The organism is Staphylococcus lugdunensis (genome assembly GCF_001558775.1).
In the GTDB taxonomy this organism is placed as follows: Bacteria; Bacillota; Bacilli; order Staphylococcales; family Staphylococcaceae; genus Staphylococcus; species Staphylococcus lugdunensis.
The window spans coordinates 1,819,215-1,876,885 of record NZ_CP014022.1 but is presented as its reverse complement, the minus strand read 5'-3'; the positions used below and the strand labels follow the sequence as shown (position 1 = coordinate 1,876,885).

The 57,671-nt window shown below is 33.7% G+C and carries 47 protein-coding genes and 1 riboswitch (1 of these 48 only partly in view); of the genes, 17 read left to right on the top strand and 30 right to left on the bottom strand.

Annotated features, from left to right (window positions below; genetic code table 11):
• From AL499_RS08735 to AL499_RS08725, 3 genes are all read right to left on the bottom strand, one after another.
• Positions 1–1,745: the 5' portion of an acyltransferase family protein gene (locus tag AL499_RS08735; RefSeq protein ID WP_037540890.1), read on the bottom strand. It extends 64 nt beyond the left edge of the window; only the first 1,745 of its 1,809 coding nucleotides appear in the window; its start codon is at positions 1,743–1,745; its stop codon lies off the left edge, out of view.
• 300 nt (positions 1,746–2,045) lie between these two features.
• Complete coding sequence (locus AL499_RS08730) at positions 2,046–2,747, bottom strand: transglycosylase SLT domain-containing protein (protein ID WP_002460510.1); 702 nt, start codon at positions 2,745–2,747, stop codon at positions 2,046–2,048.
• Positions 2,748–3,290: 543 nt separating this feature from the next.
• On the bottom strand, positions 3,291–4,712 hold the full coding sequence (locus tag AL499_RS08725; RefSeq protein WP_002478581.1) for a polyphosphate--AMP phosphotransferase: 1,422 nt from the start codon (positions 4,710–4,712) through the stop codon (positions 3,291–3,293).
• A gap of 143 nt (positions 4,713–4,855) precedes the next feature.
• On the opposite strand from AL499_RS08725, the gene AL499_RS08720 reads away from it, so the two are divergent.
• Positions 4,856–5,212, top strand: a complete 357-nt coding sequence (locus AL499_RS08720; protein WP_002492480.1) for a DUF488 domain-containing protein — start codon at positions 4,856–4,858, stop codon at positions 5,210–5,212.
• Between the two features lie 35 nt (positions 5,213–5,247).
• On the opposite strand, the gene AL499_RS08715 is transcribed toward AL499_RS08720, so the two are convergent.
• The 3 genes from AL499_RS08715 to AL499_RS08700 form a co-directional block, all read right to left on the bottom strand.
• Positions 5,248–6,303: a PTS sugar transporter subunit IIC gene (locus AL499_RS08715; RefSeq protein ID WP_002460513.1), complete on the bottom strand. Its 1,056-nt coding sequence runs from the start codon at positions 6,301–6,303 to the stop codon at positions 5,248–5,250.
• 614 nt (positions 6,304–6,917) lie between these two features.
• Positions 6,918–8,288, bottom strand: a complete 1,371-nt coding sequence (locus AL499_RS08705) for an amino acid permease (protein WP_002492546.1) — start codon at positions 8,286–8,288, stop codon at positions 6,918–6,920.
• Positions 8,289–8,366: 78 nt separating this feature from the next.
• Positions 8,367–8,990, bottom strand: a complete 624-nt coding sequence (locus AL499_RS08700; RefSeq protein ID WP_002460516.1) for a TetR/AcrR family transcriptional regulator — start codon at positions 8,988–8,990, stop codon at positions 8,367–8,369.
• Between the two features lie 138 nt (positions 8,991–9,128).
• On the opposite strand from AL499_RS08700, the gene AL499_RS08695 reads away from it, so the two are divergent.
• From AL499_RS08695 to AL499_RS08680, 4 genes are all read left to right on the top strand, one after another.
• Complete coding sequence (locus tag AL499_RS08695; protein ID WP_002492420.1) at positions 9,129–10,646, top strand: MDR family MFS transporter; 1,518 nt, start codon at positions 9,129–9,131, stop codon at positions 10,644–10,646.
• The gene (locus AL499_RS08690) at positions 10,647–11,387 is read left to right on the top strand and encodes a DUF4811 domain-containing protein (protein WP_002492481.1); all 741 of its coding nucleotides are present in this window, start codon (positions 10,647–10,649) and stop codon (positions 11,385–11,387) included. It begins immediately after the preceding gene.
• Positions 11,388–11,472: 85 nt separating this feature from the next.
• Positions 11,473–12,039, top strand: coding sequence for a TetR/AcrR family transcriptional regulator (locus tag AL499_RS08685; protein WP_002460519.1), 567 nt, complete (start codon positions 11,473–11,475; stop codon positions 12,037–12,039).
• Between the two features lie 455 nt (positions 12,040–12,494).
• A complete protein-coding gene (locus tag AL499_RS08680) occupies positions 12,495–12,737 on the top strand; it encodes a DUF896 domain-containing protein (RefSeq protein WP_002460520.1) in 243 nt (80 codons plus the stop codon).
• Positions 12,738–13,196: 459 nt separating this feature from the next.
• Here the strand turns inward: AL499_RS08680 and AL499_RS08675 are convergent, their stop codons facing one another.
• Genes AL499_RS08675 through AL499_RS08665 form a run of 3 tightly spaced genes read right to left on the bottom strand, consistent with a single transcriptional unit; the run spans position 13,197 to position 14,728 of the window.
• On the bottom strand, positions 13,197–13,574 hold the full coding sequence (locus tag AL499_RS08675) for a VOC family protein (protein WP_002478576.1): 378 nt from the start codon (positions 13,572–13,574) through the stop codon (positions 13,197–13,199).
• A gap of 24 nt (positions 13,575–13,598) precedes the next feature.
• Entirely contained in the window at positions 13,599–14,417 is an 819-nt protein-coding gene (locus AL499_RS08670) for an NmrA/HSCARG family protein (protein ID WP_002478575.1), read from the bottom strand.
• Between the two features lie 11 nt (positions 14,418–14,428).
• A complete protein-coding gene (locus tag AL499_RS08665; RefSeq protein WP_002460525.1) occupies positions 14,429–14,728 on the bottom strand; it encodes a DUF2316 family protein in 300 nt (99 codons plus the stop codon).
• A 129-nt stretch (positions 14,729–14,857) separates the two neighbouring features.
• Here AL499_RS08665 and AL499_RS08660 point away from each other — a divergent pair, with 129 nt between their 5' ends.
• The 4 genes from AL499_RS08660 to AL499_RS08645 are packed head-to-tail and all read left to right on the top strand — an operon-like array spanning position 14,858 to position 18,034.
• Complete coding sequence (locus AL499_RS08660) at positions 14,858–15,415, top strand: TetR/AcrR family transcriptional regulator (RefSeq protein WP_002460526.1); 558 nt, start codon at positions 14,858–14,860, stop codon at positions 15,413–15,415.
• Positions 15,415–16,119 carry an SDR family NAD(P)-dependent oxidoreductase gene (locus AL499_RS08655; RefSeq protein WP_002492537.1) on the top strand — a complete coding sequence of 235 codons (705 nt, stop codon included), beginning with the start codon at positions 15,415–15,417 and terminating at the stop codon, positions 16,117–16,119. Before AL499_RS08660 ends, AL499_RS08655 begins: the two co-directional genes overlap by 1 nt.
• Before the next feature lie 31 nt (positions 16,120–16,150).
• On the top strand, positions 16,151–17,152 hold the full coding sequence (locus AL499_RS08650; protein ID WP_002492378.1) for an amidohydrolase family protein: 1,002 nt from the start codon (positions 16,151–16,153) through the stop codon (positions 17,150–17,152).
• A 45-nt stretch (positions 17,153–17,197) separates the two neighbouring features.
• Positions 17,198–18,034 (top strand): alpha/beta fold hydrolase, encoded by an 837-nt coding sequence (locus AL499_RS08645; RefSeq protein ID WP_002492440.1) that lies wholly within the window; start codon positions 17,198–17,200, stop codon positions 18,032–18,034.
• Positions 18,035–18,395: 361 nt separating this feature from the next.
• On the opposite strand, the gene AL499_RS08640 is transcribed toward AL499_RS08645, so the two are convergent.
• Positions 18,396–19,250 (bottom strand): fructosamine kinase family protein, encoded by an 855-nt coding sequence (locus tag AL499_RS08640; protein ID WP_002492501.1) that lies wholly within the window; start codon positions 19,248–19,250, stop codon positions 18,396–18,398.
• 309 nt (positions 19,251–19,559) lie between these two features.
• On the opposite strand from AL499_RS08640, the gene AL499_RS08635 reads away from it, so the two are divergent.
• Positions 19,560–20,624 (top strand): quinone-dependent dihydroorotate dehydrogenase, encoded by a 1,065-nt coding sequence (locus tag AL499_RS08635; RefSeq protein WP_002492399.1) that lies wholly within the window; start codon positions 19,560–19,562, stop codon positions 20,622–20,624.
• 92 nt (positions 20,625–20,716) lie between these two features.
• On the opposite strand, the gene AL499_RS08630 is transcribed toward AL499_RS08635, so the two are convergent.
• From AL499_RS08630 to cidR, 7 genes are all read right to left on the bottom strand, one after another.
• Positions 20,717–21,439, bottom strand: a complete 723-nt coding sequence (locus AL499_RS08630; protein ID WP_002460535.1) for an epoxyqueuosine reductase QueH — start codon at positions 21,437–21,439, stop codon at positions 20,717–20,719.
• A 71-nt stretch (positions 21,440–21,510) separates the two neighbouring features.
• A complete protein-coding gene (locus tag AL499_RS08625) occupies positions 21,511–22,008 on the bottom strand; it encodes a hypothetical protein (RefSeq protein WP_002492507.1) in 498 nt (165 codons plus the stop codon).
• Positions 22,009–22,025: 17 nt separating this feature from the next.
• A complete protein-coding gene (locus AL499_RS08620; protein WP_002478568.1) occupies positions 22,026–22,526 on the bottom strand; it encodes a hypothetical protein in 501 nt (166 codons plus the stop codon).
• A gap of 188 nt (positions 22,527–22,714) precedes the next feature.
• On the bottom strand, positions 22,715–24,316 hold the full coding sequence (locus tag AL499_RS08615; RefSeq protein ID WP_002478567.1) for an L-lactate permease: 1,602 nt from the start codon (positions 24,314–24,316) through the stop codon (positions 22,715–22,717).
• 17 nt (positions 24,317–24,333) lie between these two features.
• Positions 24,334–25,038 carry an acetolactate decarboxylase gene (budA, locus tag AL499_RS08610; protein ID WP_002460539.1) on the bottom strand — a complete coding sequence of 235 codons (705 nt, stop codon included), beginning with the start codon at positions 25,036–25,038 and terminating at the stop codon, positions 24,334–24,336.
• A gap of 32 nt (positions 25,039–25,070) precedes the next feature.
• Entirely contained in the window at positions 25,071–26,735 is a 1,665-nt protein-coding gene (gene alsS / locus AL499_RS08605) for an acetolactate synthase AlsS (protein ID WP_002492484.1), read from the bottom strand.
• 451 nt (positions 26,736–27,186) lie between these two features.
• On the bottom strand, positions 27,187–28,068 hold the full coding sequence (gene cidR / locus AL499_RS08600; protein WP_002460541.1) for a cidABC operon transcriptional activator CidR: 882 nt from the start codon (positions 28,066–28,068) through the stop codon (positions 27,187–27,189).
• Positions 28,069–28,478: 410 nt separating this feature from the next.
• On the opposite strand from cidR, the gene AL499_RS08595 reads away from it, so the two are divergent.
• On the top strand, positions 28,479–29,933 hold the full coding sequence (locus AL499_RS08595; RefSeq protein ID WP_002478565.1) for an APC family permease: 1,455 nt from the start codon (positions 28,479–28,481) through the stop codon (positions 29,931–29,933).
• Positions 29,934–30,306: 373 nt separating this feature from the next.
• Here AL499_RS08595 and AL499_RS08590 read toward each other — a convergent pair whose 3' ends face one another.
• The 6 genes from AL499_RS08590 to AL499_RS08565 form a co-directional block, all read right to left on the bottom strand.
• Positions 30,307–32,148, bottom strand: a complete 1,842-nt coding sequence (locus tag AL499_RS08590; RefSeq protein ID WP_002492517.1) for a DUF6270 domain-containing protein — start codon at positions 32,146–32,148, stop codon at positions 30,307–30,309.
• A 10-nt stretch (positions 32,149–32,158) separates the two neighbouring features.
• Complete coding sequence (locus tag AL499_RS08585; protein WP_037540896.1) at positions 32,159–34,186, bottom strand: CDP-glycerol--glycerophosphate glycerophosphotransferase; 2,028 nt, start codon at positions 34,184–34,186, stop codon at positions 32,159–32,161.
• Entirely contained in the window at positions 34,183–35,307 is a 1,125-nt protein-coding gene (locus AL499_RS08580) for a glycosyltransferase family 2 protein (protein WP_002460550.1), read from the bottom strand. Before AL499_RS08580 ends, AL499_RS08585 begins: the two co-directional genes overlap by 4 nt.
• Positions 35,307–36,668: a glycosyltransferase family 2 protein gene (locus tag AL499_RS08575; protein WP_002492515.1), complete on the bottom strand. Its 1,362-nt coding sequence runs from the start codon at positions 36,666–36,668 to the stop codon at positions 35,307–35,309. Before AL499_RS08575 ends, AL499_RS08580 begins: the two co-directional genes overlap by 1 nt.
• Before the next feature lie 311 nt (positions 36,669–36,979).
• A complete protein-coding gene (locus AL499_RS08570) occupies positions 36,980–38,317 on the bottom strand; it encodes an aspartate aminotransferase family protein (RefSeq protein ID WP_002492435.1) in 1,338 nt (445 codons plus the stop codon).
• A gap of 208 nt (positions 38,318–38,525) precedes the next feature.
• Complete coding sequence (locus AL499_RS08565) at positions 38,526–39,341, bottom strand: MetQ/NlpA family ABC transporter substrate-binding protein (RefSeq protein ID WP_002478559.1); 816 nt, start codon at positions 39,339–39,341, stop codon at positions 38,526–38,528.
• A gap of 103 nt (positions 39,342–39,444) precedes the next feature.
• A riboswitch (SAM riboswitch) is annotated at positions 39,445–39,551 on the bottom strand.
• 140 nt (positions 39,552–39,691) lie between these two features.
• Between AL499_RS08565 and AL499_RS08560 the strand changes: the two genes are divergently transcribed.
• The 3 genes from AL499_RS08560 to AL499_RS08550 all read left to right on the top strand — a co-directional run bounded on the left by AL499_RS08560 (position 39,692) and on the right by AL499_RS08550 (position 42,488).
• The gene (locus AL499_RS08560) at positions 39,692–40,111 is read left to right on the top strand and encodes a hypothetical protein (protein ID WP_002460555.1); all 420 of its coding nucleotides are present in this window, start codon (positions 39,692–39,694) and stop codon (positions 40,109–40,111) included.
• A gap of 197 nt (positions 40,112–40,308) precedes the next feature.
• On the top strand, positions 40,309–40,881 hold the full coding sequence (locus tag AL499_RS08555; protein ID WP_002492422.1) for an LPXTG cell wall anchor domain-containing protein: 573 nt from the start codon (positions 40,309–40,311) through the stop codon (positions 40,879–40,881).
• Positions 40,882–41,597: 716 nt separating this feature from the next.
• Positions 41,598–42,488 (top strand): fructose bisphosphate aldolase, encoded by an 891-nt coding sequence (locus tag AL499_RS08550; protein WP_002478556.1) that lies wholly within the window; start codon positions 41,598–41,600, stop codon positions 42,486–42,488.
• A 104-nt stretch (positions 42,489–42,592) separates the two neighbouring features.
• Here AL499_RS08550 and AL499_RS08545 read toward each other — a convergent pair whose 3' ends face one another.
• Together AL499_RS08545 and AL499_RS08540 are read right to left on the bottom strand one after the other, a co-directional pair.
• Entirely contained in the window at positions 42,593–43,762 is a 1,170-nt protein-coding gene (locus AL499_RS08545) for an FAD-dependent oxidoreductase (RefSeq protein ID WP_002492477.1), read from the bottom strand.
• Between the two features lie 20 nt (positions 43,763–43,782).
• Complete coding sequence (locus AL499_RS08540) at positions 43,783–44,361, bottom strand: PadR family transcriptional regulator (RefSeq protein WP_002492545.1); 579 nt, start codon at positions 44,359–44,361, stop codon at positions 43,783–43,785.
• 308 nt (positions 44,362–44,669) lie between these two features.
• Between AL499_RS08540 and AL499_RS08535 the strand changes: the two genes are divergently transcribed.
• Together AL499_RS08535 and AL499_RS08530 are read left to right on the top strand one after the other, a co-directional pair.
• Complete coding sequence (locus tag AL499_RS08535) at positions 44,670–45,602, top strand: LysR family transcriptional regulator (RefSeq protein ID WP_230578672.1); 933 nt, start codon at positions 44,670–44,672, stop codon at positions 45,600–45,602.
• A gap of 139 nt (positions 45,603–45,741) precedes the next feature.
• A complete protein-coding gene (locus tag AL499_RS08530) occupies positions 45,742–47,583 on the top strand; it encodes a subtype A tannase (protein WP_002460564.1) in 1,842 nt (613 codons plus the stop codon).
• A gap of 172 nt (positions 47,584–47,755) precedes the next feature.
• Here the strand turns inward: AL499_RS08530 and AL499_RS08525 are convergent, their stop codons facing one another.
• Positions 47,756–49,195 carry a 6-phospho-beta-glucosidase gene (locus tag AL499_RS08525; RefSeq protein ID WP_002492424.1) on the bottom strand — a complete coding sequence of 480 codons (1,440 nt, stop codon included), beginning with the start codon at positions 49,193–49,195 and terminating at the stop codon, positions 47,756–47,758.
• A gap of 20 nt (positions 49,196–49,215) precedes the next feature.
• Complete coding sequence (locus tag AL499_RS08520; protein WP_002492580.1) at positions 49,216–51,123, bottom strand: beta-glucoside-specific PTS transporter subunit IIABC; 1,908 nt, start codon at positions 51,121–51,123, stop codon at positions 49,216–49,218.
• A gap of 180 nt (positions 51,124–51,303) precedes the next feature.
• Here AL499_RS08520 and AL499_RS08515 point away from each other — a divergent pair, with 180 nt between their 5' ends.
• Positions 51,304–52,008, top strand: coding sequence for a GntR family transcriptional regulator (locus tag AL499_RS08515; protein WP_002460569.1), 705 nt, complete (start codon positions 51,304–51,306; stop codon positions 52,006–52,008).
• A 279-nt stretch (positions 52,009–52,287) separates the two neighbouring features.
• On the opposite strand, the gene lqo is transcribed toward AL499_RS08515, so the two are convergent.
• From lqo to ppdK, 3 genes are all read right to left on the bottom strand, one after another.
• Entirely contained in the window at positions 52,288–53,787 is a 1,500-nt protein-coding gene (gene lqo, locus AL499_RS08510; protein WP_002460570.1) for an L-lactate dehydrogenase (quinone), read from the bottom strand.
• A 305-nt stretch (positions 53,788–54,092) separates the two neighbouring features.
• Positions 54,093–54,920 (bottom strand): pyruvate, water dikinase regulatory protein, encoded by an 828-nt coding sequence (locus AL499_RS08505; protein ID WP_002460572.1) that lies wholly within the window; start codon positions 54,918–54,920, stop codon positions 54,093–54,095.
• Positions 54,913–57,537, bottom strand: a complete 2,625-nt coding sequence (ppdK, locus tag AL499_RS08500; protein WP_002492525.1) for a pyruvate, phosphate dikinase — start codon at positions 57,535–57,537, stop codon at positions 54,913–54,915. Before ppdK ends, AL499_RS08505 begins: the two co-directional genes overlap by 8 nt.
• Positions 57,538–57,671: the final 134 nt, after the last annotated feature.

Sequence of the window (57,671 nt, the reverse complement as noted above, 5' to 3'; positions counted from 1 at the left end):
CATCCACTATACTCTAAATGAATGCCGTCATAAGCAAAGTACTCTTGATGTCCTGCTGAAGCGCTATACCAGTCAACTAAATGTACATTCTTTTTATTTTTAGTTATATCTTTCATTAACTTATTATTATTTTGTTGATAATCTCTTGGCACACGTGTATTAACTAAATAAATATCAGCCTGACCAAATGCATCAACCAATTCTTTAAGTTGATCTTTAGTAAACTCACCATTCGTACCTAATTCCAATACCACAATTTGTCCTTTTTTATTATATTGTTGGTATTTTCCTTTAGCTAAAGGCGCAGCTTCAATTAACTGACGTCCAACTTTACCATCTATATTAGCGTTTGGTACTTTATCGGCGAATACTTCTCCGATGTCAACCATCACTGAATCTCCTAATAACAATGGTGAAGATTTTTTAATATTAAACTTAGTCTGTCCTTTATTTTGATCCGGCTGTGGTTTCGGCTGCTTTTTATGATTAGTATTAAAAGAAGTCTTTTTCGAATGTTGTTTTGCTTCGTGTTCTTTACCTAAACTATCAAATACACCAGTAAACGCTATTAACGTTGGAATTAAAAATACTAAAATGAGTACTGTTCTGACGATACGTTTGACATGTTTTGGGTTGAATGTAAATGCTTTGAACCCCTTTTTTCTGATTGGATTTTCTATAAATTGATATGAAAATTCAGCCATGACAAACATTAATATAACTTCAATGATGTAGACATATGCAGGAATTTGACCTTGTACATAATAACTATTCATTAAAACAATAATTGGAAAATGCCATAAGTATAAACTATATGATCGCTTTCCAATATAAGTAAATAATTTAAAGCTGAGCAGTTTCGCTAATATAGATGATGGGTGCACTGCACTGGCAATAATAAATAATGTCATGGCAGAAATTAAATAGAACCCGCCTTGATAAATCCATTTATCTTGGTCACTAATAATGAAGAAAAAGCTGACTAATAAAATAAAGGCAATAATTCCGGATAAATTTATACCTAAGTAGGACATTTTATATTTTGTCTTTTTAAGTCCAAATGGGTTCCACACAAACGCAAGAATACAGCCTAGCAATAGCGTTTGTAACCGTGTATCTGTACCAAAGTACACGCGAGAACTATCCCCTGTCACACCAAAAATAATTGCCATCGTTACCAAAGATAATAGAGAGACAATCCATAATATAAGTGTGATTTTTTGCGGTTTAAAACGTTTAAACAAGAAGAAAACCACAATTGGATAAAAGACATAAAATTGTTCTTCTATAGCTAATGACCACAAATGTTTCAATGGAGCTATCGCAAATTGATTAAAGTAATCAACATTTTGTGATATATACCACCAATTGGAAACATACAAAAATGCTGCTATAGCATCTTTTTTGATTTCAATGATTAAATCCGGTTTAAAGAGCAATATAAAGACAAGTACGGCAGACACCATAAAATACACTGCTGGAATAAGCCTTTTTATTCGTCTAATCCAAAATGCCCTTAAATCAATTGTACCTGTTCGATAATATTCAATGATTAATAAGCTTGTAATTAAATAGCCTGAAATAACAAAGAATGTGTCAACACCTAAGAATCCACCACTAAGCCATTGGGGATTAAGATGATAGATAATGATACCTAACACTGCAATGGCTCTAAGGCCGTCTAGTCCAGGCATATATCTTAACTTGTAGTTCCGATCAATACGTCTTAAATCTTTTTTCAACAATAGCCACTCCCACAACTTAAATGTTCACAATTTTCACAATACACCATGTTAATTTTTTTGGATATTGTTTGTAGATATTATATTCCCAGTAGAAAAATACTATTAACATTCATATTTATATTTGATTATGTAGTGCATCTACTAATATGAACGAACACTGTACCATTATAGCAAAGTTTTATTAAATTGATGACATTTTTATTGTGACAATGTTGTAAGAATATTTAAGTACGTAAAAAAACACCCCAAAGCATAAGCTTTGAAGTGTTTTTTTAAGTTTATATTGTAGTAATGTTTATCTTACATTCCCCAAGCAGATAAACCTTGAGCTTTGTATGCTCTAACTGCAGCATTGATTTGATCGTTTACTGTAGCAGTTGAACCCCAACCTGGCATAGTTTGGAATAAACCTGAAGCACCAGAAGCATTACGTGCATTTGCTTGACCATTAGATTCACGTGCAATGATTGCAGACCATGTTGATGCTGGAACGCCAGTACGTTGAGCCATAATTGCTGCTGCTGAAGAACCAGTAGCACCTGCAGTGTTTCCGTTAGATAATCTTACTGAACTGCTGTAGCTTGAAGTAGCTGGAGCTGAGTAAGAAGTTGTTGATGTTTGGTAGCTTGATCTTGGTGCAGAAACTGCTTGTACATTTGTGTTGCTAGCTTGTGCATTTGAACTAACTGCTTGTGTAGAACCTTCAGTGTAACCTTGAGTTGAAGGTTGGCTGTCTGCTTCACCTGTGTAGATATATTTCCAAGTAAAGTTTTGACCATTTGAAGTGAATGTATATCTAAAACCATCTTTCACGAAAGAAAAATCATATGCGCCAGCTTTTACTGGGTGTGCATTTAATTCTGATGGATTATGTTGTGCTAAGTTAGCTAATTGATCATAGTTAGTAGTTTCAGCTGCGTGAGCTTCATGACCTGAAGTTAATGCATAACCTGTTACTCCTAAAGTTACTGCTAATGATGATGCTAATACTGTCTTTTTCATAATAATAAATTCCTCCAAAAAATTGTTGTATATTTTCGTTTACTGTTCTCTAATGTTCTAAAAAACGTATTGAGTTGTTACCTCAAATTCATGTTTAACTTTTGACACTAGAAACTATAACATAAAATTTGGCGATTTATATTACACCTATCTTACAAAAAATTACAATAATAGACATCATTTGTAATGTTGAAACATAATTGTCTTTCAATGTAACACACAATTTCGTATCTATAAGTAAAAAATTTCATCTTAAACCTTTGATTTACAATAGAATATTAAAAAATTTACACATGGATGACACCACCTGAATTATTACAAATTGCAGCTCTGTTACAAATATGTAATACATTACACATATTTATCTATTTATAAAAATAGGGAGCGGGACAGAATTCATTATGAATTCTTAGTCCCGCCCCGGCAAGGTTGACTAGGATTGAAAAAGCTTGGTATAAGCGTATTTTTAGTCCAGTCAACTGCTGCCAATATAGAGTTCACAACTTAAAACATAATGATGCCCCAGTCTCCTATAACTTTATATCAATGTTTAACTCCCCAAAGTGCGTGTTCACATTGTTGAATAATATATTGCATTACTTTCAATCTAGATGTTTTCTTATGATCTGCTGGAATAACATACCATGGTGCATGGTCTGTATCCGTGCGTTTAATCATGTCCACACTCGCTTCTAAGTACAGATCCCATTTGTCACGGTTACGCCAATCTTCACTGGTAATTTTCCACTGTTTGTTCACGTTATTCTCTCTATCTTTGAATCGTTTAAGTTGTTCTTTTTTATCCAAAGTCAAGAAAAATTTAAGTACAATAGCACCCTCATCCGTCCACATCTTTTCAAAAGCATTGATTTCATCATAAGCGCGTTGCCATTCCTTCGTTGTTGCAAAGCCTTCTACACGTTCAACAAGTACCCTACCATACCAACTGCGGTCAAACATTTCAATATGCCCTGTACGAGGCATTTCTTTAGCAAAACGCCATAAATAATGATGTTGTAGCTCTACGTCTGTAGGTGCACTTATACCATTAACCTCATATCCTGTAGGATCTAACTTTTCTCTAATTCTTTTGATATTTCCCCCTTTTCCTGCAGCATCCATACCTTCAAATACTAATATCAAAGGAATTTTTCTATCATATAAAGCAAATTGTAGTTCACGTAATCGTTTTTGTAAGTCAACAACTTGCGATTTATATTCTTTTTTAGACACTTTGTCAAGTGTTTGATTAAAAAAGTCTGTCGTATAATCTGATGTAAATAACCCGTCATAATTGTGCGATTGTCGTTGATGTTTCTTAATTGCCTTTTCTAAACGTTTAATAATATGCTCATACATCTTCTCTATAGCATGTTGACGCTCTGTATAATCAATCACTTTCCAATCTTTATCTCGTTCAATAAAACCATGCATATCTCTTAAATAAATATCACTATCTAGAACTTTCTCATATTCTTGTACTTTCCATTGCATTAATGGATTATTATTCGTTTGTCGAATATGTTCTTGGCGTTTCTCTTCATTTATTTCAATAAAAAACTTAATGATTTCATAATGATCTTGTATAAGCATCTTTTCAAAAGAATGAATTTGAGATTCTAACACTTCATAGTTAGGGTATTGTAATGATTTAATAGCATTTTCTCTATAATCTAAATAATGTGAATACCAGCTACGGAAGTAAACATTAATACCCCCTTTTTTCGGTAAGCTATTCCAATATTTTTGTAGAAATTGATATCTCAAGTCATTTTCTTTTGGAGATTGTGTTGTAATAAAGCGTGTATATTTAGCGTCAAAATTTAATAATAGTTCATTTGATAAACGTGTCTTTCCTGATGCTGGAACACCTTCAAATAATATCATCACTGGAATACCTAATTCATGAGTTTGTCGCGTTAATTTCGCAGCTTTCAGTGCAAGTGTTTCGATATTTTTGACCATGTGTGTCATCCTTTACTTATTAAATATTAATGCACAGGCATGCATTATTTGTTACTTATTACTATACGCTATCTGTCAGCGTTTTTACATATGCTTTATAACATCTATTTCAGGGAACATATGTAATATGGAGGAGATTTACTATGACTGTTAAAATTGCACGTATTTATGATGATTCTATCCCAGAGGGTAAAAGAATTCTTGTCGATAGAGTGTGGCCTCGAGGCATCTCCAAAGCACACGCACAACTTGATGAATGGTTGAAAGACATTGCTCCTAGTACAGAATTACGACAATGGTTTAATCATCAAGATGACTTATTTAAGCAATTTAAAGAAAAATATAAAAAAGAGTTACAAGATAATGATGAACAAGCACAGGCGTTTAATAAGCTTAAACATATAATAGAAGAAAGTCATCAAGATGTCATCCTGCTCTATGCCGCAAAAAATACCAAATATAATCAAGCCATAGTACTACAAGAACTATGTACAAAATAAAAGTCACAGAACTCTCGGAGCCTGTGACTTTAACTTTATCCTAGGAATTTAAAGATATTTGAATCATATAACTTCAATACTCTTCTAAATAGAATATCTAAAGCATATGCAACTGCTAATGGAACAATAAAGAAAGCTAAAACAATCAAACCTAAACTAATCCATGCAGAATCAACATGTAAGAATTTGAAAGCACTGATAGGTCCTATCATACCGATAAAACCAAATCCTGCAGATTCTTTTGTTCCGGCAATACCAATCAAACTTCCTACAACACCTGATATTGCAGCATTCACTAATATAGGAAGCATGATAATTGGATAACGAACCATATTTGGCATCATCATTTTGACACCACCAAAGAAGATTGAAATCGGTACAGCAACACGATTCACTCTACTTGTGCCTATAAGTAATACTGCTTCTGTCGCAGAGATACCTATTGATGCCGAACCTGCTGCAAGTCCTGTGATACCAATCGCTATCGCAATGGCTACCGTTGATAATGGCGAAATGATAATGAAACTAAATACCATCGAAATCAACATACACATTAATATAGGTTGTAATTCGGTAAAGCTGTTTACCATATCACCAATAGCTGTAGTAATTAAATGTACATAAGGTAATATTAATACCCCAACAAATGCTGATAAACCACCAACAACTGTTGGATAAACGATTAATGCCATACTGCCAACACGTTTTTCTATTAATAAAATAAATAAAACTGTAATTGCAGCCGTAATCATTGTATTGATTAAATCACCAATGCCGGCAATAACCCAAACGCCATGTTTAAATTGTGCGGCACCGCTACCAACGTATGAGGCACTTGCTACAACAGCAATTGCTAAAGGTGTCATATTAAATTTCAATGCGATTAACGCACCTATTAAAGCTGGTACAGTAAACTGAAGTGCTTGCACCACATGTAATAATATGGCAAATATTGGCGAATACTGCATTAAATATTTTAAAATCTCACCTAAAATGGCATTGGGCACTAAACCAACGACAATCCCAATGGCTACCCCGGATAGTACTCTAAAGGTGAAATCTTTTACTCCTATCTTTCTAATTGTTGTCATAAAATTACCTCCTGCTGTGTCTCTGACACATCTCTATATGTTGTATTGTCATTCATGCTGATGAATTCTATATATTTAGCAGTTCACCAATGTTTTAAATGATAAAATTATAATAACACATGTTCTGAATTTTCAGAATATTAAATTTAAAAATTTTCAAAATAGACATAAACAGTGCCAAATTTATGCATTTATATACCAGAATTTTTATCAAGATAACGAAATCATCAATTATTAAGAGGGACGTCGTCTTATTATGAAATACATGGCATATTATTGCTAAAAATAGGGAACGTGACAGAATTCATTATGAATTCGTAGTCCCGCTCCCTTCTTTATTTACAATGCTACGTATTGTTGGTTCGCTTGCTAATAGAACAGTTTTAGCCACCCAACTTACTGTGCTTGTGGAATTTCTTGTCGAAATTCTCTTTGTTGGGGCCACCCCAACTCGCGTTGTTTGTTGGCTTTCTTTTTGAAAGCCTCTTTGTTGGGGCCCCACCCCAACTTGCGTTGTCCGTTGGCTTTCTTGTCGAAAGTCTCTTTGTTGGGGCCCCGGTATTCTAATCTTTCAAGTGTCTTGCTAAAGTATGTTTTATTAATATTTGACTTTATTAGGATTGTATTCCTGATTTTTTTGTCTCTTTGCGATAGCGTAGATACATTAAGCATAGGATACCCAACCAAACTGGGGATAATAAAACTGCCCAACGTGTTGTGTTGCTAATAAGTAGAACGATAAAAATAAATGCGAAAAATATGAGTATTCCAGTAGCCATAAATTTTCCGCCTGGCATTTTATAATTACTTTGCTTATGCAACTCTGGGTTATGCTTTAAGAAACCTAAATAAGACATCACTATAATCGCCCATATAATAATATTTAAAATCGTAGAGAATGTCGTGATTGACACAAACACTTTGGTCGCATCTTTATAAATATAATTTAAAATAACAGAGATGCTAAGCAAGCCACATGTAATGAGGATGGCATAATATGGCACACCATTACGATTCGTCTTATGTAAAAATGGTGGTGCCTGTTTGCGTCCAGATAAGCCAAACATCGTTCTACTATTTGCAAATATTCCGCTATTACAAGATGATGCAGCGGCTGTTAATACAACAAAATTTATGATTCCTGCAGCAAAAGGTATACCAACCAAACCAAATACCTTAACATAAGGGCTATCTGCCGGGTTAAGTTTATCCCAAGGAACAACCGCCATAATCACTGCTAAAGAGCCAATATAAAATAATAATATTCTAAGTGGCACATTATTAATCGCTTGTGGAATCGTTTTATGTGGATTTTGTGTTTCTCCCGCAGTAATACCAATCAATTCAATACCAATGAATGAAAAGATTGCCATTTGGAATGACATAAAGAAACCAGAGGCACCATTAGGAAAGAAACCACCATGACTCCAAATATGTGTCACGTTAGCTGTACCATATGGCGTTTTAAAAGCGAAAATCACCATTACAATTCCAACAGTAATCAAGGCAACAATGGTTACCACTTTAATAATAGCTAACCAAAATTCCAGCTCACCAAACAACTTAGCGCTGAATAAATTTAATGTTACAAGTATTAAAATCGTAAAAGCAGCAGTAATCCAGTTTGGAATTTGTGGATACCAGAATTGTACATACTTTGCTACTGCAGTTACTTCGGCCATTCCCGAGATGATCCACGTAAACCAATACGTCCACCCCACCATAAAGCCAGCTAGTGGACCAAGATGATGATGTGCAATATCAGCAAACGATTTAAAACCTAAATTCGACAGTAGCATTTCTCCCATTGCTCTCATAAACATAAATAATACAAAACCTACAACAGTGTATGTTAATAATATTGATGGTCCTGCTAGGTGAACCGATTCGCCTGATCCCAAGAATAAACCTGTTCCAATTGCCCCACCAATTGCAATTAATTGAATATGCCTATTACTTAACTCTCTCTGAAGCTTATCAGCCATGATTTCCCTCTTCTCCATCCCCTAAATTATGAACTATGTAATTAGTGTCATAATAATTGTTGGTATCATAGCATAGCTCTAATTTTCACTCTTTTTAATTTTTATTTGAGCACTTTTTAATTCCTTTACATTTATATTCAATGCATTGATTAAACCTTGATGATAAACTGCTGTAATCATTTGAGCAATTTCTTCTTCACTTACTTTATCTTTATATTGTGCCCAATATTCAAAAGTTTGAATAATTATAGCTATCAGATACTCCTTTCCTAACTCTAACCTAACATTCGAACTTTGAAACATTTTATTTAAGAAATCGAGTCGCTGTGACACAATTTTTCTAATCTTCATTTTAAAACTCAAAACCCCTACATTTGTTAAAAGTACTCTTAATACTTCACTATAGCGATCTAAAGCGTTGAATAATTTAATTATATTATCAGTGTCGAAAATTTCAGTTTTGTCGTCCATCAAGAACTCGACCTCCCTTTCATTTCTAATAAATTGAAGGATTTGATCTTCGATTTCAGAGAGTAATTCATATTTATCATCGTAATATCTATAGAAAGTACTTCTAGTAACATATGCCTCTGAGACAATGTCATTAACTGTAATTTCCTCAAAATTTTGCTGTCCCAATAACTTTATCAGTGCCTCTTTAAGTAAACGTTGCGTTTGTTCTATTTTTCTATTATATGCCATAGTCTCATCCTTTCTTTATATTCAATATAATACATTTTAAGACGCAGTGTGTCATTTTATACAATATAGTTTATTTTGTTCTCCTTTTTCTCTAAAAAAGTTGTTACATTAATCCAGTAACTTTAAAGGAGGAATATTATGTCAGAGAATATTAATACTCAATTTGATTTAGATGAACACGGTAAATCTTATAGTAAATTTATGGTAATGTTTGTTATATTACTTGCGACGTTTGCGGGAGCTTTAATGCAAACGTCACTAGGGACAGCATTACCAACATTAATGAAGGATTTTGATATAGATTTTAGTACGGCACAACAAGCTACTACATGGTTCCTATTAGCTAACGGTATCATGGTCCCTTTGTCAGCCTACTTAGCTACGCGTTTTTCAACTAAGTGGTTACATGTCATTGCATATGCCATTCTCTTAGTAGGCTTAATTCTAACTGCGATTGCACCTTCCAACAGTGATTCATGGAACATATTTTTAACTGGTCGCATTGTTACTGCCATTGCCGTTGGTTTGATGTTACCTTTAATGCAAATCATTATTATTAATATGTTCCCACCTAATAAACGTGGTGGTGCTATGGGTCTTAGTGGTTTAGCAGTTGGTTTAGCTCCAGCACTTGGTCCCACATTTGCAGGTTGGATTTTAAATAAAGACCACGTTATTTTAGGTCTAACAATTAGTGACTCTTGGCGTAATATCTTTGTTTTTCCAATCATCATTGTCACCATTGCCTTTATATTAAGTTTCTTTTTTATGAAAGATGTAATCCCAAATAGAAAGATTAAATTAGACATATTATCACTGATTTTATCTTGTATAGGATTTGGGCTATTTTTATGGGGATTTTCCAATGTTTCGACAGAGGGATGGCGTAGTTTCAATTATGTAATTTTACCGCTCATTTTAAGCTTGATTATCATCGCTTGGTTTGGTTTCAGACAGTTTAAATTGGATGACCCATTTTTAGATTTACGTGTTTTTAAATCTTCAGGTTTTGTAATTGCAACAATTGGCCTTATTGTAGTCACAATGGCAATGTATGGCGTGGAAATGATGTTGCCTACGTACCTACAAAATATTCATGGTTTTTCACCATTTGAATCTGGTTTGACCTTACTTGCTGGTGCCTTAATGTTAGGTTTTATCTCACCAATTTCAGGCTCACTTTATAATAAAATAGGTATCAAGCGTCTGACATTTGTAGGATTTTTAATTTTAACATTAGCATCTTTACCGTTTGGCTTCTTATCAGATACCACTTCACCTTCACTTATATTAGTGCTCTACTCTATTAGAATGTTTGGCGTGGCATTAATGATGATGCCTTTAACAACAAATGCTATGGATGCTTTACCGACAAAAATGGGCACACATGGTACTGCTGCAAATAACACCGCGAGACAAGTGGCATCTTCAATTGCCGTTGCATTACTTACATCTATAACACAAAACATAATCAACAATAATATGCCAACAAAAAGTTTAAAAGATGCTAATCCACTTCAATATGCTGCACATGCTCAACAAGCCTCTATTGATGGTTTTAATACATCATTTTTAATCGGTGTTGCGTTTGCAGTGATTGGTTTAATCATCGTACCTTTCTTAAAAATGTATCATTCAGAAAGTGAGGAAAAATAAATGATTACATTAATTATCTTAACAATAGCTCTATTCGCATCATGGTTACTCATTCCTCAAAAGTTAAGTCGCTATATCATTGGTTCAATAGTTACTTTCCTATTTGTTGTTCAAATCATAGGTATTGTAGCGAATATGACACAACATTTTGGTATGCAAAAAGAAACGATTCACGAATCGGAAAAACGTATTTATTCAGCTGCGAATTCAAAATCACCAGCACAGATGCTTATAGCAAATGAAATTGGAAACAATTCTAACAATTATGTCATGGTATATAAAGATAACAAAGATGATACTAAAGCTACGGCTCATTTTAAACCAAAGACTACAAAAGAAGATATATCTGAATCTACTAAAAAACAGGCTTATTATGAAACATCTAATGACGATAATGCTACGTTAAAAAATACAAAAGAATATTGGGTATGGAAAAATAAATACTATCGCTATTTATTTGATTTTGGTAAAGAAGATAAAGAACTTATTAAAGAAACATCAGTTGTGACTGTTCCAGATGATACGTGGGTAGTACTTAATGCACAAGAAGCTAAAAAATTACAAAAACAACAATCAAAACTAACTAAGAATTCTCAAAAAAAGGCTAAAGAAGCTATTCAAAATAAAATAATCACATATAAAAAAGAACATCCTAAAGCATCCGATAAAACAATAAAAGCTATTGCAGAGAAGGAACAAAAACGGTATATTACACAACAAATTAAAGATATGATGAAATAAAATCGATAAGCTTGAATTTTGACAACGCTCCACTTTCAGATGATAATTTAGTATAAAGTTATTTTTGACAAGGGAGGTGCTAAATGTGCCTACAACCAAAGTTGATCCACGTATTTTACGTACTAAAAAGTTGCTAGTAGAATCTTTTCAACAAGTGTCTCGCGAGAAAAAGATGTCTCAAATCACTGTAAAAGATATTACCGAACGTGCAACGGTAAATCGTGCCACATTTTATGCTCATTTTACCGATAAATATGACATTTTAGATTACACTTTATCTGTCACGATTCTAAAAGATTTAAATGATGCTTTAACGATTTCTGAAATTGTTAATGCGTCGGTTATCTCCAATTTGTTTATCACTATCGCACAATACATGATTGAAGTACAGGACTCATGCAAGATGAACAGTGAAACATTTTGTAATCAAGCGCATAAACGCATTCATAATGAATTGGAAGATATTTTTACGATTATGCTGCGTAACAGTTATCCACAGCAAGACATTGATGTTCTTGCTAGTAGCGCAAGCTTTTTAACTGCTGGCTTATGTGGACTTGTTAGACATTGGCTTGATACAAGCCAACTTTCTGCCGACGACTTTATTGACAAGAATCTTCCTTTTCTACTCCATCACATCACACATCTTTAATTAAGTAAAAGCGTCAAGAACATAAACGTTTCTAAAAGACTGAAGCTATCCTTTAGCAAGACAAGCGTGCGAATTATTGAAAATAGAAGAAGCGCAAAGAGTTTTTTAATTAAAAAACCTCTTTGTGCTTTTATTTTGAGATTTTTATCCCAACCTGTTCTTTTATATTTTATTTACGAATGCTATACAACACCTTTAGGTATATGTCGTTTAAGCTACAAATGATATAAGCATGAAAGTTGCACATTGTTTCCTTCACATGTATAGTATATCTAAACAACATATGTCGTTTAGATTATAAGTGTTGTTTTTTAGTAAAAGTATATGAGGCACGAACACAAATCATATTTTTTAAGATTCACAAATAATGAGCAAGATTTAATAAATCTTATTGAAGAAATAAGCATTCTTATTGTGCCACATTTTACAACACATACAAATTAGGAGGACAAATAATGAACAATTTATTAGAAAGAATTAATCAATTAGCAAACAAAGAAAAAATACAAACACTTAGTATAGAAGAAAAACAAGAGCAACAAGCTTTAAGACAAGATTATTTAGCCATGATTAGAGGACAAGTCCTTCATACATTTTCTACTATGAAAGTTCTAGACCCTCTTGGCCAAGATGTTACACCTGATAAAGTATATGATCTCAGAGAACAATACGGTAATATTCAAGAAAATGAATCATAGGGAATGAATAATCTATAGCAAACCTAATATAATAAAATACAAACTGAGACATAACTCTTAAGATGATGGGAGCGTGACAGAATTTATTATGAATTCGTAGTACCGCTCCCATTTTTATATTCAACACTACATATTTTACTTTCATGTTCCTAGGGATGGCGTCTCAGATGTATCACTATAAATACGTCGCATTTATATGTAATTTCACATCAACATACTTTTAAAAAATAAGGCCCTTTCGTATCATTTAATAAATATCACTAAACTAAATGAACGAGGTGCCTTATGTATAAAAGCTATCATATGATTCAATTTAAACTACCAAAACTACTAATAGAAGCTTTAATTTTAATCCGTTACATCAACAATCTATACTGTTTTTATTTTATCGCATATATACATCATCACTTTAATGATTTATAAATTACTATTTAAACTTTACTCTATACATTCTTTTTGTTAACAAACTAAGAAATTATATTTATGACCATCTGGATCTGCAAACATTGCACCATAATAACCTTGATAGAAACCTGGTTTATCAATGATAGTCCCACCTGCTTGTTCAACCTTTTGTACTAATACATCTACTTCACTATTTGTCTTGACACCAAGAGAAATAATAACTTCATTAGGTTGCGCTAAAGTTTTATCATGAGTGATATTTTCGAAATGATTATTTTCAATCAGAATAACAATCGTTTCACCAATTGAAATACCTACCATCTTATCTAACATATCTGGATTTTTATTAATTTTAAATCCTAAATTTTCATAAAATTGCTCACTACGTTTTAAGTCTTTTACATGTAAATTAAACCACATTGATTGCATCATATACTTCACCTCATTTTTAAAATTTTAAAATCCAGCTTTATCTATCCACTGTTGTAATGATAATTGTTGTGGATTTATATTCTCCATTTGATTGAAATCAATTTCGTACCCTTTGTCTTCTAACCATTCTCGTTCAGCTGTACCACTTGAATATGAACCCTTAATTTGTGCTGGCTTCCCAGTCACTGTTGCAAATGTTTTAACAACTTCTTCTAATGTTCGTTCATCTGAAGCAATCTCGATAGCACGGTGATTAAACTGTTTTGTATTTTTAAAAATATGTGCTGCAATTTTTGCAATATCAATAGAAGAAATCATCGCAAATTTAACAGCTTTATTTATAAATTCTGGAATGTAAATGACTCCATCTTCTACAGTGATAATTCTCAAGAAATTATCCATAAAGAAAGCTGGCTTAATAATTGTATAATTTAATGGACTGTTTTGAAGTTCATTTTCAATCTGTGCTAATGCTTCAAAATGAGGGCCCGTACGATTACGATTCACACCGCCAGCTGTACTATAAATAATATGTTCAATACCTTGTTGATAAGCTGTATTAATTATCATTTTACCTTGGCGTATTTCTTCAGTCACATTATCGAGTATAATTGGCTGCACACTATAGACACCAAATTGATCTTCCATCGCTTGTTTTAAGCTATCTAGGTTCCCCAAATCCCCTTCAAAAATTTCTAAGTTTTTATGTTTAATTGTAGTAAGTTTGTCATTTTGTTTATTGCGTGTATAAGCACGGACTTGCCAGCCCTCATGTAATAATTGTTTGACTACAGCATTCCCTTGTTTACCTGTAGCTCCAATAACTAAAATACTTTTCTTCATCACTTATCTCCCTACTGTAAGAACCAGTAATCTTCTTTTTCACCTTTTAAATATGAATATGCTTTTGGCTCGTTACCATTTTGTCTTATATTTTCATTTATTAAATCACGCACATCCCAAACTAAGTGAATAAATGTATGTAATTTATTTCCAAAAATACCATTAGGTGCATGCATATCTAATACATTTCTTACTTCAGCTGTAGAAATATTTAATGTCTGTGCAAGTGCTTCAATAGTTAGTGTTGATTGATGAAAATGTGCTTTAAGTTCTGCGCTCGTCACGCGTCTTTGTTCTTTATTTAATGACAATACTCATCACCCTTTTCTAAAATTCAATGCGTTTAAACCTAAATTATTGAACTTCTAATTAATACGCTTTATAATAAACGGAGCGTTATCCGTTTGTCAATAATAAAAATTTTTAATGAGGTGACATGATTGCGTAAAGATGCACTTAAAAATCGACAGCGTATAGAATCCAAGGCACTTGAATTATTTAATGCAGAAGGTGTTGAACATATCAGTATGAATCGCATTGCTAAAGAATTAAATATCGGTATGGGCACACTCTATCGCCATTTCAAAGATAAAGGTGATTTATGTTATCACATCATTGAACATGATTTTGATGATATTATGCAAGATATGTTAACCATTAAACAACAATACACGTCAGCACGTGATATTATGCAATATTCACTTGATATATTTTTAGCTTTTAAAACGGATAAAAGTGATTTACTCAATTGTATTGAAGGCAACGACAACACTAAATTATTCCGTGATAGTAACTTTTTCAAAAATTTGAATCAATTTTACTTTGAATTATTTTATGATTACAACGATACATCATGGGCTATATTCAAAACAGACATGTTTTTAAAATCATTAACAACCACAACGTTTGAATTTCAAAAATCTGAACGACAATTATCGAACGAAACATTTCGCGATAACTTAATTAAATTATATTTACCTAACGAGGTGACAAAATAATGGAAAGAATTGTATTAATCACTGGCGGCAATAAAGGATTAGGTTTTGAAACAGCGAAAGTTTTACAACAAAAAGGCTACAACGTGTATATAGGTTCACGCGATGCTGAACGTGGACGACAAGCTGCAGATGAACTCGGTGTCAAGTACGTCCAACTTGATGTTACAGATGATATTTCCATTCAACAAGCATATCTTCAAATTCAAGATAGAGAAGGACACCTAGATATTTTAATCAACAATGCTGGAATTTCAGGTGGCTTCAAAAAACCTGCAGATTTGACTGTTAATGACGTGCAACAAGTCTACAATACAAATGTCTTTGGCATTGTACGTATGATGCATACTTTTATCCCACTCCTTGAAAAGTCAGAACAACCTGTCGTAGTCAATGTTAGCAGCGGTTTAGGTTCATTTGGTATGGTAACCAATCCAAACACACAAGAATCAAAAGTGAACTCCTTAGCATACTGTTCATCTAAATCTGCGGTGACAATGATAACATTGCAATATGCAAAAGGCCTTCCACATATACAAATTAACGCAGCAGATCCTGGCTCAACGAATACTGATTTGGTGGGAGACTTTAGTAACAATGCAAAACCTGCTTCAGAAGGGATTATTCCTATCGTAAAACTTGCAACAATTGATAAAGATGGTCCAACTGGTACATTTATCGATAGCAACGGCTCAATGCCCTGGTAGTAGTAATCATTTTTTATGGGAGGCTTTTAAATTGAAAAGCATTAATTTTGAAGAACATTATGTTATTGAGGATATTCAACAAGAAACAATGAAATATATGTCACCAGATTCAAATGGTGTACCGCTAAAAACGATGCTTGAAGGACTTGCACTAAAATCGGGTTTCACAGATGCCGATAAACTGTCTTATCACGATAAACGCATTGGTTTTATGGATAAACATGATGTTCAAATGCAAGTTTTATCGTATGGCAATGGTTCACCTTCAAATTTACAAGGAGAACGTGCTATTGAGTTATGTCAACAAGCAAATGATACCCTAGCAGATTATATTAAACAATATCCTGAGCGTTTTGTTGGCTTTGCAACATTACCGATTAATGAACCTGAAGCAGCAATTGAAGAACTTAAACGTTGTATAACAGAACTTGGCTTTAAAGGTGCGCTTATAATGGGACACCCTAATGGCGGATTCTTAGATCAAGATGCGTACGAAGGTCTGTTCGCTGCAGCAGAAGAATTAAATGCACCGATATACCTACACCCTTCACCTGTACAAAGTGATGTTTATCAAGCTTACTACAAAGGAAACTATCCAGAGGTCACTGCAGCAACATTTGCATGTTTCGGATATGGCTGGCATGTAGATGTAGGTATTCATGCCATTCATCTTGTACTATCTGGCATATTTGACCGATATCCTAATTTAAATATCATTATCGGGCATTGGGGAGAGTTTATTCCTTTCTTTTTAGAACGCATGGATACCATACTAGTTGCTGAGCATTTGGCACATCCGATTAGCTATTATTTTAAAAACAATTTCTATATTACACCAAGCGGTATGCTAACTAAACCACAATTTGATTTAGTCAAAGCTGAACTAGGTATAGACAGAATACTCTATTCAGCGGACTATCCATATGTTGAACCTGAAGAATTAGGTACTTTTTTAAGTGATTTAGGTTTAACTAAAGAAGAACAAGAGAAAATTAGTTATACAAATGGTGCTAAATTATTAGGCATAGAATAATTTATATTAGATATAAAACTATAGATTAATTTGGAGGGTTTATATATGGAAACATTAAAATTACAAGGTGCTAAATTACGCTATCATAAAGTGGGCAACGGTCCTTTACTTATTTTGATAACTGGTGCAAATGGTACAGGTGATATCTTTATGCCACTCGCGCAACAGTTAAAAGATACTTTCACAATAGTGGCTGTTGATCGTCGTGGTTATGGAGAAAGTGAATTGACAGAACCTCTACCTGATGAAGCAATTAATCCTAATAGTCGCTACCGTATTAAACGCGACGCACAAGATATTTCCGAATTAGCAAAATCACTTAGTAATGAACCCGTCTACATTTTAGGTTCAAGTTCCGGTTCAATTGTTGCCATGCATGTGTTAAAAGATTACCCTGACATCGTTAAACGTATTGCATTTCACGAGCCTCCTATTAACACCTTCTTACCAGATGCTAAATATTGGCAAGATAAAAATGCTGAAATCGTTGATGTTGCAATAAATGAAGGCATGCCTCAAGCGATGAAATTATTTGGTGAAACGCTGCATATTAGCCAATTAGATGCTGAATATATGTCTAAACCTGCACAATCATCAGATGATGCTGAAAGCAAAAAAGTATTCGAACAAATGATGAATTGGTTTAAATATGAAATACGACAATATACAGAATCCGATATTTCTATTGAAGATTTCAGCAAACATAAAGAACTCATTACATTATTAAATGGCACTGATTCAAAAGGTTCATTCCCTCAAGACGTAAACTTCTATATTTCTAAACATACCGGAATCGACATCATTGATATTCCAGGTGGTCATTTAGGTTACGCACAAAAAACTGAAGGCTTTGCGAATGTCTTACGTGAAATGTGGGGCTAAGCACGGCAATAATAGTCCAGTGTTTAAATTATGAAACAGACTAAGTTTTCATTCTTGAAAATATACTAAGATAAAAATCTGAGACAAAAATATCTCTGATAAGCTAAAGAAAGGGACGGGACAGAATTCATTATGAATTCTTAGTCTCGCCCCGGCAAGGTTGACTAGGATTGAAAAAGCTTGCTAAAAGCGTATATTTAATCCAGTCAACTACTGCCAATATAGAGTTCATAACTTAAAACATAATTATGTCCGAGTCTCTTTTTCATTATCCGCTATGAATTTAACAATATCATTTACATATCAACAATATCATTAATTAGAAATTAAAATAGATATTGCCATTGATTGTTGAAGTTGTCTACTTTAATATTTCAGCCATTGAGCGATTCACACTATTCGCATACATTCCACCAAATTTTAATAAATGAACCATAAATAAATATAATCTGTAAAATTCCAACCGTTTTTCTGCACCTTTTGCCATAGGATAGTGTTTGGCATATTCATCATAAAATTCATCCGTAAAACCCCCGAAAACTGTTGTGATGCCTAAATCGAACTCTCTATCTCCATATAACGGTGCTGGATCAAAGAGCGCAGGACGTCCATCAGTTAAAAACATATAATTGCCACCCCATAAATCTCCATGTAAGAGTGATGGCTTACTTTGATGTGCTTCTAACTCATTAATCATCACCATGCGTACTTGTTGATACACCTTATCGTCTTCTTCATTCCATAATCCTTTGTGCATGAGCTCGTCACGTAAATGATCCATACGACGTGCCACAAAAAGTTCTATCCACGAATCCGTCCAAGAATTGTCAAATGAAATATCGCCACCTTCATGAGGTAAATCAAACCCAAATTGGCCATTAGATTGTTGTTCACTATGCATTTTAGCCACTAATTGACCTAATTCACGCTGACTCCCTGTATGCCCTTCATCTAAATAACTCAAAATTAAAAAAGCATCTCCATTAATGCTGCCATTATCTATTACACGTGGCGCTGTAATGTCTGCAGCTTCGAAAGCATTGAGTCCTGCTATTTCAGCTGCATAAAATGATTGATCGCGATTGCGTTGTACAAGTAAGAAATACGTACTATCTTTTGTCGTCACTTTAAATGCCTCATTCACATCCCCACCACTTACAGGTGCCACATCTCGAATATTATCTAAAGGTAATTGATCTATCCATTGTTGATTCATATACATACTCCTTTCGTTTATATCCTATTTCCTTTTTTGTGCCTTCTCAATCACCGTACTACTATATAAAGTCATACCCTTTCGATTTAACTTTACCTCATTTGAAAGTTTTTATTGTAAAAAACATATTTTTTATTCTCTTTTTAATAATGTATCAAACATTTGAAAAAATCATGGCAAAGTATTGAACTTCTATATTTTGGCTTTGAAAAACAAACATAAAGTGCTAGTCTATTATAGAAAATGTTATTTTCAATGCTATTAATTGAGGATAGAAAGCCTCAAATACAATGAAAAAGGAGCATTACTATGTACAAATTAATCAAACCCCTGTTATTTAAAATTGAGCCGGAGAAAGCCCATGGTTTAACTATTGACGCGCTCAAACTTTTACAAAAAGCACCATTTATCTTTCCTATTGTCAAAAAACTTTTCGTGTACGAAGATCCCTCATTGAAACAAACGATCCAAGGTAATACTTACGACAATCCTGTAGGTCTAGCACCTGGCTTCGACAAATCATGTGAAGTGCCTAAAGCTTTAGAATACCTTGGTTTTGGAGCCTTAGAACTTGGTGGCATCACACCGAAACCTCAAGATGGTAACCCGAAACCACGAATGTATCGTTTACTCGAAGATGATGCCTTAATCAACCGCATGGGTTTTAATAATATCGGGATGAATTGTGCTTTATTTAATATACGCCGTTATGCTTATTCTATTCCTGTAGGTTTAAATGTAGGTGTTAATAAGACAACTCCTTATGAAGAACGTGATCAGGACTATATCAAAGTCATGGATACATTTAAGGCAGATGTTGACTTTTTTACTGTGAATATCAGCTCACCTAACACAGAAAATTTACAAAGTTTTCACGATAAAGATGAATTTACAATGCTCTGCAACGCATTAAAGGAATTTAAAGCTCAAACAGATATTCAAGTTCCTATCTATTTAAAATTAACTTCAGATTTAAATTTAGATGATTTTAAAAATATATTACCTTCAATTACAGAAACATTTGATGGAATGATTTTAGCGAATACAACACGACGTCGAGAAGGCTTATCTTCTGATAATAAAAACGAAGAAGGCGGCTTGAGTGGTAGACCATTATTCAAACGTAATTTAGAGCTTGTCAAATGGGCATATCAACAAACAAAAGGTCAATTTCTAATCATTGGTACAGGTGGTATCTTTAGCACAGATGATGCCATTCAAATGATGCGCAATGGTGCTTCCCTAATACAAATTTATTCATCATTAGTGATCGAAGGCCCCGGCTTAACTAAAAAAATCAATAAAGGCATCGCTCAATATTTAACTAAAAATAATTATACAAATGTTAAAGATATCATTGGCTTAGATGCCTAAAATTTAAAATCAGCAATATTTATCGGTAATCGAGATAAATACTGCTGATTTTTCTTTATTTTGATTAAAACTCAACTTGGTATCAATTCACTCTAAGATTGATACTGTTCTAAAAAAGCTTTAGCCTCTTTATTAACTTCTTTAAAATCAATGCCTTGACGCATTGCAGCAAAGACACAACCACAATAACATTGTCGATAAACGTTATAATCTCTACACATTTCCAATGACCGTTCATATCCTTTATTCTTTTTAAAGTCACTTGGTAAATAGTACACATCATAGGCTTCTTGTACTTTCATGCCTAATTCATTAATTAATTGCGCGTTTTTCTTAGGTGACAGCGTTAATGCACTACCAAAATAATTATAGCCAAACCGCTGTGCTGCATCGGCAACAAGGTCTAAACGCATTTCAAAACATGCTGAGCATCTCAATCCGCCTTCTGGTTCATCCATTAAGCCACGTGATTTAGCCATTTTCATAAACGTTTGTGGTTCATATGGCGCTTCAATATATTGAACATGATTGCCAGTCCGTTCATTAAAATCTGCAATAAATTGTTCTTGTACTTTCGCACGTCTTAAATATTCATTTTTAGGATGAATATTGGGATTAGCAAAATAAACACCAATATCTGCAAATTGCGTTAAATATTCTAACGTATACGTGCTACATGGCGCACAACAGCTATGTAACAAAATTTTCGGTTTTTGCTCCGCACGCTTCCATTGCTGTATTAACTTTTTCAAGACACGGTCATAGTTAATTTTTTGATTTTTCATTTTTAATACAATTGGTTCAGCATCTATCATAAAAAGCCTCTCTCGTTCTTTAAAATATAGTTTAATTATATAATATCGAACACGAGAAAGGCATACAATATTTAATATTCTTTTTTTATTTTGACGACTCTCATAATATATATCAAGATACCCATCACAATACCACCAACAATATAATTAATTGGGTTTCCACCATAGGTCTTTATCCCACCTACGGCATCAAATAATAAATCTAGTCCAAAAAGAGCTAAACCAAAATAAATAGCAAATCCTATACAAATTACAGCATATTTCTTAATTAAGTGACGATATTCAGCCTTAGAATTAACTCGCGAATGGTCTAAACCACCTTTTCCCATTATGACTAAAGAAATTATGTTTAAACCAAAAAATAAAATAAATACAGCAACATGTGTCATCATTATTTGTTTTGTGTGTATTATATCTATCACACTTAATAAAAGTAGCAATGCTATTAATATTGTAGTAATCATGTACATATTAGCTAAACGCTCATTCAATTGAATTTTTTCGCGTTCATCTTTGTCAGTTGAGCTATTCGTAAACCACTTAATTAAAAAGTCATTTAAACGTGACAACGTCCTTCACCTCTATATTAATAATCCTTACGAACTTTAGATTTAGCAAAGAAATATGCAAGTACACCAAATACTAGTCCCGGCAAGATATTCTTACTTACAGCAAACCATACCGTTACATCCGTATCGTTAAAAAAGCGAAATACCATGTCAAATAACGTTGTTAAAGCTCCAAAAAAGAACCCTCCAACTACACTTTGTCGTTTTAATTTTTTAATGAGCTGGACATATTCTTTATCAGAATAAACGGTTAAATCGTCTAATTTTTCTTTTCGCATTAATACGAGAGTTTGAATATTGATAATTAAAAATACAATCGTGATTGCCATAGTTAGCACTGAAATGGTGTCATGCATCGCATCTAAAATGACACCTAATAGCAATAAACAAAATAATAAAACATATGCCGTTAGAAATACAGTCGTAAATTTAGCATTGATTATGGCAATTTCACGTTCATCTTTGTCACCTATCGTACCAAGAAGACTATTAATCATTTTATTTTTGAATTTGTTCATATGCTTACTCACCCTTATTTAATATCCTATGTGTCAAATATAACCGACATCATTAAGTATGTCAAATATAAATGACACTATTATTAAATAATAATTTGCATTTTCTTCTTTTATTACATGTTATTAACTTGAATAAGCTAAAAAACAGCTATCTGATCTACATCGTGTCAGATAGCTGTTACTATATTTTAAACAAATAGGCTCAACATAAATGTCCAAATACAAGCAAAGATAAGTAAACCTATACTAAAACGCATAGCCATTTTCATCAATTCAGACTCTTTACCGACTTTATTAACAGCCGCTGTGGCTATAGCAATTGATTGAGGAGATACTATTTTAGCTGTAACTCCACCAGCGACGTTAGCCGCAACTAAGAGCGAGCCTTTTGTACCTATTTGTGTTGCTACAGAAGCTTGAATAGGTGCAAATAATGAGTTGTTATTCACCACTGAACCAGTCATAAACACACCAATCCATCCTAGGACTGGAGATAGCAATGGGAATATTGCACCTGTTTTAGCAATACCTTGACCCATAGCGTTACTCAAACCGCCATATGTCGTAATTTTAGAGACAGCCAAGATAAAGCAAATTGTTAATACAGAAACCCACAATTCTTTAACTGTCACTCCTAAAAGTTTGCCTGCAGTTTTAAACGACATGTGCTTAGCAATTAAGATGGTAATGATCGCCGTAACTAATATTGCAGTACCAGTTTGTGCAATAAAGTTGAACGTCAAAACATTGGGATGATGTGTCACATTATTCATCGTACCTGGAGCATTGAAGTTAACAACAAGGGCACTTAGTGCACCACCTTTTTCAAATAGAGCTTTAAATGCTGGTAAGCTCCATACCATAACAATAACGGTCAATATAATGAAAGGACTCCATCCATAGACAATTTGCTTAATTGAATGTTTCTCAACCTTGCCGACCGCTTCATTATCTTCAAGTCTAAAGATATTTTTAGGTTGAAATTTACGTGAGAATAATGCAAGTGCAACCATAGCACCTAAGCCTGGGATGATATCAGCTAACTCAGGGCCAGCAAATGCTGCAATCAATACTTGTAAACCGGTAAATACAGATGCGGCTATTAATGTAGCTGGAAACGTTTCTTTAACACCTTTGAGACCATCAATAATAAACATTAATAAAAACGGTACAAAGAAACTAATCAAACCTAATGTTAAATTACCAATTAATGCAACTTGTGATGCTTTAACACCACCTGCTAAATTTAGTGTATCTGTAATCGCAATAGGAATACCAACAGCACCATAAGCACCAGCTGCTGCATTAGCAACTAGACAATACATAGCTGCTGGCAATGCTTTGAAACCTAGTTGCATTAACAATACGGCACAAATGGCAATCGGTACGCCGAATCCAGCTGCACCTTCTAAAAACCCATTAAATAAGTAACCAATAAGCAGTAATTGAATACGTTGGTCTTGTGAAATACTTGCAATACTATCTTGGACAATATTAAATTGTCCACTTTCAGTTGCAATTTTATAAAGCCATACCGCCATAATAACAATAAAGCCAATTGGTATAATACCTTGATAAAATCCTTCAAATGTTGCGCCTCCCGCAATACGTGCAGGTAATTTGAAGCATATCATTGCTACCAATGCAGTGACAATCAGTGTTGTCAATGCCGCATAAACGCCTTTCATTTTAAATACTGTTAAACACAGCAGGAATAAAATAATAGGCACTGCCGCTACAATTGCTGAAATCAGCATATTATTAAACGGATTGAAACTTTCAACTAACATCTTAAATCGCGACTCCTTTATTCTGCTTCTCTAATTTCGTCGGCGACATCACCATAGTCTATTTCTGTTTCAGTGAACGTCTTGTTGTTAATTGGAAAGTGTTGTTCAAACGTTTCAAAGTTTTGAATTTCTACAGTAACATCATCCACGATAAAGTCTAATACATGTCCACCCAAATTGCGGTCATCATTTGCAAAATGGATATGGAAACCTGCAGAACCAATACCATGGAATAATTCTGGCGTATAGAATCCAATTATTGTACCTTTAATATTTTCTGCTGTTTCTTCTGGTTGTCTACGTGCAGAATCAATTAACCGTGTATAAGGTGGTTCCTGTTTAGGCATCATTCGAACATGCATTTTTTTAAATGTACCACTAATTTTCACTGCTGAAAACATGTTTTTACTTAACATATGTGATTCAACTTCATTTAATACTTCTTCAGAAGATTTATCGCTTGTTTGATATGTTTCATCCGCTTCAAAATGTGTAATCGTTGCGTAAGGTGTTTTTTCATCACCTTTAAGTTTGGTAAATTCTTTGTATTCATTGGCATGGAAAGCCTCTCCATTTAAGAAGATAACTTCTCCATTTGAACCAGTTAAAGTGGCTAGTCCTGAATCTCCGTGTTTTAATAGTTCATCAATTGTTGCAGTTCCTTCTAATAAACCTGCCATTAATGTGCCTAATGTGCCGTGCTGATATAATACATGACTCATTACTGTATTCACTCCTATTTATATGTTTAAATTTAGTTTAATGAATCTGGTAATACATTTGTTGAAAGTTTAATATTATCTTGATAGTTTACAGGAATATCAATTAATACAGGTCCTTCAGTTTTATAACCTTCTTTAATTGCTGCTTCTAATTCTTCTTGAGTTGTAACGCGCATACCTTTTGCTCCCATTGATTCTGCATATTTAACATAATCAACAGGTCCAAATTCTACACCTGCAGAACGTTTATATTTCATTTCTTCTTGGAATTCTACCATGTTATATTTACCATCATTCCAAATTAGTTGGATAATGTTTAATTTTTTACGTACAGCTGTTTCAAGATCTTGTCCTGAGAATAAGAAACCACCATCGCCAGCAACTGAAACTACTTGCGTATTAGGTCGTACTAATGCAGCAGCAATTGCCCATGGTAAAGCAACACCAAGTGTTTGCATACCATTACTAAACAACAAATGTCTTGGGTTATAGCTTCTAAATTTACGTGCCATCCAAATATAGTGACTACCTACGTCTACAGTAACTGTAGTATCATCTGAAAGTGATTTTTGCATCGTTTCGATAATTTCTAATGGATGTAACACTCCATCAACATGTGTACATTTAATACCTGATGTTTCAATAACTTCTGCTCTTAATTTTTCCAAGTCATTTAAATGTTTGTCATCAATAATTGGTGCATCAATATTTTCAGATATAAGCTCAATTGTACCTGCAATATTACCTATTAATTCTTTTTCAGGACGTAAATGGTTCGTTATTTCAGCAGCAACTTCATCAATATTGATAATTTCAGTATCTAATTCGTGATTCCAGTTACTCGCTTCATATTCAATTGGATCATAACCAATAGTGACAACTAAGTCTGCTTTTTTCAATAATTGGTCACCAACTTGGTTGCGGAACAATCCTACTCTACCGAAGAAGTGATTTTCTAAATCTCTACTAATGACTCCGGCACCTTGGAATGTTTCAACGACTGGAAGATTGGATTTTTCTACTAAGTGACGGATTGCTTCTGTTTCTGCTTCACTTGAACTTCTCATACCAGCTAGTAACACTGGAAACTTAGCATTGCTGATTTTAGTGATAACATCTTTAATATCTTGAAGACTTGGAACACCTAGAGTTGGTTTTTGGCATAATGCTATCGCTTTATTATTAACTGGTGATTGAATGACATCTTGAGGAATACTAATAAAAGTCGCGCCATTTTTACCTGAAGTTGCTGTTCGGATTGCATTTGTCATAACTTCAGATAATGACTCAGGATCTTGAACCTCAGCGCTATATTTTGTAGATGATTTTAAAAGATCTACATTATCTACTGCTTGATGAGTGAGACGTAATAAATCATTACGTTTAACTTGACCGCCAATAGCTAAGACAGGATCACCTTCAGATGTTGCTGTTAAAAGTCCTGTTGTTAAGTTACTTACCCCTGGTCCACTTGTTACAAGAGCGACACCAGGTTTTCCTGTAATACGTCCAATACCTTGCGCCATCATAGCTGCATTTTGTTCGTGTCTTGTAACAATTAATTCTGGTCCATCATCTTCTAATGCATTAAATAAGTAGTCAATTTTAGCACCTGGAATACCAAACACATAATCTACATTATTATTTTTCAACGTATCAATAACCATATCTGCTGCTGAGTAATTTTTTTTAGTCATTTTATATCCATATCCTTTCGATAATTAACAAATTTTCACACTGCTGCACACTTAGATAAAAAGAAGTCAATTGCATGTTCAATTTTTTTAGGAAAAGAGGGAAAGACAGTGAACAGTGCATGACTTCTTTAATATCAAAATGCCTTGTCATTCATTGTTGTGTGAAATCCGCTCAAGCGTTCAAAATTGGACTATTTGGGATAATACTCCGAGTTGGGCTAGAACTCTTTCATATAATCAGTACACTTAAAGCATAACTGCCTTAAATAACTTACTACTGGACAATCATTTCTTTACTATATGAAAAATATTTTGAATCACTTGCAACTTCATTACGTTATTCATTATATTACGGTTGAACGTATTAATAAAATACATATTTTCGATTGCAAGTATTCCAAAAAGGAATACATCTATAAAACATCGTATTCCAAGTTATCTCTAAAATTTATTACTTTGGACTTAAATGGCCTATGGTTTGAATCCATTCTCGAGTGACATGCGATAAGTAAGTATCTTTGCGCCAAATAACACCTAAGTGCCAAGATAATCGTGCGTTTTCTAATTTTAAAGCTGTAACCTCATCTCCCATCATATTGTATAAACTTTGAGGAACAACACTGATGCCTAATCCCTGACTAATCATATTTTCAATAAAGTTAATCTGTGAAATATTAGCAACTGTTTTAGGATAAAAGCCAATGCGTTTACAATTTTCAATAATTTGATCTTTCAAATAGAAATCATCATGAAAAAGTATAAATTCTTCATCTTCCAACTCGGCAAAATCTACTTTCGTGCGCTGCGACAAGGGGTGCGCTTTACTGACGACTAGCAATAATTCTTCGTCATAAAGTGAATATGAATGATAAACACTTGAATCTACAGGTAGTGTGGTAATACCGATGTCAATTTCATCGTTGTCAATATTATGTTCTACCACTTTACCACCTCCTTCAATCACTTCGTATGTTACTTTAGGATATTGTTGATGAAATTGGTTAAGACTATCGGTGAACATTTGAACATTCATCATCGGTGATAGTCCAATACGAATATGACCTTTCTGTAGATTGACAACGTCATTCATTTCTAATGATAACTTTTCGAAAAGTGCTAAAAACTCTAAACTATTATCATAAAATGTTTGACCAATATCTGTTAGTTTAATTTGCTTTTGTGAGCGATCAAACAAAGTGATATTATATTCATTTTCAATACTTTTAATTGCCTTGCTTATCGTTGATTGTGCAATATAAAGGTGTTCAGAAGCTTGCGTCATTCCGCCTTGTCGAACCACCTCGACAAAATACTTTATCTGTTTAATTTCCATATTCTTCCACGACCTATATTAGTTTATTTGCTTTTATTGTAGAAATTAGATTTAGGAATATCAATCCTAACTAGGCTTTTCAATAATATTGTAACAATTAATGTTGTTATAATCCTAAATCTTTCATCTTCCATTCCTATGCAATTCTTATTATTATTTTTAAAAAATTTATAATAATGGCATTTTTTCTCTTAAAAGATAGATGTACCAAAATAGCCACTTACATTATTCTTTAAGTCTGCTATAATCTATTTTATCGTATAAATTTGTCGTATATCCGCTTTAAAAAGTAAGAAAAATGAAATTTTTCAGAATTTTTAGACTATGGTCGGTGATTTTATGATATGATGTTAATTATTAAAATATCACATTTAAATATAGATTATTATTAACTGTGGAGGTTAATTGCTATGTCAAGTTTTTTCAAAACTATTACTCGTAAAGAGAATCCTACGATTTATCAAAATAAAGATGGTCATTTAAAACGTACCTTACGTGTTAGAGATTTCCTAGCGCTTGGTGTAGGTACAATTGTTTCGACTTCTATCTTTACATTACCGGGAATTGTTGCGGCCGAACATGCTGGTCCTGCTGTTGCCTTATCATTTTTAATCGCTGCAATAGTAGCTGGACTTGTCGCATTTACATATGCCGAAATGTCTTCTGCCATGCCATTTGCTGGCTCAGCTTATTCATGGGTTAACGTATTATTTGGTGAGTTCTTTGGTTGGGTTGCAGGTTGGGCACTATTAGCAGAATACTTTATCGCTGTTGCCTTTGTGGCTTCTGGTTTCTCTGCTAACTTACGTGGACTGATTTCACCATTAGGTATTAAATTACCTACATCATTATCAGCTCCATTTGGTGCAAATGGTGGTATTATTGATATCATCGCTGCGGTCGTTATTATTTTAACAGCATTGCTCTTATCAAGAGGTATGACAGAAGCAGCACGCATTGAAAACATTCTAGTAGTTCTTAAAATTTTTGCAATATTGTTATTTGTTGTTGTAGGCTTAACAGCATTACATGTACAGAACTACATTCCATTTATTCCAGAACATAAAGTAACAGATACAGGTGACTTTGGAGGTTGGCAAGGTGTTTATGCTGGTGTATCTATGATTTTCTTAGCTTATATTGGCTTTGACTCAATCGCAGCGAACTCAGCAGAAGCAATTAACCCATCAAAAACAATGCCAAGAGGTATTTTAGGTTCATTAGTAGTCGCTATTATTCTTTTCGTTGCTGTAGCACTTGTGCTCGTAGGTATGTTCCATTATTCACAATATGCTAATAATGCTGAACCTGTTGGCTGGGCATTACGACAAAGTGGTCATGGCGTTGTTGCAGCAATTGTACAAGGTATTTCTGTTATCGGTATGTTTACTGCATTGATTGGTATGATGTTGGCTGGATCACGTTTACTATACTCATTTGGACGCGATGGTTTATTGCCATCTTGGTTAGCGAAATTAAATCATAAACATTTGCCTAATCGTTCTTTAATTATCTTGACTATCATTGTAGTCATTATCGGTTCAATGTTCCCATTCGCATTCTTGGCACAATTGATTTCAGCTGGATCACTTGTTGCATTTATGTTTGTATCTATCGCAATGTATCGTTTACGTAAACGCGAAGGTAATGACTTACCCGTACCAGGTTTTAAAGTACCTTTATATCCTGTTTTACCGGCAATTACTTTTGTTTTAGTATTTTTAGTATTTTGGGGATTAAGCTATGAAGCTAAACTATATACATTAATTTGGTTTGTAGTCGGTATTGTTATTTATCTTTTCTATGGCGTGCGTCATTCTAAGAAAAATGAAGAACCAGAATATATCGTGCCAAAGCAAAAATAACATAACCATTATAAAAAAAGCTGGATATAAATTCTAAAATAATAGGGAGCGGAACAGAATTCATTATGAATTCGTAGTCCCGCCCCGGCAAGATTGACTAGGATTGAAAAAGCTTGATATAAGCGTATTTTCAATCCAGTCAACTACTGCCAATATTTCGTTCATAGCCTAAAACATAATGATGTTCTAAGCTCTTATTTTATATTCAATACTCTGAAATGTATGACTTTGCGTTCCTAGGGTGCTATCTCAGGTATCTGGCCATGTGTACTATGCTTTAGCATGTGATTTTATATGCTTATACGTCATCAGTGTTTCTAGCCGAGAAATAATGCAACTTTTCATGCGCCTTTTGCGCTTATAATCTACATTATTACAACGCTTTAATTAACAATACTTGTTTAACAAGTTCACTAAAATAGTCTTTGTAATATTGTGATTCGTAATGTGAATAGGAGAAACCAAAAGGATGATTTTTATCTGCGTGATACTGCTTTCCTGTTAAATCAATTACTTTGACTTGTGGATAATGTTGAAGCAATAAATTGTCTAAATTCTCCCATATTTCATTCGCTTTTTTAATTTGTTGTATCGTAGAAAATGTCTTGAGCTGTCCTTCTTCACTATACTTTTCCGCTAATCGACCTCTATTTAAAATAATATGACTTTCAGGAATGATGTTAGTTATATGATGCATAAATTTATGTAACTCAGCTAACCACTCATTATAATAGTCTGTATCATTGTCAAATTCATGCGCATTCCATTCACTGACATAGTCCCCTAAATTGGGATTATCTTTAATCAAATAATTATAAGTAATCTTGCTACCATTGTTTAACTTTAATGATGTTAATAAAGCATCAGCATATAAATCAATAACGAGTATTTCAGCACCTGATTGGCGTAGCTCATCATAAAAGGTTTTAGCCATATCACGTGCAATATGCTCAAATTCATGATGTTGCTTATATTGCTGCATTAATGATGCTGGTGCTGGCACTGCATTTAAAGCATCCAAACGACTATGGAATTGAGTGAATACACAGTTCATATATTTTTTATAATCTGGATTAAAATAAGGTAATGTATTTAAACCATTGCGCGAAAAACAAGTTCCTAAAACAGCAATTTTCGGCACTTCATAGGCTTGTGATTGTGTCTTTTCTAAGACATAAAGACTTAAACCTCCTCGCCCATTAATGTAAAACTTAGCATTCATCGTGTTACTCAGTGTTACATAGCGCGTATCTATCTGTTTATGATTTGTAGGAATAACGAATCGTGCTGTCTCAAAATTTTTACCAATGAGCACATCAAAGTTATCACCGTCTTTAGTATAAATTTTGTGCAATTGACCTAGATCAATGATGGCACTCTGCTTAATTGTAGGAAATTCAACATACTCGCGATAATGAAATGGATTGCCTTGTCGCGAACGTAAAGCTAGATAAATAGTGTCATGAGCCAATTCCCTATCACAAGTCAGACTATATAATCGTTGGTTGACTGCTTGTATGGATATAGGTAATGATGTCACTTGTTGCTGCACATTTCCATATAATAAAAAGTTATCTTTTTGATGATAATCAACAGAATATTGTGCTAACAACGCCTTATTTTGATGAATCCAATCCGTTAATTGCACTTTCTCTACATACTGATTTCCACAATCATCTTTTAGTTGTACATAAACACTCCAGCGTTGTTGTCTAATAGCTAGATGTTGCATCATTGTTAGCATATCTTCCATGATTATGTGCTTATCTTTAGTTACAAAGTATTTAGCAGTTGGCAACATCGTTCCAGCGACTAATTGCCCTAAATATGTCGTACATTTGTAATCACTGATTAATTGAAGTTGATTGCCTTGACAGTGAATTGTTACGAGATTGTCTTTAGCCGTTAAAGTAATATACAACGCTTCTTTATCAACGTGTATAGTTACAATATAAAGTGGATTAATATCGTCCAAAATAATAGGTTCTCTGGCCTCTACATCAAGTGCCATTTTAATTTTCAAACCACTGATGATACCTGAACTAAAATGATGCTTCAAATCTAAAGTCACCATGTGATTATTTATTTCAAATGTTAATGGAAATTTTTGTAAAAAAATACCAATGCGATCTTCAAATTGATACATAATATCGGTTGGTTGTTGTATGTGATGAAAACAGAGCTTTCCCTGTTCTACTGATATAGTCGTCTTCATTGCTTTTTCCTCACTTCAACTGCTTAATAGTGTCAACTAATGTTTGATTAATATGGTGCTTAACTTCAAACAATTTATCGTAAGCTATTTGATATTGTGGTAATAGTTTAAAGTCATTGGCAGCCAATTTCTGAAGTGCTTCTGTAACTTGTTCAATTGTAGTCACAACTTGACCGATATCTCGATATTGAATCTGTTTAGACGGCACATGATGTGACAGATATTTATTATATTGATAAAATATGACATTTTTTTGCTGGAATAAAAAGTCCACCGCTACCGATGAAAAATCAGTAATTAAAAATTTTGATTGTGCGATAGCCGTTGGAATTTCGACATCACTCATTGAACAAAATTCAATTTCAGCATGTTCACTCATCAAGTACTTACTATATTTATCAAATTGTGGATGTAATAATACCCTTAGCGTTAAGTTATAGCGTTGCAAAAAGTCTAAAACCGTAGAGTTATTTAGCAATTCTACCATTTTATGATAGTACTCACTGCTTAAAAATTGTGCCGTTGTCAAATATTGTAATCCACGTTGCCATGTTGGCATAAATAATACTTTTTGACTTTCACTAATTTCCACAGATGTTTCCAATAAATTATCATGTCTTGCCATACCTGTAATCAATACTTCATGTTCATCGTAACCTAATGTTTCAGTAATAATTTGTTTTTCAAATTGATTATTTGCTGTTATATAGTTCACTAAATAATTATTCTTACTTAAATATGGCGATATATTGTGAATAATCATTCCATGCTGAATAGAGATAATTTTCTTTTGTGCAAGTTCTTGTTGATAAATATGTTTATACAACTGATTATTGTATGGTAACAGCGTTTCTTCGGCTGTAAATGACGTAATATAATTATCCGCAGCAAGCATTAATAACTTATGTTTAATCGAACCAAAGTTGATTACTTTTCCTAGGTTTTTCACTTTTGCATGTGCATGCCTAGCATGTTTGTCCAAAATATAATATGCTTTAATTTCACTACATTGTTGCGTTAAATATTTAAACAAGAAATAAGAATTATCTGATGCGCTGTCTTTACGTTCTGAAATCAGCCATATTGGCTTGTGTATGATCATTTTAAATAAATGTGCAAAGCATTTTAAACTATATTTTTCTAGATATTTTAGTATTAGCTGTAATTTTATACGTGCATCGCGATATTTTTGTGTCTTTATCCAAGCATCTGAAGTTCTGAGTTGTTCAAATTCATTATCCCTATTCTGTTCCAGATTTTGATTAACTTGGTACCAATAACGACGACTGCGATATAATGTCAATGCACTCAATGCTTCATCAAAGTATCGTTTAAATACTAAACCATAAAATAAATACAACCTTGTTTGTTTACGTTCCCTCAGTTCTTTCAAACCACTAAATTTTTGTGCAATTATCTTCATTAATTTAAGTTGCTTTTCTTTATCCACGTCTCTTTCAAATACTTGATTATCAATAACAAAGTCTAAAAAGTGAATTAAATCTTTTTTTGAAGCGAAACCACCTAAGATTTGAGCGGTTGATAAAGATTCCAATAAGTCAATCGTTAAATCGATAATATCATGCTTATATTCCTTGTTTTGCGTATTTCTTCCAATATAATTTGCCGAAATATACGCTTTTGATGTTATCGTAGCCGTAGCTTGAAAATAGGTCATTAAATCACAATGCTCTTGTGTTTCATCTCTCCGTATTAAAATAGTAGCAAACCATTCTCTATAATTGTTATATGTATAAGGCATTTGTTTGAGATATTTTACATCTCTAAGTGTCCACTGTACTGCAGTAGCATCAGATGATTGTAATGTTTGAATTGCTTGTTCAAGCTCTACATGATTAAAAGTAAAGTTAGGGTTGGCAAACAAGATATAGTCATAACCTTTAATATCTATATTGATACTTTTTTCATCTGCTATATAAATCGTTTCAACATGTTTAAAAGCCTCACAATGCTTAAGTGCTTTATATTGTTGGACATTCATGTTCCTTGTTTTAAAGAGTACTAATAATATGTTCATCGTTGTTTCAATCCTATAGTTCGTTTTATTGTTGTCACTAAACGGTGTAATTTGTAACTTTTACTGCTCTTAAATCGTTTAATTTCTGCAGCTTTCGCTTGTAATGCGGTTGCACTATAAAAATATCTTCGTCGCGCTTCCAATAATGCTGCATAAGAAATTGCAAGTTCATATTCGCGCTGTTGTATCAAATGAATAATAGGTAATTCATGACGTAAATATAAATTAAAAATACGTGGTTCATAATGATTTACAATGTCAAAAAGCTCAGTAAATATTTTTAACTTTTGACTATTATCAATAAGATAAAATTCTTGATCTAAGACTTTCCAAAAGATTGAACGTAGCGCATTAATTTTAAAAAATTGTAATTGTTCTTTATTATAAAAAGGTTTACAAATATGATATGCGGCAATATCGTTTTCAATGGAGCGCATCACATCTTGATGTGTGATTGATTTATTATCACCTGTATCACGATTACGATAGTAATAAATAATTTGTGGCGTGTATGAAAATGATTGTGCCTGGGTATACAGCAATGTATCCACCAATTTATCTTCTCCATTACGAAGCCCCTCTACAAACGAAATATGATGTGCATCATAAAATGATTTTCGAATTAATTTCAGTACAACGCCAACTTTCACTTGCGAGAAAAATGGAACATCGTCGAGCTTTACATGCTCATACGTCTTATTTAATTTATATTCTTTAAATGTCACATGCTGGAATGTCGATCCATCTTCATTAAAAGACACCATTTTTCCCATAGCAAAATCATCTTGATCTCCCATTGATGCCAACAATTGTTCATACGCATCCGATGCTAAAATATCATCCGGATCCATAAAGTGAAGAAAATCGCCAGTTGCTTGAGCCACACCAATATTACGTGGTTTTCCTGGTGCACCATAATTAACAGGACATTGATATAATTTAAAATGGCTAAATTGTTGTTCATAGTTACGCATTTTAGCAACACTATCATCAGTGGAACAATCATCTATAAGAATGACTTCTATCTTTTCTTGCCCAATACTTTGATGAAGCAACGAGTCTAAACATGCTTCAATGTAATCCGACACATTGTATACAGGCAAAATGACTGAAATTAACATTAAGATACCTCCTTATTTCTACGACTTGAAACGCTATAATATTTGATTGAATACATTAACTTTTTTAACATGCGCATCCCTAAAGATGGATTATAAATATTCATTTTGACACCACGCTCATTATCAATAATTCTGAAGTAACCACCTATTAGCAAACGATAGCGTGGCAGTCGAATTTGAAAAGTTTTACGACTAAAATTTTTCACCTTAACACCTAAAATGATTAATGGCTTATCGTGTATTAACATTGCTCGAGCTTTTAACTTGCCATGTGAATCAATATAAATTTGCGTACTATCACTCATATCAAACGCCTCTTGAGACAATGAAAAGTGTAATTCACGACTGCCCCAATGATAATGATGCACAATGATATTTATTTTTTTATAATCCTTTTCAGCTGGAAATACCATCCCTTTATGCTGATAAAGGATGTGTTTATAGCAATTATCAATTGGTAATGCATCTATCATCTCTATGCTTATGTATTGTAGTAATACTTTTGTTTCTATGTTAAAACGAGTATTGTCTTGAATGTATTTTAAATTTAAATAACCCTGGTTATGTTCTAATATATAGTTCAAATAATGTAACACGACCAAATATTGAATATAAGGTAAAACCCTGCCGTATAAATCGGTAGAGCGTTGAATTAATTCAAGATAATTTTTAACGATATGAGGCGCATACCTATTTTGATCCTTCCATGAGTTAATACTTAATGACCGGTAATCATCTCTGTTATAGAAATAATTAACATGTTTAATTAAGCCATAAGACTTGACGTCTAATAGAATCATATTAATAAACTTTGCATCTTCCCAAAAATCAATCGTCTCATCGAATGTATACTTATGATGGGTAAACAACGATTTTCGAAAGACCATTCCTCCAATATGATATTGAATATCTTGGTACTGCTGTGTAATATCTACTACATGCCTACGTTGTTGAAAACGATAATTTAAATTTTGAGCTGATAATGTATGGCCTTTACGTATTAATATAGGCGCACTTGCTAATTTTATGTACGGATGTTTAAGAAAAAATCGACTGGCTTCTTTGAAAAAATTTGTGCTCACATAATCAGAGTCATCAATAAATGTCACTAATTTTGTCTCAGGACTCATAAGTGACATGCCTAAATTTCTAGCTGCACTGACACCTTTATTCGTTTGATTAATAATTTTAATCTGTGCATGATTTTGATAGCCTTTTAAAATTTGTGCCGTCGAATCAGTGCTACCATCATTGATAACAATAATTTCATCCTCTTCAAAATACAGACAGCTTAATAGCTTATCTAGTGTATGTGCAATATATTTTTCACTATTGTATGTAGGAATGATGATTGAAAACACTCGTAAGCTCCTTCCGATGCAACAAGGCTATCTATTTATTAACGCGTTTTAAACAAGCTACTAATTAACTACTGTATATTAACAAAATACATTATGATTATACACCATTTATTAACTAAAATATAACCTATATTTTTTATTTAATAAACACTTGTCTATAATCGTTGTAACTGCCAAGCGAATACACTTTTCAAATATTAAAATTTTAAATCACTGACAAAAAAAGAACCTCCTGAGAGGTCCTAGATTTAAATATATTCATCCTATTTAGCAATATACTTTCGAAGTTAATTAATGCGCGTACACCTTTATTACCAGCCTTGACCATCGATATCTAATGTATCTAATTGCCCATCTTGTAAACCTTGTAACGCCTGTTCTAACGTTGCTAGTGCTTCATCTAATTGCTCATAGGTAATGACTAATGGTGGTTGAAATCTCAATACATTACCTGCAACGGCAATAATGACAACACCATGTTCAAAACAATAATTACATATTTTTAAAGCTGCTTCTGGATCTCTTGTCTTATTTTGCTTATTTGACACAATATCAATGCCTATAGAAAGCCCGATGCCTCGAACATCACCAACATACTCATAACGTGAAGTCCATTGTTCCATACGTTGGCGTACATAGCGCCCTTTATTGACACTTGCTGATAATAAGTCGTCTTCTTCAAGCATTTCAATTGTTGCGAGTGCTGCCTCACAACTTACCGGATTAGCCCCAGTAGTAAATAAATGGGCTGGTGCTTCCAAGCTATCAATAATTTCTTTACGTGCCACTAACGCAGACATTGGTAGGCCTCCAGCTAATGACTTTCCAAATGTAATCATATCTGGTATAAAATTAAAGTGTTCCACCGAACTCCAAGTGCCTGTTCGACCTAATCCTTGCTGAATGTCATCAACAGCAATTAAAATTCCGTGTTCTCGACATAAAGCTGCTAATGCCTCAAAATAGCCTGCGACTGGCTCAAGTAATCCACCATCACCTTGTATCGTTTCAACAACAATACATGCCACTTCGTCTGCGGGTACGTATTTCGCAAACATTTCCTTTAGAGGTGCTAAATATTCAGCAACTGTATTTGCAGTTGGCTGTTCAAACATTCCTCTATAGTTATCAGGAAAAGGTATGTGATAAAAGCCATTTAGTAATGGTCCATAATGTTTGCGCATATTTAAACTAATCGCGGACATAGATAATGAGCCAAATGTTGATCCATGATAAGCGTTAGTAAAGCTAATAATATAAGGACGTCCCGTGTAAGCACGTGCAAATTTAATGACACCATCATTAGCATCAGATCCACTTAAACCAAAGGTTACCCTTTTTTCAAAGTTGCCAGGCGCAATCTCGCACAACTTTTTAGATAATTTAACCGCCGATTCATGATACATATATGCGGGTGTATAGTGAATGAACTTATCTACCTGCGCTTTTATAGCATCGGATACTTTTTTAGGTGCATGACCAACATTTTGCGAACTGGCACTCGATAATAAATCAATATATGATTTACCGTCAACATCGACAAGCATTGCACCATAACCATGATCTATCACGAGCGGATAGTATTTGATACGTCCTGATTTTGCAAAATATTTCCCATCTTCTTCAATAAGTTGCGCTGCTTTACTCATAGTCAATTCATCCTCCAAATACTGCTGACTTATTCGCACAGCAATGTAATACAACCCAATATACAATTAATTATCAGATTTGTAAATATTTTCTGAATAATTAAATTATTAAGTTGTTTGTTCACGCTTACTGTGGATATTTAAAATGATTAAAACAACAAGTACTAAAATTAACATATGTTGTATCGCAGCACGCTATTATGTCACTTTAATTTTCATATGGAATCACGTCGTCACCATATTGTTTTTTAATATATGCTTTAATTTCTTTTGATTGTAAAACTTTTAATAATTCTTGGAATTTTTTATCTTTTTTATGTCCTTCTTGTACTGCAATAATATTAGCAAAAGGTGATGATTTTCCTTCAAATGCAATCGCATCTTTAGATGGTTTTAAACCATTATCAATTGCGTAATTTGAGTTCATGATAACTGCTGCACCTTCACTGTTATTATATGTTTTAGGTAAAAATTCAGCGCCTTGTTGATTATTGAATTTCAAATGCTTTTTATTTTCAGCAATATCTTCAAACTTCGCATCTTCAATTTTCACTCCTTTTTTCAACTTAATTAAGCCTTCGTTAACAAAAAATGATAAAAAGCGTCCTTCTTCTGCTGGATTATTTGAAACATAAATGGTTGAACCATCTGGTATGTCTTTAATATGCTTATATTTTTTACTATATACGCCCATTGGAGTTGTAAAGACTTTGCCTACTTCTTCAATCTTATAGCCATGACTTTTTCGTTCTGCCTTTAAATAAGGTACATGTTGGAAGAAATTGGCATCTACATCACCTTTATCTAATAATTTGTTTGGTACTTTATAGTCATTAACAATCTTAACTTTTAAATCATAGCCTTTTTTCTTCATTGCTTCTTGTGCATGTTTTAACACATCTCCATGTGGTGCTGGTGTTGCTGCAACGGTAATAGTCTTGCTCGCTTCTTTATTGTCTTTGCCACACGCTGATAAAGCTAGAGTAATAATTAACACACTAATCATGATGACCCATTTTTTCAATTGTATCCTCACCTTTCTAATTGCTACTTCAATAAAGATGAAAACAGTCGAATTCAAGACATAAAAAATACTTTCTCAAATTAAGAGAAAGTACGCACACTTTCTCTCATCTCTTAAAGTACTTTAAACTTTATGTGACTTGGCACCATGTCATTCACTGACGGTTGCCGGGCTTCATAGGGCACATCCCTCCACCACTCTTGATAAGAGTCTTCTTACTTTTATTGAATTAAATTTATCCTATCACTATGCAAAGAGAACGTCAATTAGATTTTTGAATTTTCTGACTAATAATTGTTTTTTACACTTAGGGGAAAAGATAACTAAATCGTTTTAAGGAGGAATGCCTAATGTATTATTTAAAATATCATTTAACGAGCGCCTGTCTAATTAGTATGTTGCTATTATTCATATTGTTTATCATAGATTTGTTAACTGACACAACCCAGTTAGCTCAATTACTTATCAATATAGACTTTATTATTCCTAAACAATTCACCCCGTTATGGCTTGAAATCCTTATTCATTTAATCATTGGTATTGTTGTTTATATGATGTTATTACTGCTCTATCGAGTTAGAAAGCAATGGTATGCCATTGGTTATGTGGCATCTATGTTATCTTTTATAGTGCTGTATCCATTTCTCATTCATATCGCTGTTCGACCTATCTTTCATTTTAGCTGGTCAGAATATAGTCTATGGCTTTTAGCACATATTATTTTTATCGTTTGTGTGGCTAGAAGTATTCCATTTATTGATAAAAGATAAATAAGTATATCACTGTATAATTAAGCTTTGATAACATTTAAAAAAGCAAATGCTATATTTGTATAAAGTTAATTTTAGCGCATACGTAAATACAATATTAAGATTACCTTAGGATTTGTTAAAAACGCCCGCACATTAAGCTGATGATGATACACTTACACTGTAAAGTTATTTACTATGTGAATGGGGGTTTCATAATGAAACAAATGGTTCAAATTATTTTATCTGTTTTTGCGCTATTCTTGGTATTAACTGCAACAAGCGTATGTGTTACTCAAGCAGATACCATGTCCCAACAAGATGCAATCACAACTGCAAAGCAAGCTATAGCACGTAGTGGTGGCAATCCAGATTTGCAAAATTTTAATACAGTTATAGACAAAGGTAACTACTTTAAAATCAAAATCACACTTAAAACTAATGACAGTGTCGGTACTTATAAAGTTTATAAAAACGGCCAAGTTGAATATAAAAATGGTAAATTTGGTGTATATAACCTATTAAACCCTAACCAAACATATGCAGCTAGCGAAATAGCTAATACCTCAACTCATATGGCACAACAAGAACAGCAAAATAACCCCGTAGATTGTAAAAAGGAACTTAATCGCTATTATGTGGGTAATATCAAATCTACGGAATTACCTCAGCAGAATGCCTCACTCCCTGAAACGGGTCACACTTCAAATAATATAATAACATTAGCATTTGGTATTTTAGCACTTATGAGTGGTTTGGCATTGACGTTCATGCGCAATTCAAAACACTAAAGTATTCATAAGTACATTTAGGACAAATCAAATGTATTGTTCTCTTTCGATGATCATTATGATCATCGTGTATACCAATTATAATGAATGGTACTGTTTACTTTTACATGTAAACCAAGTAACTTGATGCTCAGTTCCCGCTTAAAGCTGTCTTAATAAATCACGTTGTTGCTTCGGTAAATTCCAAATATATTGAATAAATTCTCAATCAAGCCTTTGCGGATTGCCGTAAAGGTTCTTTGTTTGTGGCTTACGTCATTATTTTAAATAACAGATTATGACTCTAATTATGCATTTCAACCGCGTTTCTTTTAGTCAATTGACTTATCTACACACATGCCCCTTAGCGCTAGAGTGGCTACTTTACTATCGATCATCCATTTATCCTGTTACATAATACACATCAATGCTTCAGTTAACTGCGATTCACTTATGGTCTGATTATCATCAATCATTGAATACGATCAATATAATAGTATGGAAAGCTTAAAATATTTTGTAATTGACATGCTAATGAAGATTTACCCCTGTCTGGTACTCCCAACGGTTAATAGTCGTCATGCCGTGTTTGACTCCCCTACGATAAAAATACGTCTATTTTTTGAAACTCTACAAATTTTATTAAGAATATTCAATAAATATGAGTAAAAAAGCTTGAGAATATATTCATTTTTTATCATACTATTAGTGAAACTTATTAGAAGGAGTGGAAAGTAATGAATAAAGAACAATTAGAAAAGGTAAAAAATGGTAAAGGCTTTATCGCCGCTTTAGACCAAAGTGGTGGTAGTACACCTAAAGCTTTAAAAGAATACGGTGTTGGCGAAGACCAATATAACAACGAAGACGAAATGTTCCAACTTGTTCACGACATGCGTACGCGTGTTGTCACTTCACCATCATTCACTTCAGATAAAATTTTAGGTGCGATTCTATTCGAACAAACAATGGATCGTGAAGTTGAAGGCAAATATACTGGTGACTACTTAGCAGACAAAGGTGTTGTTCCTTTCCTAAAAGTAGACAAAGGCTTAGCTGAACAACAAAATGGTGTTCAATTAATGAAACCTATCGATAACCTAGATGAAACATTAGATCGTGCAGTTGAACGTCACATCTTTGGTACTAAAATGCGTTCTAACATTTTAGAATTAAATGAACAAGGTATTAGAGACGTTGTTGAACAACAATTTGAAATTGGTAAACAAATTATTGCCAAAGGTTTAGTTCCAATTATCGAACCTGAAGTGAACATCAATGCTAAAGATAAAGCCGAAATCGAAGAAGTATTAAAAGCTGAACTTAAAAAAGGCTTAGACGCTTTAAATGATGACCAATTAGTGATGTTAAAATTAACAATTCCTACTAAAGCAAACTTATACAAAGAATTAGCTGATCATCCAAATGTTGTACGTGTAGTTGTATTGTCAGGCGGATATAGCAGAGATGAAGCAAATAAATTATTGAAAGACAACGATGAATTAATCGCAAGTTTCTCTCGTGCATTAGCAAGTGACTTAAGATATAGCCAATCTAAAGAAGAATTTGATAAAGCTTTAGGTGAAGCTGTTGACTCAATCTATGATGCATCAGTGAATAAAAACTAAGATATATGTTTAAAGCTTAAGCGATAACAGCTTTGAGCGAAAATCATTGAAATTAAAAAAAGTGCCGACTGTTTCACCTTAAACAGTCGGTACTTTATTATTTTTTATGCTTGATGTACGTCAAACAAATTTCCTACTTGCTTAAAGAAATCTCCAAATTTTTTGGCAGGTTCACCTTCGCCAAACATCTCTTCTAAGTTTGCCTGTGATTCACGAGCACTTTGCTCAGAAGTTTGGTACATGTCTGTTTCGTATGCTTTTAGTGCATCTTGTAACGTTACATGACTTTTAATTGCTTCAGCCAAAAGATATGCATCGTAAAGTGCCATATTGACACCCTGTCCTGCAAAAGGGCTCATTAAGTGCGCTGCATCACCAATTAACGTCAAGTTCGCTTGATTATCCCATTTGAAACCAATAGGCAGTTTATAAATGCGTCGTAATAATAAATCATCACTCGCATAATCAATGTATTTTTTCGAATTGACGTCCCAATCTCTAAAGTCATGTAATAACTGTTCTTTAATTTCTTGTCTATTCATGGCTTTAAATTGGTCAAATTCATCATAATCCATTTTATACGACATATAGACTTTAATTCGTCCATCTCCATTAACTTGACCTAATATCGCTTTGTGATCGCCAAATGCCATCATTTTCCCATTTTTGTTAAATTCAGCTAAATCAGGATACTGATGAAAGACATCTTCAACATTTAATTCTACCATCGATATCCCATTATACTCTACGTCCGTATTTGCTAAATAAGGTCTTACTTTTGAAAAAGCACCATCTGAACCAATTACAAAGTCAAATATTCGTGTACTGTAATCATCAAATGTCACTTCAATTTGCTCATTATCTATATGCGTTAAAGATTTAAATGCTTTATCATAAACTACGATTTCAGGTTTTAATTGTTCAAAAATAATATCACATAATTCACCACGATCAATTTCTGGTCGTCCACCTTCTATTTGTGGATCAACTAACGCTTCATAGTATACGTTGCCATTTTTATCTAGTACGCGCGTATCTTCGCCGTCAAAGCGTGCTTGTGCTTTAAATTTATCGATAATGCCTGCTTGTTGCAATGGCAATTGACCACTATCATCATGGATATCTAAAGAACCTCCACGATCAGTGTTAACATTTAAACCAGCTTTTTCAAAAATATTAACTTCAAAGCCTTGGTGCTGTAACAATAGGCCTAACATTAAGCCTCCAGGTCCCCCACCAATAATGCCAACTCGTCTAATATCTTTTATATTCATAACCCTATTTCTCCAACCTTTTATTTATAGAATTGTTGTAATCGTTCTTTTGTTTCTTGTATAAAGACGTCGAATTCTACTTTCTTTTTATCATCTTGTAATGTCTGCTGACTTGCTTTCATAAACTCATGGAATAATGTTTGCATTTGTTCACGCACTGCTTTTAGTTCTTCAAAATCAACGTTTTTAAATTGTTCTAAGCGTTTTGTAAACGCATCTTGATCTACATTGTCCTCTAAAAACTTTTTACCTTCATCCGTAATGGTATACACTTTTTTATTTCCATCTTTAGAAATAGATACAAAGTCTCTATCTTCTAACATTTGTAAAATTGGATAAACAGAACCAGGACTTGGTGAATAAAAACCTTTAAATCTTTCTTCTAAGTCTTTAATTATTTGATAGCCATGACGTGATTCTTCTTCTAACATTTTAAGAATAACGAATTGTAAATTCCCTTTTTTGAAAAATCTATCACGCCCACCGTGACGGCCACCGAAACCACCGAAATTTCCAAAACCTCGAGGGCCTCTCCCTGCATCAAATTGTTCAAAATGTGCCATACCTTGTCTCATACCTTCTAAATGTCTTCTAAACATAATTTTCATCACCTTTACTTATTTTTAATCAATTTCGATATATCGATATAATAAACGATATATCGTTAAATGTAAAGCGATATATCGAAATTATTTTTAGGAAATTAAATACTACACTAACAAACCCGTCAGCATAGCGTTAAATAAGTATTTGATTGATTAAATTTTCGTGCTTGAAATTACTTAAATTACGTTTCCAATCTTCAATCATTTGATGGTAAATGCACGCTTCATAATCAAACACATCTTCCTCAAGTAAAGTTATTATGAATATTCAAACTGCAATGTTCTTTCAATTGAATATACCAATGATAATCAAGTATGATTTAAATAATTATACTTATCGAAAGTTGTTGATTGACATGGAAATTTCTTACTTAAATGAATTTATTGTCTTAGCTAAATACCAAAATTACTTTAAAGCTTCTCAAGAACTCTACATAGCGCAATCTACACTGTCTAAGCACATTGTTTCTTTGGAAAATGAGTGCGGTTATCGTCTTATAGATCGCGCAAATAAACAATTTGAACTAACAGAATCAGGTAAACTATTTCTGCATTATGCCAAAATCATTTGCCAAAATTATAAAGATTTATCAAAACAGCTTGAGCAACAGGAAAATGATAATTTAATCACCATTAACCTTGGCGCTTCTCGATTAATGATTGAATATGGTATTACAAACTTAATCTCAAAATGTGTTCAAAAATTTTCTAATATTAGATTTCGTATTCATGAAGGGTCAGAACAAGAATTAGCTCAATTGATTAATGAAGGTAAGATTGACATTAGCTTTTTAAGATCACCACATCCACCTCATGATAATCATTCTTTTACTTATATTGAAGAAAGCTTATGTGCTATTGTGCATGAATCTCATCCATTAGCCTATGTCTCACAAATCGATCTATCGATGCTTGAAAATGAACAACTCTATTTACCACCTGAGTTCGCATTGGAGCATCAAGCTTTTTTAAATTATTGTGAAGAACAACAATTTTATCCATTAATTTCATTTACAGCACCTCGTATTGAAAATTTACTTGAAATGGTAAATACAAATAATGGCGTCGCATTGATTATGGAACAACAGGCTAATTATTACGTAACGTCTCCTTTAAAAATCGTTCAGCTGAATTCACCTATAAAACTCTATATTAACGTTAATGTTCATAATCATTTAATTGCTTCTAAAGAGGTGGCATATTTGCTAGAGTTAGCCAAAAAGCACAGAAACTAATTTCAAGCAAATACTGTCAAGAGACCTAAGGTGTACATCATCTTTCTAATTTAGAATGGTTCATGCGCTCAATCCGAATTGATATGCTCCTTATTTGCGACTAATAATAGAACTACGACAAATTAAGGAGGCTAATTAGATGAAAAAGACTTTCATATCACTCTTATCCGCAACAGTTATACTTTCAGGTTGTGGCGTTGGCGAACATCAAAATAATAATTCTAATCATGATGCTAAAGGTGTGAACACTTCAAATGTTAAAATCAAAAATTATAACCAAGCATCATCTGCGCTGCAAATAGATAATTCAAAATGGAAATATGATAGTAAAAATAACGTTTATTATCAACTAAATATAAGTTATGTCTCCAATCCCCAAGCTAAAAATGTAGAAAAATTAGGTATCTATGTACCAGCTGCTTATTTCAAAGGTAAAAAGAATCATAATGGGACATATACCGTTACTGTAAACGATGCTAAGAAAGTTAACGGCTATTCTGCTAGAACAGCACCTATCGTTTATCCAGTCAATACACCTGGTTATGCCGAACAAAGTGCACCTACGTCATATCGTTATAGTAATATTTCTAAGTATATGAAAGCTGGATTCATATATGTTGAAGCAGGATTACGAGGACGTAGTATGAGCATGGGCAATAACAGCAGTAATGCATCAACTAAATCATATGAAACCGGTTCTCCTTGGGGTGTAACCGATCTTAAAGCAGCAATCAGATATTACCGTTTCAACGATAGTAGTCTACCAGGTAACAGTAGTAAGATTTATACTTTTGGTCATAGTGGCGGTGGTGCTCAAAGTGCTATTGCCGGTGCATCAGGTGATAGCAAGCTCTACTATAAATATTTAGAACAAATTGGCGCAGCCATGACAGATAAAAATGGAAAATATATCAGTGATAAAATTGACGGTGCTATGGCGTGGTGCCCTATTACAAGTCTAGATCAAGCCGATGCTGCTTATGAATGGCAAATGGGACAATATGGTAATGAAGGTAATCGCAAGAAAAATTCATTCCAAAAACAATTATCAACCGATTTAGCATCATCTTATGCAAGCTACTTAAATAAACTAAATCTGAAAAATGGAAATACTACATTATCATTAACTAAATCTAAAAATGGTCAATATACTGAAGGCTCATATGCTAAATATCTAAAAAAAGAAATTGAAGATTCAGCTACAGAATTCTTAAATAATACAACATTCCCTTACAAACAAAATAGCACTGAGCAAGCAGGCATGGGTAATGGTGGACCTAGCGGTGGAAAACCTTCTGGCAAAATGGGATCTATGCCTCAAATGAGAAAACAATCTTCAAATAAAACATACAAAACAATGGATGCTTACTTAAAAGATCTAAATAAAAAAGGCACATGGATCACGTATGATAAGAAAACAAAACGCGCACATATTACAAGTCTTAAAGACTTTGCGAAATATTATAAACAACCTTCTAAATCAGTTTCAGCCTTTGATGATTTAAAACGTAGCCAAGCTGAAAATGAAGTGTTTGGAACATCAGGTAGTGACAGTAAATTACATTTTGATCAATCACTAGCTAAACTTTTAACAGAAAATAAATCTAACTATAGCAAACTAAATGGTTGGAATAGTAACTATGTTTCATCATATAAAAATGACTTAACAAAAACAGATAAATTAGGCACAAGCATGTCAACAAGAATGAATATGTACAATCCAATGTATTACTTATCTGATTACTATAGCGGGTATGGTAAATCTAATGTGGCAAATCATTGGAGAATTAGAACAGGTATTCAACAAGGAGATACGGCCTTAAATACTGAAACTAATCTTTCGCTAGCTTTAAAAGAACGCGTTGGTTCTAAAAACGTTGACTTCAAAACAGTTTGGGATCAAGGTCATACAATGGCAGAAACATCAGGTAATAGTGATAGTAACTTCATCAAATGGGTAGAAAGTATTAATAAAAAATAGCTAAATGTATTAAACAGCCTAAAACATCATCATGTTTTAGGCTGTGAACTAATGATTGGCAGTAGTTGACTCAATTGAAAATATGCTTATAGCATGCTTTTTCAATCTTAGTCAACCTTGCCAGAGCTGGACTAAGAATTCATAATGAATTCTGTTCAGCTCTCTTTTTAATTTACAAAACTTCCCCATTTGACTCAATAACTTTGCGATACCAGTCAAATGAATCTTTCTTGGTACGTTCTAATGAACCGTTTCCTTCATTATCACGATCAACATGAATTAAACCATAACGTTTTTTCATTTCACCTGTCGTAAAGGATACAATATCAATAATACCCCAAGGTGTATAGCCCATTAATTCTACGCCATCTTGATCTACTGCATCAATAGCCGCTTCAATATGTTCACGTAAATACTCGATACGATATTCGTCATGGATTTTACCTTTATCATCAAACTCATCTACGGCACCAAATCCATTTTCAACTATAAATAAAGGAATTTGATAACGATTATATAATGCATTTAATGTATAACGTAAGCCAACCGGATCAATGGCCCAGCCCCAATCACTTTTCTTAATATAAGGATTATCAACCGAATTGGGTAAGCCACCATTTACTATATTATCTTCTACACTAGCCTCATTATCAGATTTAACGACCGTAGACATATAATAACTAAATCCAATATAATCGACTTTACCTTCACGTAGAATCACATCGTCTCCTTCTTGCCAACCAATGTCGAAGCCTTCACGTTCAAACATTTTTGTCGCATAACCTGGGTAATAACCTCGTGCTTGTACATCTGGAAAGAAGAAACGCATACGACTCGCGATTTCTGCCTCCATTATATCTTGCGGATTACAGCTATATGGGTAGATTGGAACATGGGAAATCATAGCACCAATTTCAAAATCTGGATTTATCTCCTTACCAATTTTTACTGCTTTCGCACTTGCAATCAATTCATTATGTGCCACCTGATATAATACTTCTAATTTATTATCATCATCTGTCAACGATACACCAGAGTTTGTCCATAAGAAAATAGGATTATTGATGTCCATTTGGTTATTAATTTCATTAAATGTCATCCAGTATTTAACTTTGTCTTTATAACGCTTAAATACAGTTTCAGCAAAATATGCAAAATAATCTGCTACTTTACGGTTTCTAAAACCGCCATATTCACGTGCTAGATGTAGTGGCATCTCAAAATGCGATAATGTAATCACTGGTTGAATGTCATATTTCAATAATTCATCAAATAAATCATCATAGAATTGCAGTCCTGCTTCGTTCGGTTCTGTTTCATTACCATTAGGGAAAATACGTGTCCATGCAATCGATGTACGCAAACATTTCAATCCCATTTCAGCAAACAATGCGACATCTTCTTTATAGCGATGGTAAAAATCAATACCCATATGATTAGGATAATATTTATCAGGTTCTATATCTTGTGTAATTTCACGTGCTTGACCATGTGCGCCTGCTGTCATTACATCAATTACACTTAAGCCTTTGCCACCTTGGTCATAGCCACCTTCAAATTGATTGGCAGCAAGTGCGCCGCCCCATAAGAAATCTTGTGGTAATTTAGCCATGTTTAAATCTCCTTTACACTCTATTTTTTAATTACTGTCATTATTTTTTCTCTAGATGTGATATTTTGACTGTCAGCTATGATAATGTCTTCAAATTCATCACTGTTAGTAATAATTACAGGTGTAATAAGTTCGTAGCCCTGTTCTTTAATATAATTTGCATCAAATCTCAGCAAAGGCTGCCCTTCTTCGACCTGATCATTTTCAGCAACAAGTAATTCAAAGCCTTGTCCATTTAATTGCACAGTATCTAAACCAACGTGAACTAAAAGTTCGATCCCCTCTGGCGATGTAATACCTATCGCGTGTTTACTTACTGCAACCATACTAATCACCCCTTTGAGAGGTGCTGTCACTTCATAACTTTCTGGCTGAATGGCTAATCCTTTACCCATCATACCTTCCGCAAATATTGGATCATCTACTTCAGATAATGCTACTACTAAACCTTTTAGTGGAGCATGTATCTCTGTTTCAAGTTGATCAGATGTAGTAGTCAAACGTGTTTGTTCATTTATCTCATGTCCTTCTTCGACGTCAACACGTTCTACCTGTTCTGTCACATCTTCACCATAGCCAAGTACTTGGATTAAAATGATAGGTAAAATAATTGCAACGGCTGAACCAAGTAAAATTCCCCATATTGATGAGATGTTATCAGGACTATAACCATTGACAATTGTTATCGGTCCAGGAAGACCAGCATATGCATAATATTTTGGATTAAAGAAACTTGCAACTAAAGCCCCAATACCACCACTAATACAAGCGATAATGAATGGCTTTTTAAAGCGCAAATTCACACCATACATAGACGGTTCAGTAATTCCAAAGATGCCTGTAATCCCTGCTGATAACGATACACGCTTTAAATCCTTATTTCTCGTTTTGAAGAATACACCCATAACTGCACCAAATTGAGCAATAACAGCAATTGTTTGAAAGGCTTGGAAAGCATCACTTTTATACTGTTCAAAGTTTGCCAATACCATTGGCGTAATGCCCCAATGAACACCAAAGATAACAAATACCTGCCAAAATGCACCAATTAATAATCCTGCTAACCATGGTGCTACAGCTACGAGCCAGTTAAAGCCTTGTGCAATACCATGTGCAGCCCCAGATGCTAATGGACCAATAATTAATAATGTTAATGGCACCATAATTACAATACTGAAGAACGGTACAAATAACGGGCGTATAACTTCATGAATATATTTATTTAAATATTTTTCAACATATGACAACACCCATACTAATAATAGTGGTGGTAACACTGATGATGTATAGCTTGTTTCACTTAATGGAATACCAATAAATGTAAACGTATGTCCACTCCCAATGCGTTCTACAATTCCTGCTAAATCCGGGCTAACGAGTGCAGCACAACAAGCTACTGCGATATAAGTATTCACTTTGAAATGTTTTGCTGCAGTAATCGCAATAAATATTGGTAAAAATGTAAATGGTGCCCATGAAATAAAGTTAAATACTTCATATGTGCCAGTCTTCTCAAATGATGAAAACAACATTTTCGCAATAATTAATATACCTTTTAATATACCGGCAGCCGCTAAGACATAAATAAATGGTGCAAAGACGGCAGACATCGTTGCAATAATACGATTAATAATCGTACCTTTTTCACTGTCTTCATCGCTAGATTGTTGATTTTCTTCTCCCAATAATCCCTCAAATTCTTGATAAACACTTGCGACCGCATTGCCAATAACCACTTGAAATTGTCCATTATTTTCAACTACCGTTACTACGCCATCCATACTTGCTACTTTCTTTTTAGCATCCGGAATAGAACGTTTTAAGACGATACGTAATCGCGTTGCGCAATGCGTGTAATTAACGATATTTTCCTTTCCACCAACGGCTTCAAGGATATGTATCGCTAATTTTCTATCTCTTTCACTCATAACACAACCTCCCAATCTATTTAATTTTTATTTATCCCAAATATGGAAACCCTTACACAACTCATTATAATTATACCGGTACAATTTGTAAATCGTTTTTATACAATTATACCGGTACAATTTAATTTCAGCTTATTTTTGGTATACTATATTGTAAATACAGCATTAAGGAGATTAATCATGTTAAAGTACGAACATGTTGCACATGAAATTACCGCAGCTATTGCAAATGGGAAATATAAAGTTGGTGACAAACTTCCAAGCCTAGCAGAACTAAAAATAGCGTATCAAGTGAGTAAAAGTACGATTGTTAAAGCATTAGAGTTACTTGAAAAAGATGGTATTATCTATCAAACTCGGGGCAGTGGTATATATGTTAGAAATAGCAAAAAATCTGGATATATTAATCTGTTAAAAACAAAGGGCTTTTCAGATAATTTACAAGGACATCGTGTAACAAGTAAAGTGCTTAACATCGACATCATACCGCCTAACGAGGAAACACAAAAACACTTACAGATAAAAGATAAAGATACACAAGTCTATTTAGTAGAGCGCATTCGTTATTTAGACGATAAGCCGCTTTGCATTGAAACTTCTTATTTCAATAAAGCATTAGTTACCACATTGGACAAAGAAGTTGCTCAAGCTTCAATATTTGATTATTTACAGACGCGTCTCAAGATAAATATTGGTTTTTCTGATATTTATTTCTATATCGACTTTTTAAACGATAATGAAGCAAATTATTTAGATTTAAACGCTCAAGACCCTTGTATGCGTCATGAACTTACATTCTATACAAGTAAAGGTGAACCTTTTGATTACTCCAATATTGTATACCACTACAAGCATGCTAACTTTTTTATACCTATAGAAAGTTAGTGTCATCATAGCTTCAGTTAGCTAAATATGGGAACGAGACAGCATTCATTATGAATTTATAATCCCACCCCAGCAAGGTTGACTAGGATTGAACACAGCAAACGTATTTTTAATCCAGTCAACTACTGCCAATATATCGTTCATAGCCTAAAACATAATGATGTCCTAGTCTCACTTAATTGTAAAAAAAGAAGGCAATTTCTATTGAAATTAATAGAATTACCTTCTTCTGCTTATCAGAGACATTGATGTCACTGACTTCTGTTATCGCATTATTTATTATTTTTCATCATCATAATAACCTAATTCAAGGTCTTTAGATGTTTGACGACGTGTTTTTCTCATTAAATCAACATCTGTAATTAATGATTCACCATAAGAAGGAATCATTTCTTTTACTTTTGGTTTCCAGTCATCAGCATATTCTGGGAAGTTTCTTTCAAGAACTTCTAGTGCAACTGATACTGATGTTGATGCCCCTGGTGATTCACCAAGTAAAGCAATAACTGTATGGTCTTGTGAATTAACCACTTCTGTACCGAATTGAATAAATCCTTTGCCGTGTTCTTTAGTATCTTTGATAACTTGAACACGTTTACCAGCAGTGTATAATTCCCAATCTTCATCACGTGCTTCTGGATAGAATGTACGTAAGTGATTCATACAACCTTCTTTAGTCATAATAATTTGATCGAATGAATATTTAAGTAATGGTAAGTTTTTAACGGCAGCCGCTAACATTGTTGTAATGTTATGTGGCTTGATAGATTTGAATAAATCTAAATTAGAACCATTTTTCAAGAATTTAGGTCCAACGTTAGCGAATGGTCCAAATAACAATGTTCTTTGACCATCGATATAACGCGCATCTAAATGCGGCACAGTCATTGGTGGTGTGCCTGGTGGCTCTTTACCATAAACTTTGGCATCATGTTGCTCGATAACTTGTGGATTTGTACAAGCTAAGAATTGACCTGTAATTGGGAATCCACCTAAGTGTTTGCTTTCAGGAATACCTGTTTTTTGTAATAATGGAATCGCTGCACCACCTGCACCAATAAATACATAGTCAGTCACTTGTGTTTGCACTTGGCCAGTAGCACGGTTGCGAATTTTCACTTCCCATTTACCGTCTTTAAGACGATTGAAATCAAGCACTTCATGGTTAAAGTGAACTTCAGCATTTGGATGTGCTTCGATATTTTTAGTCATTTTACGTGTTAACTCACCAAAGTTAACGTCAGTACCTTCGTCGATTTTACTTGCAGCCATTTTACCGTCATCGACACGGCCTTCCATCATTAATGGAACCCATTTTCTCAATGTTTCTATATCTTCTGTATACTCGATATTATCAAACATTGGGAATTCTTTCATAGCTTCGTAACGTTTTTTCAAGAATTTTTGGTTATTAACGCCTCTAACAAAACTAATATGTGGTAGTGGGTTAATAAATTCTCTTGGGTTATCAATGCTACCTGATTTAACTAAATGACCCCAAAACTGTTTAGAAATCTCGAATTCCTCATTAATTTCTTTCGCTTTTTCAATGTCAATTGAACCATCAGGTTGTTCAACAGTATAGTTCAATTCACATAGTGCTGCATGACCTGTACCAGCATTATGTCGTTCGTTAGAACTTTCAAGTGCAGGACGGTCCATACGTTCATAAAGCTTGATATTCCAGTTAGGTTCAAGCTCTTTTAACATAGAACCAAATGTAGTGCTTAAGACACCAGCGCCAATTAAAATGACGTCTTTTGGTTGTGAGTTTGCCATATGTTACACCTCTCTATTGATTACATTTAATTTATATATACAATAAATAGTGCTCTTTCCTAAAACACCCATTTATTGCTTTAATTTAGCAAATCGCTAAACTTCTAAATTAAATAAGTACTTCGTGTATAATTTTAAAGCAATATTATGAAATTGTAAATCAGTTAATCTACATCTCAAAGAAAAAAGTTATCGTACAATATAATTTAACTTCAATAAAAATTTTGTTATAACATTTTTTACTAAAAATCCAACGTCAGCACTTAACAAGTTGTGTGACGTTGAATTTTTCATATACCTCATATTTAGTATTTTGGCTGTAAAAATTTTTCAATATAAAATGCTGATTCTTCAATGGATTTATACTCTGTATTAATCACTGTGGCATTTAACTTTTTAAATACTTCCTCAGCATATGATAACTCCTTTTTGATACGTTCTAAGCTATTATACTGAGATTCTTGCGTTAAACCCAGAGTTTCAACACGATTTTTACGTATGTTAGCTATATATTGTGGACTCGCTGTTAATCCAAAGACCTTTAATCCCTTTTGTTTAAAAACACTCTCTGGAATTGCTACTTCTGGCACCAATGGAATGTTGGCTATTTTATAACCTTTATTAGCCAAATACATGCTTAATGGCGTTTTTGATGTTCTGGAAACACCCACGATAAGTGCATCCGCCTCTCCGATATCTGAAAAATGCTTGCCATCATCATACTTCACTGAATATTCAATAGCCTTAATACGTTTAAAATATTCATCATTTAGTTTTCTAAGTGCGCCACTTTCTAGTAACGGTTCAGTTTGTGTCTGTTCCTGAACGATTGAAATCAATTCTGACATATAATCGACATAAGGCAGTGCTTTTTCTTCGGCAAAGCGATGCCCTAGTGAATTAAATGACGGATTCACTAGTGTGGTCGCAACGATCGCCCCTTGTTCATGTGCTAAATTCAACACATTTAAAAATTCTTCTTCATTTTTAATATAGGGAAATTTTTTAATTTCAACCTGTGTTAAATCCGGAAATTGTGTCAATGTGGCTTGGATCATCCGCTGTGCAGTTTCACCAATAGAATCAGAAACGATAAATAACTTTAATACATGTTGCTTCACTATACTACTCACTTTCCTCCACTTGACTTTGTGCTGTAGCAATAATTGCGCCAGGCACTCTGAATGGTGAACAAGAAACATAATCGATGCTTAATTTATTGAATTGATGGATTGATTTCGCATCGCCACCTAATTCACCACAAACACCAATTTTAATATTCGAATTGACACGTTTGGCCTGTTCAACAGCTATTTGTATTAATCGTCCTACACCGTCTTTATCTAAAGTTTGGAACGGGTCAAGCTTCAATATATTTCTTTCAGTATACACATTTATGAATTTTCCTGCATCATCACGTGAAAAACCATATGCTAATTGCGTTAAATCATTAGTTCCAAAACTAAAGAAATCACAATGTTCAGCTAACTCACCAGCAATAAGACATGCGCGTGGTGTTTCAATCATTGTACCTACAAGATAATCGACTTTTTCGCCAGCTTGTTGTTCTAATTTATGAATTGTTTCCACTAAATCTTCTTTTAAAACCGTAAATTCTTCAACTGTAGATACTAACGGTATCATAATTTCTGGTTTACAATTAATACCTTCTTTTTTCAATCTTATGACACTACTAATGATGGCTTCGACTTGCATTTCATATAATTCAGGATAAGTAACGGCTAAACGACAACCACGATGACCGAGCATTGGATTTACTTCATGCAAATCAACAATACGTTTTTTCAATATGTCCTCGGAAATATTTAATTGTTGAGCAACATGTTGTATGTCTTCAGCTGAATTAGGTAAAAATTCATGTAATGGTGGATCTAATAATCGAACAATCGTTGGACGTTCTCCTGATAATCTAAAGATGGCTTCGAAATCTTCAACCTGATATTTTTCAATTGCATTTAAAGCGTCAACACGCTCATCATATGATGACGCTAAAATAAAACGTCTCATCTCAACTAAACGTTCTGCACCAAAGAACATATGCTCTGTTCGAACTAAACCGATACCTTTAGCACCAAATTGATAACCAGCTTCAATATCTTGTGGCGTTTCAGCATTCATTCGTACACTTAAACGTGCCGTATCTTCAGCCCATGTCATAAATTGGTCAAAGTCTTCACTATGCTCTGCATTAACCGTTTTAATTTCACCAAGATAAATATCACCTTTGGAACCATCTACAGAAATTGTATCTCCTTCATGTAATTCACCATCTGGATAATAAACAGTCTTAGCTGATGTATTGATTTCTAAATCTGAACATCCTGTTACACAACATTTACCCATACCACGTGCTACTACTGCTGCATGCGATGTCATACCACCATGTGTCGTAATGATTGCTTCACTTGCAACCATACCTTCTATATCTTCTGGAGATGTCTCTGGACGCATTAATATTACTTTTTTGCCTGAAACAGCTTGTACTTTAGCATCTTCAGCAGAAAAGACGATTTGACCTGTCGCAGCCCCTGGACTTGCTGGTAACCCGAGTGTTGATATTGTAGTTGCTTCTGCTAAAGCTTTGTCATCAAAGTTAGGATGCAGTAATTGGTCAATTGCTTTAACGTCAACCTTTCGCATCGCTTCTTGTTGTGTAATTAATCCCTCATTAGCTAAATCAACCGCAATTTTAACAGCTGCTTTTGCCGTGCGTTTACCATTACGTGTTTGCAATAAGTAAAGCTTACCGTTTTCTATCGTAAATTCAATATCCTGCATATCTTTATAATGTGCTTCTAATTGTTTTGTTACTTTGACAAAGGCTTGATGAACGTCTGGCATTTGGTCGTATAACGTTTGAATATCTTGTGGCGTACGAATACCAGCTACAACGTCTTCACCTTGTGCATTCAATAAATATTCGCCAAACAATCGATTCTCTCCTGTTACTGGATTACGTGTGAAAGCAACACCTGTACCGCTTTTATCACCACTATTACCAAAGACCATTTCTTGAATATTTACTGCTGTACCTATATCATGTGGAATTTCATTTAAATCGCGATAGACACGTGCACGATCATTGTCCCATGACTTAAATACAGCCTCGATGGCTTCTTCTAACTGCTTCAATGGTTCTTGAGGGAATGGTTTACGTGCTTCCTCTAAATAAATCGTTTTAAAGCGTTCGCATATATCTTTTAAGCCATCTGCACTAATTGCAGCATCATTTTCAAAATCATGTCGTTGCTTATAGTCTTCAAAATATGTATCAAACGCAACCATTGGAATATTGTAAACAACTTCGCCAAACATTTGAAGTAAGCGACGGTAACAATCATAAGCAAATCTTACATCACCCGTTTTGCTAGCAAGTGTTTCCACATTATCATCATTAAGCCCTAAGTTTAAAATTGTATCCATCATGCCCGGCATCGAAATTTTTGCGCCACTTCTAACGGAAACTAGTAATAAGTTGGTATCTGAAGAAAAGGCTTTTCCAGTACGCTTAGTGAATGCAGCTAAATGATCAACTAACTGTGTCTTAACTTCTGTCGGTAGTTGCGCATGTTGTCTTAAATATTCGATACACGCTTCAGTAGTAATCGTAAAGCCATCGGGCACTGGCAGTCCAAGGCGTTTCATTTCTGATAAATTTGCGCCTTTACCACCAAGTAAATCTTTCATTGTGCGTTGTCCTTCATCAAATGCATAAATATATTTTGTCAATGTGTTCACCTCATATTATTATGTCATACTAATTATTTTAAAGTATGTCATAAATGTGTGAGTTTTACAACAATAACATATATAAAATGAAATATTATATACTTTTAAAGTCACATTTCAGTAACATTATTAGT

What these genes read in the sequence shown, in the direction of transcription:
- AL499_RS08675 (WP_002478576.1), bottom strand. Translation starts at nt 13,574, where the DNA reads ATGATGCAATCAATGTGGTTTAATTTACATGTAAAAGACTTAAAACGT.
- AL499_RS08645 (WP_002492440.1), top strand. Translation starts at nt 17,198, where the DNA reads ATGGAAACATTAAAATTACAAGGTGCTAAATTACGCTATCATAAAGTG.
- lqo (WP_002460570.1), bottom strand. Translation starts at nt 53,787, where the DNA reads ATGGCAAACTCACAACCAAAAGACGTCATTTTAATTGGCGCTGGTGTC.
- AL499_RS08535 (WP_230578672.1), top strand. Translation starts at nt 44,670, where the DNA reads ATGATAATCAAGTATGATTTAAATAATTATACTTATCGAAAGTTGTTG.
- AL499_RS08550 (WP_002478556.1), top strand. Translation starts at nt 41,598, where the DNA reads ATGAATAAAGAACAATTAGAAAAGGTAAAAAATGGTAAAGGCTTTATC.
- AL499_RS08680 (WP_002460520.1), top strand. Translation starts at nt 12,495, where the DNA reads ATGAACAATTTATTAGAAAGAATTAATCAATTAGCAAACAAAGAAAAA.
- AL499_RS08690 (WP_002492481.1), top strand. Translation starts at nt 10,647, where the DNA reads ATGATTACATTAATTATCTTAACAATAGCTCTATTCGCATCATGGTTA.
- budA (WP_002460539.1), bottom strand. Translation starts at nt 25,038, where the DNA reads ATGAGTCATGTATTATATCAGCACGGCACATTAGGCACATTAATGGCA.
- AL499_RS08560 (WP_002460555.1), top strand. Translation starts at nt 39,692, where the DNA reads ATGTATTATTTAAAATATCATTTAACGAGCGCCTGTCTAATTAGTATG.
- AL499_RS08700 (WP_002460516.1), bottom strand. Translation starts at nt 8,990, where the DNA reads ATGGCATATAATAGAAAAATAGAACAAACGCAACGTTTACTTAAAGAG.
- AL499_RS08595 (WP_002478565.1), top strand. Translation starts at nt 28,479, where the DNA reads ATGTCAAGTTTTTTCAAAACTATTACTCGTAAAGAGAATCCTACGATT.
- AL499_RS08725 (WP_002478581.1), bottom strand. Translation starts at nt 4,712, where the DNA reads ATGGTCAAAAATATCGAAACACTTGCACTGAAAGCTGCGAAATTAACG.
- AL499_RS08530 (WP_002460564.1), top strand. Translation starts at nt 45,742, where the DNA reads ATGAAAAAGACTTTCATATCACTCTTATCCGCAACAGTTATACTTTCA.
- alsS (WP_002492484.1), bottom strand. Translation starts at nt 26,735, where the DNA reads ATGACTAAAAAAAATTACTCAGCAGCAGATATGGTTATTGATACGTTG.
- AL499_RS08590 (WP_002492517.1), bottom strand. Translation starts at nt 32,148, where the DNA reads ATGAAGACGACTATATCAGTAGAACAGGGAAAGCTCTGTTTTCATCAC.
- AL499_RS08585 (WP_037540896.1), bottom strand. Translation starts at nt 34,186, where the DNA reads ATGAACATATTATTAGTACTCTTTAAAACAAGGAACATGAATGTCCAA.
- AL499_RS08715 (WP_002460513.1), bottom strand. Translation starts at nt 6,303, where the DNA reads ATGACAACAATTAGAAAGATAGGAGTAAAAGATTTCACCTTTAGAGTA.
- AL499_RS08705 (WP_002492546.1), bottom strand. Translation starts at nt 8,288, where the DNA reads ATGGCTGATAAGCTTCAGAGAGAGTTAAGTAATAGGCATATTCAATTA.
- AL499_RS08670 (WP_002478575.1), bottom strand. Translation starts at nt 14,417, where the DNA reads ATGAAGAAAAGTATTTTAGTTATTGGAGCTACAGGTAAACAAGGGAAT.
- AL499_RS08515 (WP_002460569.1), top strand. Translation starts at nt 51,304, where the DNA reads ATGTTAAAGTACGAACATGTTGCACATGAAATTACCGCAGCTATTGCA.
- AL499_RS08635 (WP_002492399.1), top strand. Translation starts at nt 19,560, where the DNA reads ATGTACAAATTAATCAAACCCCTGTTATTTAAAATTGAGCCGGAGAAA.
- AL499_RS08695 (WP_002492420.1), top strand. Translation starts at nt 9,129, where the DNA reads ATGTCAGAGAATATTAATACTCAATTTGATTTAGATGAACACGGTAAA.
- AL499_RS08580 (WP_002460550.1), bottom strand. Translation starts at nt 35,307, where the DNA reads ATGTTAATTTCAGTCATTTTGCCTGTATACAATGTGTCGGATTACATT.
- AL499_RS08620 (WP_002478568.1), bottom strand. Translation starts at nt 22,526, where the DNA reads ATGAACAAATTCAAAAATAAAATGATTAATAGTCTTCTTGGTACGATA.
- AL499_RS08730 (WP_002460510.1), bottom strand. Translation starts at nt 2,747, where the DNA reads ATGAAAAAGACAGTATTAGCATCATCATTAGCAGTAACTTTAGGAGTA.
- AL499_RS08525 (WP_002492424.1), bottom strand. Translation starts at nt 49,195, where the DNA reads ATGGCTAAATTACCACAAGATTTCTTATGGGGCGGCGCACTTGCTGCC.
- AL499_RS08555 (WP_002492422.1), top strand. Translation starts at nt 40,309, where the DNA reads ATGAAACAAATGGTTCAAATTATTTTATCTGTTTTTGCGCTATTCTTG.
- AL499_RS08540 (WP_002492545.1), bottom strand. Translation starts at nt 44,361, where the DNA reads ATGTTTAGAAGACATTTAGAAGGTATGAGACAAGGTATGGCACATTTT.
- AL499_RS08640 (WP_002492501.1), bottom strand. Translation starts at nt 19,250, where the DNA reads ATGAATCAACAATGGATAGATCAATTACCTTTAGATAATATTCGAGAT.
- cidR (WP_002460541.1), bottom strand. Translation starts at nt 28,068, where the DNA reads ATGGAAATTAAACAGATAAAGTATTTTGTCGAGGTGGTTCGACAAGGC.
- AL499_RS08570 (WP_002492435.1), bottom strand. Translation starts at nt 38,317, where the DNA reads ATGAGTAAAGCAGCGCAACTTATTGAAGAAGATGGGAAATATTTTGCA.
- AL499_RS08630 (WP_002460535.1), bottom strand. Translation starts at nt 21,439, where the DNA reads ATGATAGATGCTGAACCAATTGTATTAAAAATGAAAAATCAAAAAATT.
- AL499_RS08655 (WP_002492537.1), top strand. Translation starts at nt 15,415, where the DNA reads ATGGAAAGAATTGTATTAATCACTGGCGGCAATAAAGGATTAGGTTTT.
- AL499_RS08720 (WP_002492480.1), top strand. Translation starts at nt 4,856, where the DNA reads ATGACTGTTAAAATTGCACGTATTTATGATGATTCTATCCCAGAGGGT.
- AL499_RS08615 (WP_002478567.1), bottom strand. Translation starts at nt 24,316, where the DNA reads ATGTTAGTTGAAAGTTTCAATCCGTTTAATAATATGCTGATTTCAGCA.
- AL499_RS08520 (WP_002492580.1), bottom strand. Translation starts at nt 51,123, where the DNA reads ATGAGTGAAAGAGATAGAAAATTAGCGATACATATCCTTGAAGCCGTT.
- AL499_RS08545 (WP_002492477.1), bottom strand. Translation starts at nt 43,762, where the DNA reads ATGAATATAAAAGATATTAGACGAGTTGGCATTATTGGTGGGGGACCT.